The sequence below is a fragment of the Paraburkholderia fungorum genome (assembly GCF_902833645.1).
Taxonomy (GTDB): domain Bacteria; phylum Pseudomonadota; class Gammaproteobacteria; order Burkholderiales; family Burkholderiaceae; genus Paraburkholderia; species Paraburkholderia fungorum.
Genome location: NZ_CADFGE010000003.1, coordinates 170,150 through 227,820, shown reverse-complemented (window position 1 = coordinate 227,820; position 57,671 = coordinate 170,150). Strand labels below are relative to the sequence as shown.

Below are 57,671 nucleotides of genomic sequence, written 5' to 3'. Positions count from 1 at the left end.
GGCCGATTGCCAACGCGGTGGCGTTGAGCCTGTCTTACCTGTTCGGCGGCGTGGTGATCGTGGAGTCGATCTTCAACTATCCCGGCCTCGCGAGCCTGATGGTGGATGCCGTCACCAACCGCGACATGCCACTCGTGCAGGGCTGCGTGATGGTGTTCTGCGCGGCGTATCTCGCGTTGGTGCTGATCGCCGACCTGTGTCAAATCGTATCCAATCCGAGGCTGCGTCGATGATGAGCCAACCTACCAATCCCCACGTTCCTCATATTCCCCATGCGGGCACCGAGCTGTACGACATCGACGCCGGCGAGCCCGTGGTCGAGCCGCCGGTTGTCGAAGCGGCGGCGCTGAAGCAGGGTGTGTTCAAGCGGCTGGTGCATCGTTTCTCCGTGCTCGGCCTGATTGGCCTCGTGATGGTGGCATTCTGGCTGATCGTCGCGTTTATCGGGCCGCTGGTCGCGCCGTATAAGGGCGGCGCGCTGACGTCGACGGAAATTTTCGGCAGCTACAGCGCCGCGTATCCGCTCGGTACCGACTATCTTGGCCGCGACATGCTGAGCCGGATTCTCTACGGCGCGCGCTATACGGTCGGCCTGGCACTGGCCGCGGCGATACTCGCCAGCGTGATCGGCACGGTCTTCGGTTTGCTTGCCGCGGTATCGGGGCGCTGGGTCGATGAAATCCTGAGCCGCCTGTTCGACGCGCTGATTTCGATTCCGAGCAAGGTGCTCGCGCTCGTCGTGATCGCCGCGTTCGGCTCGTCGATCACGATGCTGACGACCGTTGCCGCACTGGCCTACATACCCGGAGCATTCCGCATTTCGCGCTCGCTCGCGGTGAACCTGATGGGTCTCGAATACGTTCAGGTGGCAAGAGCACGCGGCGAGGGCATCTTCTATATCGCGCGGGTGGAAGTGCTGCCGAACATGATCTATCCCATGCTCACCGACTTCGGATTGCGCTTCGTGTTCATCGTGCTGCTGCTGAGCGGGTTGAGTTTTCTCGGCCTCGGCGTGCAGCCGCCGAATGCCGATTGGGGCTCGCTCGTGCGCGAGAACATCGGTGGTTTGTCCGAGGGCGCGCCTGCCGTGTTGATGCCGGCTGTCGCCATTGCGACGCTGACCATCGGCATGAATCTGCTGATCGACAACCTGCGGCGTCGCGGCCGTAGCCATGGAGGTGCGTGATGGCTGAGCTGACCGAGCGGGACATGATTGAGGTGAAGGGGCTGCGGGTGGTCGCGGGCGCGGCGCCGGGGCCGGTGACGGAAATCGTCAAGGGTGTCAGTTTTTCGGTGAAGAAGGGCGAGGTGCTGGCGCTGATCGGCGAGTCCGGTTCGGGCAAGACGACGATCGCGTTGTCGCTGCTCGGTTATGCGCGGGCGGGATGTTCGATCAGCGGCGGCTCGGTGCGCGTAGGCGACGTGGAGGTGCTGTCGCTCGATGCCAAAGGCCGGCGTGGGTTGCGGGCACGCACCGTGGCGTATGTCGCGCAGAGTGCGTCGGCAGGCTTCAATCCGTCGCGCACGATCATGGATCAGGTCACCGAACCGGCCCTGCTGCATCACGTGATGTCCGCCGAAGCAGCGCGCGCGAAAGCGATCGAACTGTTTCGCGCGCTCGCGCTGCCGGCGCCGGAGACGATCGGCGAGCGTTATCCGCACCAGGTATCCGGCGGCCAGTTGCAGCGCTTGATGGCCGCGATGGCGTTAATCACCGATCCGGCTGTCGTCGTGTTCGACGAGCCGACCACCGCGCTCGACGTCACCACGCAGATCGAGGTGCTCGCGGCCTTCAAGAAGGTGATTCGCGAACTCGGCACCACCGCCGTGTACGTGTCGCACGATCTGGCGGTGGTCGCGCAGATGGCGGACCGCATCGTCGTGCTGAATGGCGGCGCGGTGAAGGAGAACGGCGCGGTCGCGCAAGTGCTCGATGCACCCGTGGATACGTACACGCGCCAATTACTCGCCGCTACGCGTCGTCCCGAAGTGGAGTTGGCAAAGCCGCAGAACGCCAGGCATATCCCGCCGCTGCTCGAAATTCGCGGGCTCGCGGCGGGCTACGGACGCGTCGACCGTTTTGGTGCACCCGCTGTGCGCGTACTCGACGACGTGAGCCTGTCGATCCCGCGCGGCAGCACGCTCGGCGTGATCGGCGAATCCGGTTCCGGCAAGACGACGCTCGCGCGGGTGGTAGCGGGGTTGGTCGACCGCGCACGCGGTGAAGTGTTTTTCAACGGCACGCTGTTGCCCGCGCAACTATCGCGCCGCACACCGGAGCAGTACCGGCAGATCCAGATCGTGTTCCAGAACGCCGACACCGCGCTGAATCCGAGCCATTCGATCGCCGACATTCTGGGCCGCCCGCTCGCGTTCTATCACCATCTGCGGGGAACGGCCGCGAACAAACGCATGCTGGAATTGCTCGACCTGGTGAAACTGCCCGCCTCGCTTGCCACGCGCACGCCTGCCGGACTTTCCGGTGGCCAGAAGCAGCGCGTGAATCTGGCGCGCGCGCTTGCCGCCGATCCCGCACTGATCCTCTGCGACGAAGTGACGTCCGCACTCGATACGGTGGTCGGCGCGGCGATCCTCGATCTGCTGGCCGAATTGCGCCGTGAACTCGGCGTGTCGTACATGTTCATCAGCCACGACATCTCGACGGTGCGTGCGGTTTGCGACGAAGTGATCGTGCTGTATGCGGGGCATCGCGTTGAAGCCGGGCAGCGCGACGTGCTCGCGGCGCCGCCGTATCACCCGTACACGGGCTTGCTGGTCGATTCGGTGCCCGCGCTGAAACCGGGCTGGCTCGACGCGCGCCGCGCGGTCGGTTGTGCCGCGTTGCCGCCGATGGGCGAGAGCGCCAATGTGCCCGAGTTGTGCTCGTTCCGCGCGCGCTGCCCGGTACGCATCGACGGGATGTGCAATGTCACGCCGCCGTCGCTGAAAAAACTGCCTTCGGGCGCGGAGATTCTTTGTCATCATCCGGCGGCGGAACTGAACCGCTTGCAGACCGTGGAGGCGACCCCGGCATGAGCGGACGATTTGTGCGGCTCGCGGAGACGGGCCGCAAGACCTTTCTGATTACCGTGGACGGTGTCGCGCGCGAGGCCGCCGCAGGCGATACGTTGATGGTCGCTTTGCTGACCGGTGTGAGCACCTTGCGCGACTCCGAATTCGGCGACGGCCGCCGCGCCGGTTTCTGTTTGATGGGCGCGTGCCAGGACTGCTGGGTCTGGACGGCGCAAGGCGACCGCGTACGGGCCTGCAGCACGCCCGCGGCGCCTGGCATGGCGATCGTGACGAAACTGGCCGAAGCCGGGGAGGGTGTATGGCCCCGCGTGTAGTGATCGTCGGCGCCGGGCCGGCAGGCGTGCGCGCCGCGCAGGCGCTGGTCGAGGCGGGACTGCGGCCAACGCTCATCGATGAAGGCCGGCGTGACGGCGGCCAGATTTATCGGCGTCAACCGGAAGGGTTTTCGCGCAGCTACGAGACGTTGTACGGCACTGAGGCCGAGCGCGCCGCTTCGTTGCATCAAAGCTTCGATGCGCTGAAGCAGAAGATCGATTATCTGCCGGAGACGCTGGTCTGGAATATCTCGCCGGGCGCGGTGCATCTGGCGAGCGGCACGCATTATCGGACCCTGCCGTTCGATTCGCTGATTGTTTGCAGCGGCGCGACGGACCGGCTGATGCCGGTGAAGGGCTGGCACCAGGCCGGCACATACAGCCTCGGCGGCGCGCAGGTTGCGCTGAAATCGCAGGGCTGTGCGATCGGTTCGCGCATCGTGATGATGGGCAGCGGTCCGCTGCTGTATCTGGTGGCCGCGCAATACGTCAAGGCGGGCGCGCAGGTGGCGGCGGTGCTCGATACGTCGACCTTCATGCAGCGGGTGGCCGCGCTGCCGCGTTTGCTGGCGATTCCGGCCGCGCTCAGGAAGGGCATTGCGTTGACGCGTGTGCTGGCAAGCGCGCAGGTACCGGTTTATCGCGGCGTGCAGCCGGTGGAAATCAAAGGGTCGGCGCAAGACGGCGTGAGTGGCGTTGTGGTTGCATTGCCTGGCGGCAAGCCACTCGAATTCGCGTGCGATGCGGTCGCGCTCGGTTATCACCTGCGTCCGGAGACGCAGCTTGCGGACCTTGCGGGGTGCCGCTTTGTGTTCGACGACAACGCGCAGCAGTGGCTCCCGCAAATCGACGAAGACGGCCGCAGCAGCGTCAAAGGTATCTATCTGGCGGGCGACGGTGCAAGGGTGCGCGGCGCGGACGCCGCCGAGCGTTCCGGCCGCCTCGCGGCTTTGGCGGCGTTGCGCGATCACGGCATGCAGGTCCAGGGCATCGAGCCGTTGCGTGCCGAACTCGCGCGTTTCACCCGCTTCGCCGCGGGCCTGCGAGAGGCCTTTCCATGGCCGGCGCAATTCGCCGCGTCTTTACCGGATGAAACGATCGTCTGCCGCTGCGAAGCGATTACAGCCGGCGAACTGCGCCGCGTCGTACACGCGACCGGCGCGCAGGAAGCCAATCGTGCGAAGGCCTTTTCGCGCGTCGGCATGGGGCGCTGTCAAGGGCGTTACTGCGGCCACGCGGGCGCGGAAATCATTGCGGCGGCGGCTTCGGTGCCCTTGTCGTCGGTGGGACGGCTGCGCGGTCAGGCGCCCGTCAAACCACTGCCGGTGGCGCTTGCCGAAGAGGTGAACGAATGAGCGCGGCAACAGCTAACGAAGCCGATGTCATCGTGATCGGCGGCGGCATCATGGGAACGACCACGGCCTTCTTTCTGCGGCAGCGTAACTGCTCGGTAATCCTGCTCGAACGTGGACTCACGGGACAGCAGGCGAGCGGCGTGAACTTCGGGGGCATTCGCCGGCAGGGCCGCGCGTTGCCGCAACTCGAGATGGCGAACCGCGCGCTGCGTACCTGGCAACGTTCGAAGGACATGCTGGGCGAGGACATCGAGTTTCTGCCGGTGGGCCACACGCGCGTGTGCTATCACCAGAAGGACGTGGAGAATTTCTATCAATACGCGCTCGCTGCCCGCGCCTATGGTCTCGACCTCACCGTGCTGCGCGGCGATGCGTTGTTCAGCCGCTTTCCGTTTCTAGGCCGCGAGGTGCTGGCGGCATCGATTTCACCGCTCGACGGCCACGCCAATCCGCGTCTCGCTGCACCTGCTTTTGGTCGCGCGGCCGCGCGGCTCGGCGCTCAGGTGATCGAAAACACCGAGATCGTGCGGGTCGAAAAAGACGGCGAGCGGTTCCGCGTGGAGAGCGCGCGCGGCGACGTGTATTGGGCCGCGCAACTCGTGATCTGTGCGGGCGCGTGGGCGAGCCGTCTCACCGAGCAGTTCGGCGAGCCCGTTCCGCTCGTCGCGAGCGGGCCGCAGATGGCGGTGACCGAGCCCGTACCGTATGTGTTCAAGTCGTCGATGGGGGTGTTCACCTCGATCAAGGAGGAGAGCATCTATTTCCGCCAGATTCCGCGTGGCAACATCATTGTCGGCGGCGGTCCCGCTGGCCCAGCGGATGCCGTGACGTGCCGCGCCTCGGTCCTGCCGCGCAATACCGTGCGGCAAGTCGCGCAGTTGCGGCGGCTCGTGCCGGCGCTGGCCCCGCTGCATGTGATTCGCGTGTGGAGCGGTGTGGAAAGCTATCTGCCCGACGGCGAGCCGGTGATCGGTCCGAGCAGCAAGGTCGACGGTCTTTACTATGCGTTCGGCCTTTGCGGCTCGGGTTTCCAGATCGGCCCGGGTGTTGGCGAGACGCTGGCCGAACTTGTCGATACGGGTAGCACGCCCATTCCGCTCGACGTGTTTTCCGTCAGCCGGTTCGCGAAAGAAGCCGCGCTCCGCCCGAGTATCGCGACGTCATGAAACAGTCCATCAGCCTCAACGCCGCCCGGGCGTTTATCGAAGCCCATTTCGACGAACCGGTGACGCTCGCGCAGCTCGCCGCGCTGTCCGCGCTCAGCGTGTCGCGCTTCGCGACGGTGTTTCGTCAGCAGTACGGTTCATCGCCGTATCGCTATCTGTGCGGATTGCGGATTCAGCGGGCGCAAACGTTGTTGCTCGAGGGCATGCCGGGATCGGTGGTGGCGACCGAGGTGGGGTTTTTCGATCAAAGCCACTTCGGCCGGCATTTCAAACGATGCTGCGGAATGACGCCCAGCATGTTCATCGCGCGCGCCGGAGCGAACGCGCAGAAACAGGGCGGCGCGAGTCAGGCTACGGCGCCGCGTTCAGCTTCCGCCATAACGTCGTCTTGCTGATGCCGAGTGCCTCGCAAACCGCATCGCGATCGCCGTCGCACGCGGCGAGCGCGGCGCGGATTTCGTCCGCCTCCACATGACGGCTGCGCTCGCGTAACGTCAGCGCCGTTTTTTTCGCGCGCGCCTGGGGTTGCGCGAAGATTTCGGGCGCGACGGTGCGCAGTACTTCGCGCGTCAAGACGGCTTTTGTTGCGCCGTTCGAGTTCGAATCCGGGTCTCTGTCCGGGGCTGCGTTCGGGTTTGCGTCCGGTTTTGCGTCCGGGTTTGCGTCGATATCGGCCAGTTCAACCGCAATCCGTTCGATCACGTTCTGCAATTCTCGCACGTTGCCCGGCCACATGTAATGCTTCAGCGGCTCGGCTAGCTGAGCAAGCACGCGCCGCGCCGCGTCGGCATCGGGCAGCCGCGCTGTCAGTCTCGGCTCGCGCGACGCGGCCTGCAGCAGCAATTCCGCCGCGAGCGGCAGCAGATCGTTGGGCCGCTCGCGCAGCGGCGGCAGGGCGATGCTCAGAATGTTGAGCCGGTAGTACAGGTCCGCGCGAAAGCTGCCTGCTTCAATGCTTTCGGTCAACGCGCGATGCGTTGCCGCGACGATCCGGATGTCCACCCGAGTCGGTTCCGTCGAGCCGAGCCGCACGACTTCGCGCTCCTGCAGCACGCGTAGCAAACGGCTCTGCAGCGACAACGGCATCTCGGCGATTTCGTCGAGAAACAGCGTGCCGCGGTGGGCCACTTCGATCAGCCCCGCCTTGCCGCCTTTGCGCGCGCCGGTGAACGCGCCTTCCTCATAACCGAACAGCTCGCTTTCGAGCAGCGCCTCGGGAAACGCGCCGCAATTGATGGCGACGAACGCGAAGTCGCGCCGCGCGCTCAATTGATGCATGCTCTGCGCGACCATTTCTTTGCCGGTGCCGCTTTCGCCAAGAATCAGCACGGTGGCATCCGATCGGGCGTAGCGCCGCACGAGCGCACGGACTCGTTCCATGGAATCCGACACGCCGACAATATCCGCAAGCTGGTAACGCGCGCTGAACTGCTGCACGCGTTGCCGCGCACGCAAGGTGCGATCCAGTTTTTCGACCGCGCGTGACTCCTGAAACGTCAACACGGTGCCTGGCGCCGAGTTGCTGCTTGCCAGCGGCCCGCGATGCACGACATAACTCGCACCGCGCACCGTGCAGAATGCATCGCCGTCCGAATCCGGCAAGCTGCCGGCGAGATCGGGCGCGAGATCGAGCAGCGCACGGCCCACGGCTTGCGCTGCGTCGATGGCCAGCACGTCGGCGAGCCGCCGGTTCATCGCTTCGACGCGCCCTTGCGCGTCGAGCGCGACCACGCCGTCGCGCAGATGCTGCAGCAGATTGTCGAGCCGCTGACGGCGCACCGTTTCGCGGCGGGTGGCCTGCGCGACTTCGAGTGCGGTGTCGAACGCGGCACGTATCGACGCGCGCGAGTACAGAAACACCGCGCTCATGCCCGCGCTCGCCGCGAGATCGGCGATGAGCCCCGGGCCGACCACGGCGTCGATGCCGCGATCGCGCAGATCGAGAACGACACTCTCCGCGTCCTGCGCAGACTGATACGACGCCAATGTCACGTCGATGCCGTACGCGGCAATGAAGCGCCGCACTTCATCCGGCGTGTCGCCGTGCGTGACGAGCGCAACCTTCGCGCCGTCGCGCCGTGCTCGCGTGAGCGCGTGCATGACGTCGAAACCGGTCGGGCCGATCAGCACGACCGGGACGCTAACGCGCGTCTTCAGATACGCACCGTTGGAGCCGCCGGCAATCACGACGTCGGGGCGGCCGGCGCCGACCGCGTCGATCTCATGCGCGGCGTCTTCGAAGCCGCGCGCGACGATCCGCAGATCGGCGCGTTCCACGTATTCCCCGGCGATGTCGAAGAACAGATCGCGCAGCCGGCTGATACTGACGGCCCAGATACGGGGGCGCTGCGTGGGGTCGAAGGGCGGTGTGCTCACGGCGAAAGGCTCATGTCGGAGGAGGGGCGCGGAAGATTACAAGTCCGGCTATTATGCGCCTCTACCTTTCGAATTTGAAATCAATGATTTCATTTGTGAAATTTCACGACGAGCTTGCGACGGAACGATTTTTTGTTAAATCAGGTACTTAGCGGCTGGCGACGCGCATGGCCCATTCTTTGCGTTATTGGCTTCCGTTTTCGCCGGTCACCGCATTGAACCCCGCTAAGACAAGCTCGGCGCGCAGATCGCCGCACGAACGCAACCCCCGCAGTTGGAGACGAAATTATGAGTGAAGCCGATAACAGCACGCCGAACGCAGGCGCCTTCAAACCGAAGAAGTCGGTCGCCCTGTCCGGCGTAACGGCGGGCAACACCGCGCTGTGCACGGTCGGCAAGACCGGCAACGACCTGCACTACCGTGGCTACGACATTCTCGACATCGCAGGTGCGTGCGAATTCGAAGAGATCGCCTATCTGCTGGTTCACGAAAAGCTGCCGACGCAGGCCGAACTGACCGCCTACAAAACGAAGCTCAAGGCACTGCGCGGCCTGCCCGCGAACGTCAAGGCCGCGCTCGAATGGATTCCGGCCGCCGCCCACCCGATGGACGTGATGCGCACCGGCGTGTCGGTGCTTGGCACCGTGCTGCCGGAGAAGGACGACCACAACCTGCCGGGCGCGCGCGACATCGCCGACAAGCTGATGGCTTCCCTCGGTTCGATGCTGCTGTACTGGTACCACTACTCGCACAACGGCAAGCGCATCGAAGTGGAAACCGACGACGATTCGATCGGCGGCCACTTCCTGCACCTGCTGCATGGCGTGGAGCCGTCGAAGGAGTGGGTCGACGCGATGCACGTGTCGCTGAACCTGTATGCCGAGCATGAATTCAATGCGTCGACCTTCACCGGCCGCGTGATCGCGGGCACGGGCTCGGACATCTACTCAGCGATCACCGGCGCGATCGGCGCGCTGCGCGGCCCGAAGCACGGCGGCGCGAACGAAGTCGCGTTCGAAATCCAGTCGCGTTATCAGACGCCGGATGAGGCTGAGGCCGACATCCGCAAGCGCGTGGAAAACAAGGAAGTGGTGATCGGTTTCGGCCACCCGGTGTACACGATTTCCGATCCGCGCAACAAGGTGATCAAGGAAGTCGCGAAGAAGCTGTCGAAGGAAGCGGGCAACCTGAAGCTGTTCAACATCGCCGAGCGGCTCGAGGCGGTGATGTGGGAAGCGAAGAAGATGTTCCCGAATCTGGACTGGTTCAGCGCGGTGTCGTATCACATGATGGGCGTGCCCACGGCGATGTTCACGCCGCTGTTCGTGATTGCCCGCACGGCAGGCTGGAGCGCGCACATCATCGAGCAACGGATCGACAACAAGATCATCCGGCCGAGCGCGAATTACACCGGTCCGGACGACCTGCCGTTCGTGCCACTCGCCAAGCGCGTTTGAGGCTGCGAGCGCGTGAGCCACGTAATCGCAAAGCCGTAAGCGTTTCTCCTCCATTGCGTCTCATGAGCGCGGCGCGATGAAGTTGGGCCTTGGCTCGCTGGAACCCCGAGCCAAGGCCGTTTTTTTGCAGCGCGTCAACGAAACATGCGGTAAGCCGGTGCGCCACCGCAAGCTAAACTACACAGACTGTCCGATTGCTCGCCGCCGCTATTGTCCCCGGATCATTACTGTTTTCCCCTACGCCATGAATACTGCCAACCGCAAACGCCTTCCCGGCACCCAGCTGGATTTCTTCGATACGCGTGCCGCCGTCGACGCGATCCAGCCCGGCGCTTATGACAAGCTGCCGTACACCTCGCGCGTGCTGGCCGAAAACCTCGTGCGCCGCTGCGATCCGGAGATGCTCACGGCGTCGCTCAAGCAGATTATCGAACGCAAGCGCGAGCTGGATTTTCCGTGGTTCCCGGCGCGCGTGGTGTGTCATGACATTCTCGGCCAGACCGCGCTCGTCGACCTCGCCGGTCTGCGCGACGCCATCGCGGCGCAAGGCGGCGATCCGGCGATGGTCAATCCGGTCGTGCCGACGCAACTGGTGGTGGATCACTCGCTCGCCGTCGAGTGCGGCGGTTTCGATCCCGATGCGTTCGCGAAGAACCGCGCAATTGAAGATCGCCGCAACGAAGACCGCTTCGATTTCATCAACTGGACCAAGCGCGCGTTCAAGAACGTCGACGTGATTCCGCCGGGCAACGGCATCCTGCACCAGATCAACCTCGAGCGCATGAGCCCGGTGGTGCAGGTGAAAGACGGCGTGGCCTTTCCCGATACGCTGGTCGGCACCGATTCGCATACGCCGATGGTGGATGCGCTCGGCGTGATCGCCATCGGCGTGGGCGGTCTCGAAGCGGAAAGTGTGATGCTCGGCCGCGCGTCGTATATGCGGCTGCCGGACATCGTCGGCGTGGAGCTTACGGGCAAACCGGCCGAGGGCATTACCGCGACCGACGTCGTGCTCTCGCTGACCGAATTCCTGCGCAAGGAGAAAGTGGTCGGCGCGTACCTCGAGTTCTACGGCGCGGGCACAGCCAACCTGACACTCGGCGATCGCGCGACCATCGCCAACATGGCGCCCGAATTCGGCGCGACGGCGGCGATGTTCTACATCGACGAACAGACCATCAAGTATCTCAAGCTTACCGGCCGCGACGACGAACTCGTCAAGCTGGTCGAGACCTACGCGAAGGAAACCGGTTTGTGGGGCGATACGCTGAAACACGCCGAGTACGAGCGTGTGCTGAAGTTCGATCTGTCCACCGTGGTCCGTACGCTGGCGGGTCCGTCGAACCCGCATCGCCGTTTGCCGGTTTCGGATCTGGCCGCGCGCGGTATCAGCGGCAAGGTGGAAAACGAACCGGGCCTGATGCCGGACGGCGCGGTGATCATCGCCGCGATCACGAGCTGCACCAACACCAACAACCCGCGCAACATGATCGCCGCCGGTTTGCTGGCGCGTAACGCCAATCAGCGCGGGCTGACTCGCAAGCCGTGGGCAAAGACGTCGCTCGCGCCGGGGTCGAAGGCGGTGACGCTGTATCTGGAAGAGGCGGGTCTGTTGCCGGAACTGGAGCAACTGGGCTTCGGCGTGGTCGCGTATGCCTGCACGTCGTGCAACGGCATGTCGGGTGCACTGGACCCGGCGATCCAGAAGGAAATCGTCGATCGCGATCTGTATGCGACGGCGGTGCTGTCCGGCAACCGTAACTTCGACGGCCGCATTCATCCGTATGCGAAGCAGGCTTTCCTGGCTTCGCCGCCGCTGGTGGTGGCCTACGCGATCGCCGGTACGATCCGTTTCGACATCGAGAAGGACGTGCTGGGCGTCGATGCCCAGGGCAATGAAATCCGGCTGAAGGACATCTGGCCGTCGGATGCGGAGATCGACGCGATCGTTGCTTCGAGCGTAAAGCCGGAGCAGTTCCGCAAGGTGTACGAACCGATGTTCGCCGTTTCCGTGGATACCGGTGAGAAGGCCGATCCGCTGTATGACTGGCGTCCGATGAGCACGTACATTCGCCGTCCGCCGTATTGGGAAGGCGCGCTTGCCGGCGAGCGCACGCTCAAGGGCATGCGTCCGCTGGCGGTGCTCGGCGACAACATCACGACCGACCACCTGTCGCCTTCGAATGCGATTCTGGCGGACAGCGCGTCCGGTGAGTACCTCGCCAAAATGGGCTTGCCGGAAGAGGATTTCAATTCATATGCCACCCACCGTGGCGATCACCTGACCGCGCAACGTGCCACCTTCGCGAACCCGACGCTGAAGAACGAGATGGTGCTGGAGGACGGCAAGGTGAAGGCCGGTTCGCTGGCGCGCATCGAGCCCGAGGGCAAGGTCACGCGCATGTGGGAAGCGATCGAAACCTACATGGAGCGCAAGCAGCCGCTGATCGTGATTGCCGGGGCCGACTACGGTCAGGGTTCGTCGCGCGACTGGGCCGCGAAGGGCGTGCGCCTCGCCGGTGCGGAAGCGATTGTCGCCGAAGGGTTCGAGCGGATTCACCGCACGAATCTGGTGGGCATGGGCGTGTTGCCGCTGGAGTTCAAGCCCGGCGTGAATCGTCTTACGCTCGGGATCGACGGCACCGAAACCTTCGACGTGATCGGCGAACGCAAACCGCGCGCCGACCTCACGCTGGTGATTCATCGCAAGAACGGTGAGCGTGTGGACGTGCCGGTGACGTGCCGACTTGATACCGCGGAAGAGGTGTCGATCTACGAAGCCGGCGGCGTGCTGCAACGTTTCGCGCAGGACTTTCTTGAATCGACGAAGGCAGCGGCATAAGGCTTTTGAGCTTCTCTCATCAGGACATTACTTTCATGGCTCACCAACCTCAGATCAAGATTGCGGCGACGTACATGCGCGGCGGCACCAGCAAAGGGGTGTTCTTCCGGCTGCAGGATTTGCCGCAGGCCGCCCAGGTGCCGGGCGCCGCGCGCGACGCGCTGCTGATGCGTGTGATCGGCAGTCCCGACCCGTATGGCAAGCAGATCGACGGCATGGGCGGCGCGACGTCGAGCACGAGCAAGACGGTGATCATCGCGAAGAGCAGCAAGCCGGATCATGACGTGGATTATCTGTTCGGGCAGGTTTCCATCGACAAGGCTTTCGTCGACTGGAGCGGCAATTGCGGCAATCTTTCCGCGGCGGTGGGACCGTTTGCGATTAGCGCGGGTCTCGTCGACGCGAGCCGGATTCCGCATAACGGTGTGGCGATTGTGCGCATCTGGCAGGCGAATATCGGTAAGACGATCATTGCGCATGTGCCGATCACGGACGGCGCCGTGCAGGAAACCGGCGACTTCGAACTCGACGGCGTGACGTTTCCAGCGGCTGAAGTTCAGCTCGAATTCATGGACCCGGCCGCCGAAGAAGAGGGCGCCGGCGGCGCGATGTTCCCCACGGGGAATCTGGTCGACGATCTCGACGTGCCGGGTGTCGGCACGCTGAAGGCGACGATGATCAATGCCGGCATCCCGACCATCTTCGTGAACGCGGACGCGATCGGTTATAAGGGCACCGAACTACAGGATGCGATCAATAGCGACGACAAGGCGCTGGCGATGTTCGAAACCATTCGCGCGCATGGCGCGGTGCGCATGGGGCTGATCAAGAATATCGATGAGATCGCGACGCGCCAGCACACGCCGAAGATTGCCTTTGTCGCCAGGCCGGCCGACTACGTGGCTTCCAGCGGCAAGCGGGTTGCCGCGAGCGATGTCGATCTGCTGGTGCGCGCGATGTCGATGGGTAAGCTGCATCACGCGATGATGGGCACGGCCGCGGTTGCGATCGGCACGGCCGCGGCGATCTCCGGAACCCTGGTGAACCTCGCGGCGGGTGGCGGCGCGCGCGATGCGGTGCGTTTCGGGCATCCGTCGGGGACCTTGCGCGTGGGGGCCGAGGCTCGCGAGGAAGGCGGCGAGTGGACGGTCACCAAGGCGATCATGAGCCGCAGTGCGCGGGTCTTGATGGAGGGCTGGGTGAGGGTGCCGGGGGCATGAGATAAGCGCTGCCAGCCCGGCACGAATGCAATTCAATCCCTATAGCGTCGATTGGAAGACTGCTACTGGGCGCGATTCGCCTCGATCACGGTCAACGCCGTCATATTGACGATTCTTCGGACCGTGGAGCTGGACGTCAGAATGTTCACCGGGGCGTTGACGCCCAGTAGAAACGGGCCGACTGCCACGTTGCTGCCCGCGCCGGTCTTGAGCAGGTTGTAGGCAATGTTGCCCGCATCCACGTTGGGGCAGACCAGCAGATTGGCGGCGCCTTTGAGCGGCGAGGTCGGCAGAATCCGCGAGCGCAGTACTTCGTCGAGCGCACAGTCGCCGTGCATCTCGCCGTCGACTTCGAGCTCCGGAGCCTGCTCCCTTACGATCTCCAGCGCCCGGCGCATTTTCACGCCCGAGGCCGCGCCGCCCGCACCGAAGTTCGAGCGCGACAGCAACGCCGCCTTGGGCGTGAGGTTCAGCCATTCCATCTGTTTGGCCGCGCTAATCGTAAATTCGGCAATCTGCTCGGCGTTCGGATCGTCGTTGATGTGGGTGTCCACCAGCGCTACCGTACGCTGATCCAGCAGCAGAATATTCATGGCCGCGTACGTGTGCGCGCCGCGCTTCTTGCCGATCACCTGGTCGACAAAGCGCAGGTGATCGTGATACGCGCCGACCGTGCCGCAGATCATGCCGTCGGCGTCGCCGAGCCGCACCATCATCGCGCCGATCAAGGTCAGGCGGCGCCGCATCTCGACACGCGCCATCTCCTTGGTGATGCCGTCGCGGCACATCAATTCCCAGTACGTTGTCCAGTACTGGGGGAAACGTTCGTCGTATTCGGGGTTGGTCACCTCGACGTCCTGCCCGAGTCGCAGGCGCAAGCCGAATCGCTCGATGCGTGCCAGCAGCACTTCCGGACGCCCCACCAGAATCGGCCGCGCCAGCTTCTCGTCGACGATGACCTGGACGGCGCGCAGCACGCGCTCGTCTTCGCCCTCCGTGAAGACGATGCGCGCGTTGCCACCCTCGCGCACGAGGCGTCTCGCGGTCGAGAACAGCGGCTTCATGAAGGCGCCGGAGTGGTAGACGAATTGCTGCAACTGCTCGACATAGGCTGTGAGGTCCGGTAGCGGACGTGTCGCCACTCCGCCTTCCATCGCCGCTTTCGCGACCGCCGGTGCAATCCGCACGATCAGGCGTGGATCGAACGGCTTGGGAATCAGATACTGCGGACCGAATGCCACGTCATAGGCGCCGTACGCGGCGGCGACAACTTCGTTCTGTTCTTCTTGCGCGAGACCGGCGATGGCATGCACCGCCGCAATTTCCATTTCGCGCGTGATGGTGGTCGCGCCGACGTCCAGCGCGCCGCGAAAGATGTAGGGAAAACACAGGACGTTGTTGACCTGGTTCGGATAATCCGAGCGGCCGGTGGCGATGACGACATCGTCGCGCGTTGCATGGGCAAGCTCAGGAAAGATTTCCGGCGTTGGATTGGCCAGCGCGAGAATAAGCGGGCGCGGACCCATCGTCTTCAGCATTTCCGCGCTCAGAATGCCGCCCACCGAGAGCCCGAGGAAAACATCCGCTCCCTCGATCACTTCGGCCAGCGTGCGCGCGCTGGTTTCCTGTGCGAAACGCATCTTGTCCGGGTCCATCAGCGCGGTACGTCCCCGATAGACGACACCTTCAATATCGGTTGCCCAGATGTTTTCGACCGGCAGGCCCAGGTCGACCAGCAGGTCCAGACACGCTAGTGCCGCCGCGCCGGCGCCGGAAGTCACCACCTTGACCTCCGAAATGGCCTTGCCCACCACCTTCAGACCGTTGATAAACGCGGCGGATACCGTGATGGCGGTGCCGTGCTGATCGTCGTGGAAGACGGGAATCTTCATGCGTTCGCGCAGCTTGCGCTCGACGATGAAGCACTCCGGCGCCTTGATGTCTTCGAGATTGATGCCGCCGAAGGTGGGTTCCAGCCCGGCGATGATATCGACCAGCTTGTCCGGATCGGTCTCGTTGATCTCGATGTCGAACACGTCGATGCCGGCGAACTTCTTGAACAGTACGCCTTTGCCTTCCATCACGGGCTTCGAAGCCAGGGCGCCGATGTTCCCAAGGCCCAGCACCGCGCTGCCATTGGTAATCACGCCGACGAGGTTGCCGCGGCTCGTGAAGCGATGTGCCTGTAGCGGGTCCGCCGCAATGGCTTCGCAGACGCTGGCCACGCCAGGCGTGTAGGCAAGCGCCAGATCGCGCTGGGTCACGAGCGGTTTGCTTGCCACGACGGAGATCTTTCCGGGGGTCGGAAACTCGTGGTAGTCGAACGCGGCTTGCTGGTCGGTCTCTGTCTGCTTCATGGTGTTCTCGCCTGGGTGAGGGCGCCGGGCGTGTCCCGGCGCGATCCGTTGAGGCGATTCTAGAGATCTGCCATAAGCAGATGATTTTGTTTTAATATCGACCCATCATTTTTTCGTGATGGGTGTCTTGACCCTCAATGACATTTGAGTCGAACGACATAGTCAGGCGGCTGAGCGCGCGTCTGAAGATGCGACATCTCGTGCTGTTGCTGCAAATCCAGCAGCACGGCTCGCTGACGCGCGTCGCGGAACATATGGCCAGCAGTCAGCCCGCCGTAACCAACGCCCTGGCCGAACTGGAAAACATGTTCGGCACGCCGCTTTTCGAGCGCTCGTCGCGCGGCATGCTGCCCACCGCGCTCGGTTCGGTTGTGCTCGAACGGGCCCGGGCGATGATCAACGATCTCGATCATCTGGCCCGCGACATGAAGGCCGTTGCGTCGGGGCATGCGGCGCACCTGCACATCGGCGTAATTCCATTTATTTCCGGCCAGATGCTGTCGGCCGCGCTCAAGCGGCTGCAATCCGGCATGGAGCGGCGCTTGACCGTGACCATCCACGAAGGCACCAGCGATCAGCTTTTACTGCAGTTGCAGGACCATACGGTAGACATTGTGATCGGACGGGCGGCGGCATCCGTCGACCTGAAACAGGCGAGCTTTGAAGTCCTGTTCCGGCAGCAACCCCGTCTGATCGCGAACCGGCGTCTCGCGGCCAAACTCGCGCGCACGAAGCTCGACTGGAGCCGGCTGCTGACGCTGGACTGGATTCTCGGCGCCCCTCATACACCGATGAGAGAGCAGGTCGCCGACCTGTTTCTCGCGGCGGGCACCGCACCTCCGGTGCCTGTCGTGGAGAGTTACTCGTCCAAACTCATTGGCGAAATGATTGCCTCGAGCGAAGAGGCGGTGTCGATCGTGCCTTCGGATATTGCCGAAGAACTGGTTCGTTTTGCGGGTGTAGCAATCGTGCCTTACTCGTTCGAATGGACGCTTCCGCCCATCGCGCTGTTCACCCGTTCAGAGGGCCCACACTCCGCGGCGCAGAATCTGTTCGTCGAAGCGTTGCGTCAGGTATGCAAGGAGACGTACGCTCAAACACGAGCTTAGGACTCGTCAACCCGGCGTGATCGACGGCGACTGGCTCACGGGTTCGGCGGTAACACCAGCGGCCCGCAACCGGTATCGGTGACGAAAGTCGCGAGCAGTCTCGCCGGGTGGGTCGGATCGGGATTCTCGGCGAACAGATGGAGCGCGCGCGGCGGTTCGAACCACGTTTGTCCGCTCACGTAGTCGAGGGGCGCGCCGCCCTCCAACTGCGAGCGGATCGTCCCCTCCAGTACGACGGCCGTCACCGAACCCGGGTGACGGTGCGCCGGCGTAAAGCCGAGCGGCGGAAAGTCGACGATGGCCGTCGTTATCGACTTGCCCGGTGCGTCAGGCAGTGCCTCGCACGACAGAACCTTGACCGTCGAAGCCGGGCGGCGCGTGGCGCGGGCATCTTGCGACGCGTCAGACAGCAACGGTGCCGCGTCGCCCGCGCAAAGATTCGCAATCCAGTCGATCGCTGATCGGGGCGCTGCCGGGCCCGCCATCAGCGCGGACGCCACGATCGCGGCAAGCATCGCGCGCCTGCCCGACAGGTCCGGCAAAATGCTCGGGGTCATTAGTGCGGCACTGATCGCCAGTCCGGCGACCACCCTAATTCACGCTTCGCCTTTGCGCTGCTGACTTCGGCGTTATCCTCCGCGATGTTGTATACGCCTGCGTTGCCGCGTCGAAGGGCAAGCAACGCCGCATACGCCGCGGCTTCAACGTGCAACGGGCTCGAACCGGCCGCAGCATCGGCTCCGGTGCCAGGCCCGTAAATCTGCCCATACCTCAGTACTGTGCCGGCCAGCGGCCTCGCTTCGAGCACGTGTTGCTCGAGCGCGGCAACACCCCGCACACTGGTGCCGCGCGTACCTTGCGCGTCAATATCGAGCGGGCAGCTTTCGTCGTAGGGCTTCGCGCCGGGCCGATATGCCCACGCAATGCTTTGCGCAATCATGCGGCTGCTGCCGGCCGAAACTGCGGCGGCGACCAGGTTGCGCGTCCCCTCGTCACGTATCCTCGCGTTGGCTGTCACCGCCTCAGCCATCCGGGCCGGGTCGAGTCCCGCCGGCAGGTCGGTCAATTGATGAATCACGGTGTGCGGCGCGATGTGAAGCAGCGCGTTGCGTAACGCGGCCGCGTCGAATACATCGACAACCACCGGCGTGACGCCCGCGTCCTCGAGTTTTTTCGCCCGCTCCACGCGCCGGGTGCTGCCGAACACCGCATAGCCGGCGGCGACCAGGAGCGGCACAAGCGCGGTGCCGATTGCGCCGCTTGCGCCGGCTACAAAAACCTTGTGTGTCATTTATCTTCTCCCGTCTGCGATGTTGAATCTCTGCCACGGTATGGCGCCTTCGATGGAGATGACGATAGGGCTTTTAATGGTCACAAAAAAGATCCATTATTGCGAAATTGACTGAGCCAATCTGAACGAGTGACGATGCGCCGAGCTGAACAGATTGAACTTGCACTGGCGCCGCGGCCGGACGGCATGCCGCTGCAACGCTGGCTATATGACGAGCTGCGCGCGGCGATCCTGGCGGGCCGTCTGGCGCCGGGCGCGCGCTTGCCCTCATCGCGCGATCTTGCCGCCCGATCCGGTTTGTCGCGCGGAACGGTACTGGGCGTGTTTTCGCAACTCGCCGCCGAAGGCTATCTGACGGGCGCCGTAGGACGAGGCAGTTTCGTCGCGCCGGAACTCCCCGAACTGTCCGGGCGGCATGCCGATAGCGGCGATCGCTTGTCGAACAGGAAGCGCGACGGACGGTCGGTCGCTCGCAACCACCATCGCGATACCGACGGCGGTGCTCAAGCGCGTGCCGTCGCGCTCTCGGTCCGTGGCCGTCTGCTCGCGCGAAGCGCCTTTGACGTGGGCGGGCGCCCCGGCGCCGCCCGGGCTTTTCGTGCCAGTCAACCTGATCTCGACGCGTTCCCGTTCGAACTGTGGGCACGGCTCGCGGCAAGACGCGTACGCCGCAGCCGGCGAGATCTGCTGGGCGACGGTGAAGCACAAGGATACCGGCCGCTGCGCGAGGCGATTGCCGGCTACTTGGGGATATCGCGCGGTATCAGGTGTAGCGCCGCAAATGTCGTGATGCTAGGCAGTGTCCAGCAGGCCATCGATCTGGGCGCGCGTTTACTGCTCGATCCTGGCGACAGCGCGTGGATTGAAGATCCGGGCTATCAGGGCGCGCGTTTCGTGCTCGAAGCAGCCGGTGCACGGGTTGTCGGCGTACCTGTCGACGCCGGCGGTATCAATGTGGACTGGGCGCGGCAGCACGCCCCCGACGCACGTCTGGCCTATGTCACGGCCGGGCGGCAGGCGCCGTTGGGGCCGTCGCTCGCGCTCGAACGGCGGTTGTCGCTGCTCGAATGGGCGCGGGAGCGAGGCGCCGTGATCATCGAGGACGACTACGACAGCGAATACCGCTTCGAGGGCAATCCCCTGGCCGCAATGAAGAGTCTCGACGACGATGGACACGTGATCTACTGCGGCACCTTCAGCAAATTGCTGTTTCCCGCGCTGCGGACCGCGTATGCGATCTTGCCCGACCGTCTGGTCGATCCGTTCGTGGCCGCCTTGTCGTTGACGGCGCGGCATGTGCCACTGGATCAGCAGTCGGTACTGCACGAATTCATCGCGGAAGGCCATTTTGGCCGGCATATCCGGCGCATGCGCATGCTGTACGGCGAGCGTGCCGAAGCACTGAAGATGGCCGCCGACCGGCATCTTTGCGGACTCCTGCATGTCCCGCGAATCGTCGCCGGACTCGATGCGCCGGCGTTTTTTCAACCCGGCACCGACGACGCCGACATGGCGCGCCGGGCGGCGCGTGCGGGCCTCGAGACGCGCCCGCTGTCGCTGTATGCGATCGACCGTCCGGCGCCGCCGGGGCTGGTATTGGGCTTCGCGTCTGTCGACAGTAAAGCAATCGAGTCGGGGATGGTCGCTCTTGCGCGTGCGCTGGAGCGTTGACCGTCGATCCACCTGGCCGCAGACCGATTGGAGGCATCGCGGCCGGCCAGATAGATCAGTGATATTGACCAATCGTGCGGGCTCAAGCACTGCCGTGCGTCTTGCATGCCTTGCCCGCTTCTGAAAATCGCTTACGATAGCCGCTGGCTTTAGCCTTCGAGGGCGGATCTACGCCTGGGTGCCCAATCCGGCGCATCCGATCCGATTGTTTTATTACCCGCGAAGCGGGCTCTGTTCAAATTCGATCTGCCGGGAGTTCGATGAGTGACACCATGCAAGCGCCGTTTTCCATCCTGTTCGTCGATGACGACGAGATGTCGCGCAACCACTTCGCCCGCGCGATCCGTGAGGACTACCACGTGCGTATCGCTCGCGGCGCAGACGAGGCGATGGCAGTACTGAGTGAGCACGCCGCGGAGATCGCCGTACTGGTAACCGATTTCCGCATGCCGGGGCGACAGGGAGACGATCTGCTGCGTCAGGTAGCGCAGGAACATCCGCAAATCGTGCGGATCCTTGTGACCGCCTATGCGGACAAGGACATGCTGTTGCAGACGGTCAATACCGGTGACGTATTCCGCATTCTCGAAAAGCCGCTGCGGGTCGAAACGCTGCGCGAGGTCCTGCGGCAGGCCACCGCGCGCTACACGGAGCGGGAAACGCGCCAGCAGCGCCTGTCGGCAATGGATGAGACGCTCGCTTTTCTCGCCCATGAACTGAATACGCCATTGGCGGCGATCTCGCTTTTTGCGCGTGCCGTCGAAACCGATGTTGCCGAGCAATACGATCCGGAGCGTCAAAGGGCGATCGGCGAGGCGGCAACGTCGATGCAGAACAACGCGCAATACTGCCTGACGCTGATCTCCTCTTTCTGGGCGGCCGTACACCAGAACGGAGGCCAGCCGTTCGCGTCGGGCGCCGGAGCGCGCAAGGTCAAGGCGACGCAGTTGATCGCAAGCTTGCTCGATACCTATCCGTTTACGGCCTCGCAGAGAGACTGGATACAGGTCGACGTACAAGGGGATTTCGTCGTGCACGCAATGCCCAATTGCGTCGCACTCGTACTCTCTTCACTGCTCTCCAACGCGTTGCGTGCACTCGACGGTGCAGGCGCGCCTTCGTTGCGCTTCGAGGTCGTGGATGCGCCCGAACCGGAGATCCGCATTCGCGACAACGGTCCGGGGATTGCGCCGGAGATCAAGGCGCGTCTGTTGCAGGACCCCGTCACGACCTACGCGGGGTCTGGCGGGCACGGCATGGGCATGATTTTTTGCAACCGTATCATGCAATCGTCAGGCGGACGCCTCGGGATCGAATCCGCCTTGGGTGCGGGCACGACGATAACGATGAGTTTTCCTCGTTCCAGAAGTTGAACGCGCATCGCAGATGCCGGGGAGCCACCCGACGGCTACACTCGGCCGCTATCCACCGCTCAGCACGTCCCGATGATCGCGACGTGCGTTCGCCGAAACGAAATACGTCTGCAGCGCGTCAGCCGTGCGTTCACCCAACATGCAAATCCATTCAAGCCAATCAGGTTCTGAAGGCCATTCGCCTCCTACCACCCGGGGATAAATCTGCCTCGTGAACTGATACAGCGCCTTTGCCCCGATATTGCCGCTGATGCCAAGAAGGCGGTGCAATGCATCGTGTGTCGATTCGAGATCACGCGCGGCCACACTGGCGGGGAGTCGCGCCACGAGCAAGCGAATCTGTTCAATGCCATTGAGGAACGACTGATCCAGCAAATCAAGCGTTACCAGTTCTTCGAGATGTTTCTCGTCAAGCAGACTGTCTTCCGCGATCGTCGCAGGTTTTCTGATCGGGCCAGCCGATGTTTGCGATAGATCCGCCTTCGCTGAAGCGTTCAACGCACGTTGCTGGGCGAACTGTCTGGTAAGCGACGCATACAGGGAACTGACCTGCACCGGCTTGATCATGACCTCGTTCATTCCTGCAGCGAGGCAGGCCTGTACGGCGTCCATATCGGATTGACTGGTCAAGGCGATGATGGGGACGTTGGCATATGAGTCGGCACGATTACGAATCAACGCCGTGACTTCCAGACCGCCCATGCCAGGCATATTCAGATCCATCACGATGGCATCGATGGCGTCGTTCTCCGCCAGGCCGGCGAGTACCGCCTGCCCATGTTCGGCCTCGACGACGCTTGCGCCGCATCGCTCCAGATAGCCTTTGGCAACCAGCCTGCTGTAGGTGTCGTCGTCCGCCACCAGGATCGTCTTGCCGTCGAAGCCGTCGAATCGCTCTTTCAGATGATGCCGGCTGCCGTTCTCGAAGAGCGTCTGCAGCGTATTGATCAATTCCACCACGCTGCAGGATTTGCTGATGAGTTCGTCCATGCCGGCTCGCCGCGCGAGGACGCGTGCCACATTGCTCGGCTCTACCGTGTAGGCCACGATCAGAACGTTCCAGTTAGGATCTCGATGGCCCGCGCGGATTTTTTCGCTGGTCGTGTAGCCGTCCAGCCCCGGCATGTTGATGTCCATCAGCACGAGATCCCACGGCGTTGCCTGCCGAAGCATGGCCAGCGCCGTCTCGCCGTTTGCGGCCTCGCTCACGTCCGCGCCCACCTTCGATAGCGCGCGACGGATTCTCGCCCGTTGAGCGGCATCGTCGTCGACGATGAGAATGCGTTTGCCGCCGAAAAATGGCGCGGCGCGTTCAAAGATCCGGCGCTCGTGCTCCGCAACCTCGCTCTCCTGAACGGCCGGAAACTGCAGCGTGAATTGCGTAAATTTGCCGACTTCCGAGCGGCAACTGATCGTGCCGCCAAAAGCGCGCATCGCGCGCTGGCAGTAGGCCAGTCCCAATCCTGTGCCAGCCGAATTTCCCGCCGTGCGGAAGGGCTCGAACAGATGCGGCAGGATGTCGGGCGAAATCCCCGGGCCGGTGTCGTGAACGATCACGCACTGCCGGTCGATCGTGAGTGTGAGCGTTGCCGAAGGATGCGTGGCAATGTGATGAAGCGCGTTCTTGATCAGATTGAACAGGGTGAAAAGATAGACGGTTTCGTCGACCTTGAAAGTGAAATCTTCCAGCACCGCGAGCCTGACCTTGCTGCGCTCCTTTTCATCGCTGAAGCCATATTCGTCCAGCGCTTTACGTGTGGTATTCGCCGCGCTCAGATAGGCGCGGTAATCCGAGCGAATGGGTTTTGCGCTGACTTCGTCCAGTGTCATTGCGATAATGCGCAGGCCTCGCTCAATCGACAACTGGCCGTGAGCCACATGACGATAAAGCACGGCCGCCTGGTCGTGCGGCAGCGCCGGCGACCGGTCGGATTCCGTCGTGGCGGGCAGCGCCTCTTCCACGCGATCCAGAACGTGTTTCAACTGGCTGAGTGGATTACGCATTTCATGGGCGATCGAGCCCGCGAGGGCCTGCAAAGCCCGGTTTCGTTCGACAAAGATGCGCCCTTTGCTGATTGCATAGCTGAACGCCATGCTGCACAAAACGACGACGGGTAGCACGGCGAGATCCGACTGGTTGGCCGCGCTCAGCACGATCGGAGCCGGCGAGGTGGCTACCGCCGCCAGCGCACCGGAAAAAATACCGACGCTGATGCAGGCCATCAGTAAAAGCGGATTGTCGATACACAGCGCCATGATGAAAAGCATCATGACCTCGGTCATCATCCACATGGTGGAGAATGAGTTTCTGATCGCGAGGAATGTACAAACAAACGGCAATACGTAAATCAGACAGCAATGCCAGTAGATCAGCAGGGCGTTGTTAAAGCGCTTGGGCCAACGCGCCTGAAAGATCAACGGAATGCAGACGGCCGCCGCACTCAGCCGAAGCCCGAGGTTGTCGTACGGCTGCGGCAGGACATAGGTCCAGACGACGTAGTAAATGGGGTGGCACAGGAGGCCGAGTATGCCTCCCCATCGAATTGCAAGCCGGCTTCGTTCCAGCAAATCCCGCATACTCTCGCGCGGCATCACCATCTGGCCTCCAATCACGTTCACGACCCTATCAACTCATGTTTGCCACGAAGTTGGCTATTCAGGGCGATCGTCGAACCGTCTTTACCGTGAAAAGGTCCGACCGAAAACCCGTACTTCTTCAGAAGACCGTGAGTATATGAAACAGACCACACAGGAGGACTGCCGATGATGAAATCGGAAGCGATGCCTTCCTGCCAGGCCGCGTAGCCTTCGGCAAAACAGGTATAGCAATCGCGGGTGGACGGCAGTCTGAACGGAAACAGGGTGTTGAGTCCGGCCGGGCCACGGGCGAAGCACTCAATATATAACGTGTGGGCGCGTGATGCGAGTTCAGCCTCGGTGCTTGCCGCCCGGGGGTGTGAGTCGTCAATCCAGAACTGCGCCCGCTTGAGGTCGGAAGCCGTAAGGTAGGGCACGCTGGTGCTGCTGACGAGAATTGCACCATCGAACTGTGGCAACGGAGTGTCCTGACTGAATGTGTGCACCGAAACCCGCACCCGTCCCGACAGATCCGCGGCCATCAGCTCCTTGGCCTGTTCCGTCAGCAGGTTGACCTTGTCCGGCAAATCGATCAGAACAAGCTCCTTCGGCGCATCTTTATAGAGCAGGTATTTAGCCGCGGTAATGCCGAGCCGTCCGGCAGCACCGAATAGCGCGAGCTTCGTCTTGCCGAATTCGAGCGCAAGTTCATTGCAGCAGTGGACGGCCCAGTCTTTCAGCATCGCTGCGGTGGCGGCATGTCCGGTGGTGATATGAGGCGGCTTTGTATGGCGGGGGAGTGCGCCGTAGTTGCAGGCATAGGGCGTGGAGGCGCCCATCGCCACCATGTTCAAGCCCGCTTGTCTTGCCAGTTCCAGCGCAGGAAAAAATTGCGTCTCCCGAAATCGCTTGATACCGCGTGGGCTCCCAAGCCACAACTCGAGAGGAACCGGACATGCAATATTGGCCCCTATGAGCTGTGAGCCCGAATAGATAGGCGATGCAATAAAAGGCTTCGCATTCCAAAGTTCCTCTTCGAACGACGCCTGGCGGGGTTTCACATTATGGAAAGAAAATGAAAGCGTATCCCAGTCCGTCGCGTGAAACAGAAATCCGACGCCGCCTTGACCGGCGGGCAGATTGTCCCGTATCTCTTCGGGCTGAATGATGTGTTTGAGCGTCAAGGGCGCACTGTTGGCGGCCGGCTTCAGGTCGGCCGGTTCATTGAAACGGGGCGAGATTTCCTTATGAAGAGACGTACGCATTTGTTTTTCCTTAGGTTGAGCTAACGCTGAACGGCCAGCGCGGCGTCGTAAGTCAGGATTGACCGACGATTCGTCAACTCTAGAGAAATCCGCTGCAGTGTGTCCGTCTGTTCGCTCGCATCGAGAAAGTTGCCGGGGCCTGCCGTGCATGTAATCGCCGAATCGGCTAACCGACGGTAAGCGGGCAAGCGTCAACGAGTGGCGTGGAGCCTCATGGGTTTTCCAGTTTGCAAGGCCGGTTCTGGATGGCTGCATGCTTGCTGCATTTCGCTGTTTGCGATGATCTTCTGGCAGATAATCCGCTGTGCGGTATCCGTTCGAAATCCTGAAGAGGACATTGCCATGAGAGTCATCCTCGGCCTGCTCGGGGTAGCTGCATTGGGCGCAGCACTCGGTCCACTCGGCTGGCTGGGATGGCTTGCCCATACCCATGCGCTCACAACCATCCTGACCTATCAACTCGTGATTGCGGTGCTGGTTGCCTTATTGATCGGGGCCTGCTGTCTGGCGGCCAACTGCTCGTTGAATCGCCGCTCCCCCGTGCCCACTGTCGCCCAGACTATGCAGCGCAGGTAGGCAACGAGGGGGATGACGTCACTGTCAGTGCCGGCGCAAACCCCCGCGATCCACGAATCGCAGGCTTCTTGCCGGCCGTTGCCACGGAACCTGCATTGCAGGCTGCCTCACCACGGGATTGTTTCGTTCTCCCAGCGCGTAAAGGTCCCGGTGGGGCCGTCCGGGCCGAGCAGCGCGACGCGCACCGCTTCGCGAGCGCCTGCCTCGACGGGCTCCGTGCCGGCATATCCATTGAGGTTCGTCCGGGTGAAGCCGGGGGAAACAGCATTGACCTTGATGCCCTCCGGCTCGAGTTCAATCGCCATGGCCACGGTCAAAGCGTTAAGAGCCGTCTTGGAGGCCGGATAGACGGGGCCGAAGATCGCGCGATAGGCGAAGGCCGGGTCCGAGTTCGCCGTTAGCGAGCCGACGCCACTCGACACGTTGACGATGCGCGCGCCGGGCGTCGCGCGCAAGACCGGCAGCATTGCCTGATAGACGGCAAGAACGCCGAACACATTGGTGTCCCATACGGCGCGCATTTCATCGAGCGACACGTTGCTCGGGCGCGTCTTCTTGACATAGTCTTCGACGGACTGGCCGGGCAGTTTGCCCGTATTCGAAATGGCCGCATTCTGGATGAGCACGTCGAGGCGGCCAAACTCCTTGCTCACGCGTCCGGCCGCGGCTGTGATCGAGGCCTGATCCGTCACGTCGAGTTGAAGTGCGTGGGCGTTCGGTCCAACCTCCTGAGCCGCAGCCTCGCCGCGTTCGAGATTGCGCGAGCCGACCAGTACAGTGAAGCCGTGTGCCGCGAGATCCTTGGCAATCTGAAGACCGATTCCTTGATTGGCGCCGGTGACCAGGGCGACGGGTTTGTCCTGCATGACAATCTCCTTGTGGTATTCCCTGCGGTATTGCTTGCGGTATTGCGCTATCGCGCGCGGAAGCCATTGCCGATTTCAGTTCAGGGCAATGGCACGGCTCGGTCAGCGAACCTCGGCTGCCCATGCCTCGGCGTCGGCACCGGCGGGAATGCGCAGCGGCGACGACGGGTCGGTCGCCGCGCGCCACACGGCTTCGGCGACGTCCTGTGCATGCGTGATCGGGGCAGAGGTATCGCCCATCCTCGCAACAACGTCCTGGGCAAGGCTGGCATACGCTTCGTGATCGAAGCCGTGGATATGGGCGCGCGCGTTTTCGCCAAAACGGGTGTCGGGCGCGCGGCCCGGCAGCACCAGGTGCGTCCGTACGCCGAACGGTGCGAGTTCCAGCGCCATCGATTCGGTGAACGCGTTCACGGCCACCTTGCTCGCGCGGTACGCGGCGAGCAGCGGCAGCGCCTTGAGCGTCACACTCGACGTTACGTTGACGATGACGCCGGCCTTGCGCTGCCGGAACTGCGGCAAGACGGCTTGCGTCACGGCGATCGTGCCGAAGGTATTGGTCTCGAAGAGTTCGCGCACCGTCGCGAGCGGGACCAGTTCGGCCGGGGCCGCCGCACCGAAGCCCGCGTTGTTGACGAGGACGTCGATGGAGCCCGCGGCCTCGACGGCCGCGCGAATGCTTTGCGGATTAGTGACGTCGAGCGCCAGCACGCGCAGGCGCTCGGAGCGTGGCAGCAGATCGGTGCGCGGCGTGCGCATCGTGGCCACAACCTGCCAGTCGCGAGCGAGGAAGAAGCGGGCGGTCTCGAGGCCGAATCCGGAAGAGCAGCCGGTGATCAGTACGGTTTTCATGGGAACTCCGGTTACCGGCAAAAGGATTGCCAGGGTGGTGGGGATGTGCCCATACGATAGAGCGCCGCTTCCGTACTTGCTACAATAAAAAATCCGAATTTCATTTGCAGGAGTCCGGCGATGATCGATCCGTTGGCCGAAGTCGTGATGCTGCTGCAGCCGGGTGCCCGGTTCTCCAAACTCGTTCTCGGCGCTAGCCCGTGGCGCATCAGCCGCTCGGATGCCGGCCAGCCGCTTTATTGCGCGATTCTCGAGGGCGGCTGCCGCATCGCGATTGACGGGCACGAGCCGATCGAACTCCTCTCGGGTGATTTCGTCCTGATTCCGGCGGCCTACGGCGTCTCGATGTCGAGCCTCGAGCCGCCACCGCCGGGGATCGAGACAGCGTTGCCCGTCGCGCTGGGCAACGGCGAATTCAGAATTGGCGCCCCGGACAGCCCGATCGACGCGCGCATGTTGGCGGGTCACTGCAGCTTTGGCTCGCCGGATGCATACCTGCTGGTCTCGTTGCTGCCGCGACTCGTGCACGTTCGCGGCGAACAGCGGCTCGCCACGCTTGTGGAGCTCGTACGGGAGGAATCACGGGAACAGCGGCCGGCGCGCGAGGTCGTGTTGTCACGGCTGCTGGAAGTGCTGCTCATCGAGGCGCTGCGGTCGATGGCGGGAACGGATGCGTCGCCGGGTCTGGTCCGGGGGCTATCCGACAGCCGTCTCGCGGTCGCGATCCGCGGAATGCACGAACGCCCGACGCACCCATGGACGGTGGCTGAACTCGCGAAGGAGGCCGCGCTTTCCCGCTCGACCTTTTTCGAACGCTTCAGCCGCGCGGTGGGCGTCGCGCCGATGGAGTACCTGCTCGCGTGGCGCATGGCGCTCGCGAAGAACCTGCTGCGCCGTAACGAAGGCCGGGTCGCCGAGATTGCGCAACGCGTCGGCTACAGCTCCGCCAGTACCTTCAGCGTTGCCTTCACGCGGCACGTCGGTCGTCCGCCCACGCAGTATGCGCGCGAGGAGCAGGCGGCCGCGGCCGGGCTGCCTGGGCCGTATCAATGAACGGCTCCGTGCGGCGAGACTTCCATTATGCGAATGATGTGGAATGCAGATTAATGGGTGACTGACGCGCGCGCGCCGCGCTATTCGGCTTTATCCGACCGCCTCATGTCTGCCACGACCGGCGTACGCGCTCGCGAACGTCATGCAGGCGCGCAACGGATTCGTTGGAGAAAACAAAACGCAGATAGCGGTCCGCTGCGGGTCCCCAATTCGTCATCGGGGTAGCGGCGACCTTGCCGCGTTCGAGCAGCAGCTTCGATGCATCGGCCGGCTCCAGACCCAGCTTGCGGGTGTCGATGAGCATCGACCAGCCGCCATGCGGACGGATCACCGGCAGGTCAGCAAGCGCGCTCATCAGGAAGTCGCGACGGCGCTCCCATTCCGCGACCGCTGCGGCCACGCCGTCGTCGGTTGCCGTCAGCGCGGCGGTGGCGCCGGGCATCGCGATTCCAACCTGGCACACCACGTTCGAGAGGCTCACGAGACGTACGTCGTTCATGATCGACGCGGGTCCGACGATCCAGCCGACGCGCCAGCCGATCATCCGGTACTCCTTCGAAACCGCGCCGATAGTGATGGTGCGTTCACGCATGCCGGGCAAACCGGCGGGATGAATGACCTCGCGCCCGTCGAACAGGATGCGTTCCATCGCTGCGTCATAAACCAGCCAGATGCCATGGCGCTCGCAATGTGCCGCTATCGCGAGCCATTCATCCCGCGATGCGACGTAGCCGCCCGGCATCGAAGGCGACATGATCAGCAGCGCTTTCGTGCGCGGCCCGATCGCCGCGGCAAGACTGTCGAGGTCGAGCCGCCAGCCGTCGGCGCCGGGTTGCAGCCGCGCGAATCTCGGCACGCCCGCGGCCAGATGCACCCGGTTGATCAGGCCGGCGTAGGTGGGATCCGTCAGCACGACCTCGTCGCCCGGTTCGAGGATCGACAGCAGCACATTGAAAATCCCCGCCAGACCGCCGGCGGAGACGATGCATTCACTCGCCGCGTCATATGCGACGCCCGCAGCGCGGCCGACCCGGTCGGCCGCCGCCGCGCGCAACGCAGCCTGGCCGGTAAAGGGCAGGTAGCTGTTGGCCGCGTCGTCGTCGATGGCCTCGTGGGTACTGGCCAGCGCCTGCGCCGGCGGCCGCAGGTCGGTATCGAGATTTTCAAGCCGTAGAATGTCCGGGTCGCGCAGGCAATCCGCGGCGTCGCCGATCCGGTCGACTCCAATACCAGGGATATTTCTTAGGCGAGATACCGTCACGTGGACCTCCAATATGGTTTTAATATATTAAAGTGAAAAAATCTGCAGATGGCAAGCTCTCTTTGACTTCGCTCGCCGATCGCCTGCGCGAGCGCATCACGGACGGCACCCTGGTGCCGGGGACGCAGTTGCGGCAGGATCTGATTGCGAAGGAATTCGGCACCAGCCACATTCCGGTGCGGGAGGCATTCGTGCAGTTGCAGGCCAGCGGGTTTGTCACGATCGTGCCGAACCGGGGCGCGTTCGTCTCCGCGATGACTAGGCTCGAAGCGGTCGAGTTGACGGAAATGCGGATCGCGCTCGAGCTGCTGGCACTCGACTCCGCTATCGACGCATTCGGCGCGGACGACGAAGCCGCGGTCCGTGCGATCCTCGAGCACGACGAGAATGCGCACGAGGTCGAGCACTGGTCGATCGACAACTGGGCATTTCATCGGGCTATCTATCAGCCGTGCGGCAAACGGCATCTGCTGGAGACGCTGGAAGCAATCTGGAGGAAGACCGACCGGTATCTGCGGCTCGTCTGGCAACTGGAACGCTACCAGCGCATCTCGCTTGCGGAGCATCATGCGATCCTCGATGCCGTGCTTGCCCACGACCGGCGCACCGCGAAGCGCCTGACGAAAGCGCATATCGAGGCAGCCGGCGTGGTGATGCAGGACGCGCTGCGCGAAGCCCGGCAAGGGTGAGGCGGCGAGCGGGTTCGAGCTAGCCGGGCCGGTTCGCGCCCGTTGTCGTTTCGCAGAACGTAACCAGATCGAATGCCCCGACGGCAGTCATGATGATGACGATTTAGATAGACTGAGCGTCGCCCGGCTCGGTCGACACCGTCCGGAGAGCGCGCCACAAGGTAGGTCGCTAAAGCGGCCACCCTGCTGTCGTGCCTGCGCGCTGCATCCGCGGGCGCACCGATCCACCCAACCGTGGCCACAAGCCATGGATAAGAAACGGAGACACGCATGAAAACAGGATTCATCGGCCTTGGCGTGATGGAACAACCCATGGCGCTCAACCTCGCCCGCGCGGGTATCGGACTGATCGTGTGGAACCGCACGCCGGAACGTTGCACTGCGTTGCGCGACGCGGGCGCGCAGGTTGCGGAGAGTGCCGGCGACGTGTTCCGGCAAGCCCGCATCGTGATCCTGATGATGGCGACGGATACGGCGCTCGACGCGGTGCTCGGCCGCCATACCGCGGACTTCGCGGCGAACGTCGCGCGGCACACGATCGTGCACATGGGAACGACCTCGGCCGACTATTCGCGTGGACTCGAAGCCGACATCCGTGCGGCGGGAGGGCGCTATGTCGAAGCACCTGTTTCGGGTTCGCGCAAGCCGGCCGAAGCGGGGCAACTGGTGGCGATGCTGGCGGGCGAGCCCGCAGCCGTGGAAGAAGTGCGTCCGCTCCTCAAGCCGATGTGCCATGAAACCGTGGTCTGTGGGGCGGTGCCGACCGGACTTCTGATGAAGCTGTCGGTCAACACGTTTCTGATTCCGATGGTGACCGCGATTGCCGAGGCGTCGCATCTGGCGCGGCGCTATGGACTCGATATGAAGCAATTCCAGGCCGTGCTCGACGCGGGTCCGATGGCGAGCAACGTTTCGCGGGTGAAGGTCGACAAGCTCGTGAACGAGGATTTCACGGTGCAGGCGTCGATCCTCGACGTGCTGAAGAACAACCGGCTCGCGGCCGAAGCGGCGCGCAATGCGAATCTCGCGTCGCCGCTACTGGATGTCTGCTTTGACCTCTATACCGAGACCGTCGAGCTGGGTCACGGTCAGGCCGATATGGCGGCCGTCGTGCACGCAATCGAAGCGCGCACCGAGGCGAGGAAAAACGCCGGCAGCACAGAGGGTCAAGCCTAGTTGATGGGAGCGAACGTGAGGCCTGGCGAGGCCGGTCTGAATCACGGCCGGCCGAGCCTTACCACGCCGTACCGGGCTGTACGTTCTGCGCTGCTGCTATCCGCTATCGCGGCGCTCAACGCATGATGCACAAGAGCAGGATCAACCGCGATCCGATCAGGCATGCACCATCCGCCGGTGCACATCTATCTGAAACGCTCCTGCGTTGTTTGCCCGCGCTGGAGCAAGGGCGCGTACGCGTGCAATTCACTTGGCGCGATGTCGAACGCGCGCCGGAATGCACGCGTGAAACTCGACGCATCGTTGAAACCCAGCCCCGCGGCAATGTCCTGGACTTCCAGATGCGGAAAGCGCACCAGTTCATCGGCCGCCATGCGCAGCCTGCGGCGGCGGATATAAGCGGCGAGGCCGCCTTCGTGTTCAAAGAGGCGATACACGCTGGCGCGCGATAAATGCAGCGACGCCAACACGCTGTCGGGTGACAGCGCCGGATCGTGCAGATTGGCTTCGACATACCGTCGAACCTGTCCATAAACAGCCGCACGCACGGCGGCGCGGCCATTACCGGAAAGACCCGCTTCACGGCCGAACGCTGCGGCGAGCAGTTCTATCGCAGTGACGAAGGACTGATGCGCTGCCTCCTTGCTCAGTCCGACGATTTGTCGCTTCAGCGCCACCAGATGGTCGATCAGCATGCGTGTCAGCGGTGTGGTGGCGTGAATCGAGCGGCCGTGCAGCGAGGCGGCATCCGGAAACGATCTTTCCACCAGGGCGCGCGGCACGAAAAGGAGCAGTAGCCGGCCGTGAAAACTCTGGATGGTGCACGGCTGATCCATGTCCAGTGCGAGGATACTGGGCACTTGTGGCGCGTGCGCTATGTGCGGCGCGTCGCGGCGCGGCTTACCGCCGAGGAACTGCCCCGGCAGACCTTCAAGAAACACGCTGAAGCTGATGTCGCGAATGCTTTCGGTCGACACCCGGCCCAGCGAACGCACAGCCACGTTCGGCCCGGTGCGGAAGTCGAAGAAGCTCAGATTGTCGATCGTGTAGCGAGACAGCGAGGCCGCGAACGTATCCTCAGCGTGCCTCGTGGAAGGCCGGATGTCGTAGACAGGACTCATCCGCTCCTGCCAGGCCAGAAAACTTTGACTGGCGTCGCCTTGAACGCTGAACGTACTGTGCACGATGCCGGCAGCAAGCGTCGGCGGCTCCGGCAACAACAAGCGGCCCGGCGACGGAACTGACAAGCGGGCAGTATGCAGCGGGTCGTTGTTCAATGCGGCGCTCGTTGCTGATTTTCGTCTAGCATGGACACGCTAGTTCGCGCGTGGCTCGATCGGACTGCCGATCGTTTTTTACCGCCTTGCCGGGATCCGGCCGAACAAACAGGTGTTCCAGGCGAATCCGCAATACACCGTCGAGAGCCAGCAGCTTCTCGCGCAGCAATTGCGTCTGCCGCTCGCCGATACCGTCTAAAACGATCTTCTGATCCAGGATATTGCCGCTTCGCAGCACGACGAAACTGCTGACGCAAACCTGCTGGTCTTTCAGATGTGCGGCGACTCGCGACACCACGTCCATGCTTGCAATGGAGACGAGATGGATAACGTGGGTGAGCTGGAAACCCGGCAGATGTCGCGACCAGTTTTCTGCGTGGTCGACCGCGGGTAGTGGGAAGAGATCTTCGCGCATGCAAGCTCCGGAAAGTAAGTTGGTTCGAACCGGTGCAAGCTATGCCGCTCCCGCTTCGTTGCCGTCAATCGGCCGCATCGCCCTTAAGGCTTCCACCTTGCCCGGGAAGGCAGGTTGGCGTCGGACTGGTCCGACTCTGGATGCAGGGCACATGATAGCAAAAGTGCGCAAATCAGCCAATTGACCGCGTGCTCCTTGGCGTTCGATACCGGAGCTGGCAAGAAGCGGCTCGGTCGCATTTGCTAAACTCGTTGCGGTTCCTGACCTTTCGTGTCTTTCAATAAGCCAATCATGAAGAGCAGTTCAAAAGGCGGCCTTGTCTATTCCACCGACGGCGGCCGGATGTGTCCCGAATGCAGGCAGGCGCTCGCGGAATGCATCTGCAAAACGGTTGCGAAAGCACAAGCCGCGGGCGATGGCGTAGTGCGCGTGAGTCGCGAGACCAAGGGCCGCGGCGGCAAGAGCGTAACGATCGTTAAAGGGCTGGCGCTGGACCCTCTGGCTCTCGCTTTGCTAGGCAAGCAGTTGCGCACCGCCTGCGGTTCCGGCGGAACGGTCAAGGACGGTGTGATCGAAGTGCAGGGCGATCATTGCGACCGGGTCGTCGAAGCGTTGAAGAAGCACGGCCACAGCGCGAAGCGGGCCGGAGGCTAGCCGTTTCATTGGCCGCTTCATTGGCCGCTATCGCGTCTAGCGCAGGGCGCCCTCGGCGTCTTTTTCGATCAGTACCTGATTGACCACCTCGAGGAACGCCTGCACGAGCCGCGCGGTTTTGCGCTCGGCGAGGCAGGCGACATGTGCGTGGGTCACCACCTGCTCGCCGTGGATCGTCAGCTTGCGCAGCCGCGAATCGTCGACGTGTTCGCGCTCCGACACCGCGGCTATGCCGAGTCCGAGTATGACCGCTTCGCGTACGGCCTCGCGGCTGCCCACTTCCAGCGAAAAGTTCGGCGCGATGCCGTGCTGACGTAGCGCGTCTTCGAGCGCTTTGCGGGTGGTGGAGCCAGGCTCGCGCATGATCATCGCTTCGTCGCGCAGTTCTTCCAGACGGATGCTGCGCCGGCGCGCCAGCCGATGTGCCGCCGGCACGATGATGACCAGCGGGTGCTGCCGATAGGGCACGTAATGGAGCAGAGGGTTGGCGCCGTATTGCGCCAGCACCGCGACGTCCGTTTCATACGACAACAGCCCGCGCACGGTTTCCTCCGAGTTGCCGAGCCGGATCGATACGCGTAATCCCGGGTAGCGCAGATGGAACGCCGCGACGATTTCCATGGCGTGGAGTGGTCCGACCGCGCCCACGCGGATGATCCCGGTGCTCAGACCGGCAGATTCCTTCAGAAAGTCGATGGCCTCCTGTTCGTTGCCGAACATCCGCTGCGCAATCGCGAACAGGGTCTCCCCAGCCGCGCTCAGCATGATCCGCCGGCCGCTGCGGTGGAACAACTCCACCCCGTAACTCTCCTCCAGATCCCGCACCTGGGTGGTGACGGTGGGCTGGCTGACGTGCAGCGCCCGGGCGGCGCCGGTCACGCTGCCGTGCTTGCCGACGGCGTAGAACGAGCGCAATTGAGTAAGTCGCATAGGTTGGCTCAATACATCGATCGAAAAATTTGTATTTTTACTATACATCGATGTTTTCCATAATTCATCCGTAACGAATACCCACCAAACGAGGGGAGACGATGAACGGTGTTTTCTGGAATCCAGTAGAGGTCAATTTCGGCCCCGGTTGTATCGAGCGGCTGCCCGACATTCTCAACGGCCGCCGCGCGGTGGTCGTGACTTTCGCCGAGGCGGCGCAGCTCGGGCTCGTGCAACGTGTGCGCGAGTTGTGTGGCGACAGCGTGGTCGCGGTGATCGACGACGTGCAACCGAACCCGGACGTCACCCATATCGCCGGCATGTACCGCGCCTTCTGGCGCACGCACGAGAACTGCCCCGTGGTGGTCGCGATCGGCGGCGGCAGCGTGCTCGACACGGCCAAAACGCTGATGGTCGGAACGCAAAGCAATGAGTTCGACGAACTGCTGGCCTTGCTCGACACTGGCAAGCCGTTCACGCCGCCGCGCGTGAAATCGCTGATCACGGTGCCGACTACCGCGGGCACCGGCAGCGAAGTGACGCCGTGGGCGACGATCTGGGATCGCACGATCAAGCAACGCAAGTATTCGCTGCAACTTCCGCAGACGTGGCCGGAAGCCGCGATCGTCGATCCGGATCTCACGCTGTCGCTGCCGCACCCGGTCACGGTGCAGAGCGGCCTCGATGCCCTGTCGCATGCGCTAGAAGCCATCTGGAACGTCAATGCCAATCCGATTTCCGACGAATTCGCCGTGTCCGCCGCGCGCGACATGCTGGCTACGCTGCCGCTTCTCGTCGCCAATCTGCAGGACCGGACGCTACGCGAGCGCGCTTCGCTCGCCGCGCTCAAAGCCGGGCTCGCGTTCTCGAACACGAAGACCGCATTGGCGCATTCCATTTCGTATGAGATGACGATCCATCACGGCTTGCCCCATGGCATCGCCTGTTCATTCACGCTGCCCATGGTGCTGGATCTCGCGCTGGGCAAGAACGCGTCGCGCGATGCCGTGCTCGCGAAAGTCTTTCCGTGTCCGCTGACCGATGCGCGCGATTACCTGACCGGTTTTCTCGAAGCACTCGGCGTGCGTACCTCGTTTTCGAGCTATGGCGTGAGCGCCGAGGAATCGGACCGGATGATCGCGCACGCCTTGAGCGGCCCACGCGGACGCAATTTCATCGCTGCCGCGGCCTGAAGTTCTGGCAGCGGCGAGTCAACGGGAGCAGCATCACCATACGGTGAGTGAGGAGGGAAAGCATCATCCGGTCTGGCACCGGCGTATTTTGCAGCACAACAAAAGCCGCATGAACGGCATGTGCCGAGGCAGCGGACGTCAAGCGACGTCACGGGCCCGGCAACTATCAGGAGACAAGCAATGGAAGCAGTGGAAATTGCAGGAGGCGGCGCGGTAAGCGTCGACGCCAGGTCTGTGAAGTCGGTTGCCTTGGCCAGTCTGATCGGCACGACTGTCGAGTGGTACGACTTTTTCCTCTACGGCACGATTACCGGGCTCGTATTCGACAGGCTTTTCTTCCCGACCGGAAACGCTTTCGTTTCCACCATGCTGGCCTATACGGTGTACGCGGTCGGCTTTGTCACCCGGCCGCTCGGCGGAGTGATCTTCGGCCATTTCGGTGATCGCTTCGGACGCAAGCCATTGCTGGTGCTCACGCTTTCCATCATGGGCGTGTCTACGTTTCTGATCGGTGTGCTGCCAACCTATGCGTCGATCGGCGTCTGGGCGCCTGCCTGCCTGCTCCTGTTGCGGCTGCTGCAGGGCATTGGGCTGGGCGGCGAATGGGGCGGCGCGGTGCTGATGGCTTTCGAGTACGCGCCTCGTAAACAGCGCGGCCTGTACGCGTCATATCCGCAGATCGGGCTCGCAATCGGTCTGTGTCTGAGCAGCGGCGTGGTGGCCGCACTGACCACCTGGCTCACGCCCGACGCCTTCCTGCAATGGGGCTGGCGGGCCGCCTTCATGGCCAGCATCCTGCTTGTCGCCGTGGGCATGTTTATCCGCTTGCGCATCGTCGAGACGCCCGCATTCACTAAGATTCGCGACACCCACGCGGTCGCGAAAGTACCGGCGCGCGAGGTATTCACCGATTACCGCGGCAATGTACTGCTGGGCTGGGGTGCGCGCTATATCGACGGGGTGATTTTCAACATCTACGCGGTGTTCGCGCTGAGCTATCTGATCGGCATCCACCACTATGCGAAGTCGGCGATTCTCGTGGCCGTCACGCTTGCCGCATTGGTGCTGATGTTCATGATTCCGATCGCCTCGCGCCTGTCGGACCGGATCGGCCGCCGCAAGGTGTTCGGCTGGGGCGCGCTGGCCTGCGGCCTGAGCGCGTGGCCGGCCTTTGCGGTCTTTCATTATTCGACCAGTCTCGCCGCCGTAACCGCGACCATCGTGATCGTGCTCGGTGTGATCTACGCGTTCGTCTACGGACCCGAGGCCGCGCTCTTTTGCGAACTGTTCGACACGCGGGTGCGCTATAGCGGCATCTCGATCGTGTACCAGCTCTCGGGCATTGTCTCCAGTTCGATCACGCCGCTCGTCGCAACGGCGCTTCTGCACTACGGCAACCTGCAGCCGTGGTGGATCGCGCTCTACATCGTATGTGTCGGTCTGCTCAGCTCGGTTTGCACTTACTTCATGCGGCGCACGTTCTGAACATCCGACCTTCACAGGACGCGAGATGAATCCAGTTACAGCCCCAGCAGTCAACGGCCGACGCTATCGGGCCGACAAAAAAAAGCTAACGAGGAGGATGCGATGCCGGGCAATATCGAACTGATCGCAAGGCTGCTCTTTGCCGCGGTGCTGGGCGGCGTAATCGGTTTCGAGCGGGAGCGGTTTGCGTTTCCGGCTGGCTTGCGCACGCACATGCTGGTGTGCGTAGCGTCCGCGCTCGTGATGATCGTCTCGGCGTTCGGCTTCGAGGACACCCGCTCGATGCCGAACGTCGCGCTCGATCCATCGCGTGTAGCCGCACAAGTGGTGTCGGGAATCGGCTTCCTCGGCGCCGGCGCAATCCTGCTGCGTGGCGAAGTGGTGCGAGGGCTGACAACGGCAGCGAGTGTCTGGGCCGTCGCCGGCATCGGGCTCGCGGCGGGTGGCGGACTTTACGTGCTGGCGCTAGCGGCCACGGTGATCATTCTGACGACGCTCACCTGGGTCAAGCCCGTAGCGCGCCAGTTGCGCACGAAAGGCAAACTGCGCCGGGCACTGCGCCTTCAGGTGGATCGGGGCGCGATCACGCTGCCGGTGCTGTGCCGCCTGTTCGGCGAGGACGGCCCCCGGCTCAAGCACATCAGCGTTCACGAGGACAGCGACGAACAGCGGGACCTGGTGACGATTTCGCTGTCACGCATGTCCGCGGACGAATTCGTCGCTTACCGCAACATGCTCAGCGAACTGATCGGCGTGCGCGAGGTCGAGGAGATCGAAGTGCACTGACAGGCGTGATCCTGCGACAACCTCAGGCCGTCAGTGCGTCGGGCTCGGCCGGAGCGGGGGTGTATGCGTCGGCACTCCCTTCTTCAAGCGACACGTTGCCGGGCAACGCAGCCTTGCGACGCGGCGGTCGCTCATGTCGCTCACGAAATCAAATATCGATTCTGTGGACCGCTGACGTACTGCTTCCTGGCGATTTCGAGAACCTTTTCGCGCGACTTGTCGAAGGCGCCCAGCACCGACCGCTCGTCCGAGCCCACGTCGGGCTGCAGGTTTCTGAGCATCGCATCGTCGACCATGAAGGTGATTTCGCGCGAGTCGTCGTATCCCCAGAAACATACGCAATGCCGGGAGGCATCATAGCTACGGCTGGGGTTGGGGAATTGAAGCACGGCGATCAGCCTTTCTCGCACACGGCCGAGTAGCGCCACTTGCTGGCGCTGGAGTCGATCGTGGCGTAAGTGACGCGTCTCTTCTCTGCTCTCAAAGCATCCGCTGTGTCGAGGACATGAGCACGCGTCCTGCGTTCGATCGCGTACTCGCTCTCGCTGCTCACTGCAGCCGAAGTGCGTGGGAGTGGTGATCGCATGTTGGAGCCCCGAAACAGGAGGCCGCGCATTGGCGACCGACCGCCCCACTGTATACCCTTTAGCTGGCGCCGACGTCTTTATTTGCCCGTACGCGAGGGAGGTCAGGTTTGCAGGCCAACGATCCGGTCCGCTGGAGTTCCGCCTCGATGGCACTGCGCCCATGCGGTTGGTGTTAACGCGCCCGCCTGACGCCCCCTCCTTAACTCACTCGCTGCTGGTCCACTCGACATTTGCGCCCACCGAGCGCAGGTTTTCGACGAAGCGCGGATGCGCGCGCCGGATCGGCAGCGCATTCATGATCTCGGAGCGTCCTTCGATGCTGGCCGCGACCATCAGCAATGCAATCGCCACACGAATGATGTAGGGGCTCTCGACGCGCGCCGGACTCAGTGTCAAGCCGCCGAACGTGATCAGCCGGTGCGGATCGGACAGGAACACATGCGCGCCGAACTTCGACAACTCGCTGGTCCAGCCCATTGCACCGTCGTAGACCTTGTTCCAGAACATTGCACTGCCTTCGGCTTTTACGCCAAGCGCGACAAAGATCGGCAGCAGGTCGACCGGCAAATAAGGCCACGGCGCCGCTTCGACCTTGGTGAGGATATTCTGTGTGAACGGGCGGCGCACGTGCAGCGGGCCGTCGCTTAACGCACGCGACCAACCGTTACGATGCTCCACGTTGACGCCGAACTTCGCGAATGTCCTGTCGATCAGCGGGAATTGTTCGGGTGCGGAATTCTTCACCGCGATGTTGCCACCGGTGATGGCGCCGAGCGCAAGAAACGTGGCGATCTCGTGAAAATCCTCGCTGAAGCGGAACTCGCCACCGCCGAGCCGCCCGCCGCCCGTTACGCTGAGCCGCGACGTGCCGATACCTTCGATGCCCACGCCAAGCATGGCAAGAAAGCGGCAGAACTCCTGCACGTGAGGTTCCGACGCCGCGTTGACGAGGGTCGACGTGCCTTGCGCGGCCGCCGCGCACAGCGCAAAGTTCTCGGTGGTCGTGACCGATGCGTAGTCCAGCCAGTGATCGTTTGCAACCATGCGCCGGTCGTTACGCACGATCAGCGAATCGTCGGTGCGCGTGAGATGGGCGCCAAACCGCTCGAACACCTCGACGTGCGGGTCGATCTCGCGCACGCCGAGCGTACAGCCCTTCACGTCGCTCTCCAGTCGAGCCACGCCGAAGCGCGCGAGCAAGGGCGGGACCAGCATGATCGACGAGCGCATCTCTTCAGGCAGCTTGTGCGTTGCCGGATCGAAGGTGGTTGCATGGTGATGCAGGTCGAGAATGCCGGTTGAGAAATTCACCGACACCTCGCTGCCTAGCGTGCGAAAGATCTCGAGAATTTTCTTGACGTCGGTGATCTCCGGCACGCCGATCAGCCGCACCGGTTGATCGGTGAGCAGCGTGGCGCAAAGGATCGGCAGAACAGCGTTCTTGTTGGCGGATGGCGTGATTTCCCCGCGTAACGGGACGCCGCCGTGGACGATCAGGTTGGACATGTTCGGGAGGGTTCGAAAGTGAGGACGCGAGGGCGATATCATGCCATTGAGCGACTGTGCGTGCTGGCGAATGCCCTCCGGTAGGGTGGGCTGGCATCGCGTGATTCAGCTCGCCTCCGGCACACCCGCTTCCCGATGATGATCGGCGGCGAGGAACATATACATCGCGGGCACCACGAACAACGTGAAGAGGGTGCCGATCGACAGGCCCGTGAAGATCACCAGCCCCATCGCGTTGCGGCCCGCCGCGCCCGCACCCGAGGCAATCACCAGCGGCACGACGCCCAGCACCATCGCCGCCGTCGTCATCAGAATCGGGCGCAGCCGCACACCCGCCGCTTCTTCGAGGGCCTCGCGCTTCGATTTGCCGGCGTGTTGCAGTTCGTTGGCGAACTGCACGATCAGGATGCCGTGCTTGCTGACGAGCCCCATCAGCGTGACGAGCCCGACCTGCGTGTAGATGTTCAGTGTCGTCAGGCCAACGTTGATGAAGATGAGCGCGCCGAACAGCGCCATCGGTACCGACACCAGGATCACGATCGGGTCACGGAAACTTTCGAATTGTGCCGCGAGCGCGAGGAACACGATGATCGTCGCGAACAGCAGCGTGATGACGAAACCGCCGGACTCCTGCACGAATTGCCGCGATAGCCCGGAGTAATCTGCCGAATATCCCGACGGCGCGGCTTCCGCAGTCGCTTTGCGCAGAAAAGCAAGCACTTCGCCCTGCGACACGCCCGGCACGGTCACGCCTGAGATTGTCGCGGAGTTGAGCTGCTGGAAGTGGTTGATGGATTCCGGCACGACGTTGTGTTCGATATGCGCAATCGTCGAGGCCGGAATGACACTGCCGTCCGGCGTGCGCAGATAGTAGTCGAGCACCTGCGACGGGTTCAGGCGGTCGGTCTGCAAGACCTGCGGAATCACCTTATACGAGCGCCCGGCAATCGAGAAGTAGTTGACGTAGCCGCCGCCGAGCGCCGAACCGAGCGCTTGCCCGACGTCGCTCTGCGAAAGCCCGAGCGAGGCGACCTTGTCGCGGTCGACAACGAGTGTCGCCTCCGGCTTGTCGAGCTTGAGATCGCTGTCGACAAAGAAGAACATCCCGCTCGCACGGGCTTTTTGCAGGACGGTTTGCGATATTTCATTGAGATTCTCGAAAGGCTCGGTCGTGCTGATGACGAACTGCACCGGCAAGCCCTGTGAGCCCGGCAACGGCGGAAACTGGAACGCCGCGACGCGCGCCCCGGCAATCTGATTCCATTTCTGCTGCAATTCCTGCTGTAAAGCGGTTGCGCCCTTGCTGCGCTGGTCCCATGTCTTGAACAGCACGCCGCCGATGCCCTGATTCAGCGTCGGCGCGCCGGTAAGCTGGAACATCTGCGAGTATTCGGGCAACGCTTTGGAGATGTTGAATACCTGGTCGGCGTACGTCTGCATTTGCTGAATGGTCGCGTTCGGCGGCCCCTGGATCTGCGATAGGACAATTCCTTGATCTTCCTGCGGCGCGAGTTCCGATTTCGACGTCATGAACAGATAGACCGTACCGGCGAGCAGCAACGCGCCCATTACGATAAACACGGGCCAGGTGTCGAGCGTCGCGTGCAACAAACGGCCGTAGCCACGATGAACGCGTTCGAACTGGCGATTGACGAAGCGTGCGAAGCGCCCTGACTCCTGCTCCGCGCGGAAGAAGCGCGAGCACATCATCGGCGACAAGGTCAGCGCGATCACGCCGGACACCGTCACCGCGCCGGCGAGCGAGAAGGCGAACTCGGTGAAGAGGGCGCCCGTCAGGCCGCCCTGAAAACCGATCGGCACATACACGGCGATCAGCACGACGGTCATCGCGAGAATCGGGCCGCCGAGTTCGCGCGCGGCGATCAGCGCCGCTTCGAGCGGCGTCTTGCCTTCCTCCATCATGTGACGGTCGACGTTTTCGACGACGATGATCGCGTCGTCCACGACGAGCCCGATCGCGAGCACGAGCGCGAGCAGAGTGAGCAGATTGATCGAATAGCCGAGTAGCTGCATCACGAAGAACGTGCCGATCAGCGACAAGGGCATCGCGATCAGCGGGATGATGACCGCGCGCAAGCTGCCAAGGAATAGGAAAATCACCACGGTGACGATCAGCAATGCCTCGACCAGTGTCTTGATGACTTCGTAAATCGCCGTGTTGACGAAGTCGGTCGCGTCATAAACGATATCCCCCGTCATGCCGGTCGGAAACTGTTTCTGCATGCCGGGAAAAATGGCCTTCACGCGCTTGGCCACATCGAGAATGTTGGCGTCCGGCGCGACCTTGATGCCGATGAACACCGAACGTTTGCCGCTGAACGCGACGTTGAAGTCATAGCTGTCGGCGCCGAGCACGACGTTCGCGACATCTTCAAGGCGCACGATCGCGCCGTTCTTCTGTTTGATGACAAGCTGCTTGAAGTCGTCGACGGTGTGCAAGTCGGTGCCCGCGTTCAGGTCGACGCTAACCATCTGCCCTTTCGTCGTGCCGAGTGTCGCGAGGTAGTTATTGTTGCCGAGCGCAGTAAAGACGTCGCTCGCCGTCACGCCATGGGCGGCGAGCCGCGTCGAATCGAGCCAGGCGCGCAACGCGAACTGCCGCCCGCCGAGAATTTCGGCGGTCTGCACGCCTTCAACCGAATCGAGCTTGGGCTTGACGACACGCAGCAGGTAATCGGTGACGTTATTGCTCGGCAGCACGTCGCTGTAAAAACCCATGTACATCGCGTCGGTGGTCTGCCCGACCTGCACCGTCAGCACCGGCTGTTGCGCCTGCGGCGGCAACTGGTTGCGCACCGACTGGATCTGCGTGTTGATCTCGGTCAGCGCGCGGTTCGCGTCGTAGTTCAGGCGCAGCGTCGCGGTAATGGTCGACACGCCGGTGGTGCTGGTCGAGGACAGGTAGTCGATGCCCTGCGCCTGGGCGATCGCGGCTTCGAGCGGCTGCGTGATGAACCCGGCGATGGTGTCGGCATTCGCGCCATAGTAAGCGGTGCTGATCGTGACGACGGCGTTTTCGGTCTGCGGATACTGGCTGACTTTCAGGGCGGCGAGCGAGCGCAGTCCGAGTACGAGGATCAGCAGGCTGACGACCGACGCAAGCACGGGCCGCCGGATAAAGAGATCGGTGAATGTCATCGCGCGGTCTCTCTATTGTTCCTGAGGCGCCGGATTCGGATTGTCCGCCGGCTGCACGCTGTTGTTGATGATGAGCGGCGTGCCGTTCTTGAGCTTGAGCTGTCCGCTCGTCACGACCTGCATGCCGGCCTCGACACCTTTAAGAATCGCAACCTGATCGCCACGTGTCGGCCCCGGCGTGACGAACACCTGTTGCGCGACGGGTAGCGCCTTGCCCTGCGCGTTAGGTTGCGCGCCCTGCTTGACGATGAACACGGTCGCGCCGTAGGGGTTGTAGGTGATGGCCGTTTGCGGCAGCGTCAGGTAGCGCTGCGCGGTGCCCGCGTCGATCTTCACGTTCGCGTACATGCCCGGCAGCAGCTTGCGATCGCGATTGTCCACGGTGGCTTCGATCTGGATGTTGCGCGTGGCGCTGTCGACCCGCGGGTTCATCGACTGAATCTTGCCCGTGAAGGTTTGCCCGCTATACGCATTGGTATCGACCACGATAGTCTGGCCGATTGCGAGCTGGCCTAGCTGTTGCTGCGGCAGATAGAAATCGGCATAGATCGGATCGATCGCTTGCAGCGTGACGATCGCGTCGCCCGGATTGAGGTACTGCCCTGGATTGATGGTGGTGATGCCGAGGCGTCCCGCAAACGGCGCGCGGATCGTCTTTTTGTCGACCAGCGCGGCCTGTTGCGCGACCTGCGCCTTCTTGCCCTTGAGGTCGGCGGCGTCCGCGTCGAGCTGCGCCTTGGCAATCGCCTTGATGTCGTATTGCGCCTTGTCGCGCGTGTAGACCGTCTGCGCGAGTTCGGCCGCGGCCTGCAATGACTGGAGCAGCGCGACGTCGCTGTCGGCATTGAGGCGGACCAGAACTTGCCCGGCTTTCGCTTCCTGCCCCGAGCGGAACGCCACCTCGCGTACGAGGCCCGCGACTTCGGTAGTCACGTCGACACCGCGCACGGCGCGCAGACTGCCGACCGCGGCAAGCTGCGGTTGCCACGATTGATAGCCGGCGACGATCGCCGAGACGGTGGAGGGCGGCGCCGCGTTGCTCGCCATGAACTTGCCGATCATGTACGAGCGGAACTGGTTGAAGCCGACGAGCGCGGCCAGCAGCAGGCCGACACAGATCAGCATGATCACCATCCGCTTTGTCATCGGTTTTCTTTCGGTCATCGTTGTGTCCTTGCACGGCATGGGGCGAAGCGCCGGACGGTTCGTTTCTTACTGCGTGTATTGCGAGTAGCGGTGCGGCGAATGTTCCGCCCGATTACGTCAATGCGTTGTTGCGGCGGTGGCCGGCACCGGCTCGTTCCACCAGCCGCCACCGAGCGCCTGGAAGAGGGCCGCCGTGTCGGCGTAGCGAGATGCCTGGGCCTGCGCGAGACTGACCACCGTTTGCTGATACTGGCGTTGCGCATCGAGCAGCGACAGATAGCTCACGCCGCCGATGCGGTACTGCCCGCGCGTGAGGTCCAGCGAATCGCTGGCGGAGCGCCAGGCGTCCGTCTGCGCTTTCAGGCCGGTCGCGTCGTGATCGAGCGCGCGCAGCGAATCCGCGACGTTCTGGAAAGCCAGCAGCACGGTTTCGCGATATTGCGCGTCGGCCTGTTCGTACGCCGCTTCGGCCGCGCGCTTCTGCGCACTCAATTGGCCGCCGTGGAAGACCGGTTGCAGCAGGCCCGCGCCCAGGCTCCAGATCGTGCTGCCGGCCTTGAACACCTGCGCCGGCGTCAGGGCCTCCGCGCCGTAGCTCGCGGACAGCGTGATCTGCGGATACATCGCCGCGGTCGCCACGCCGACTTGCGCGCTGGCCTGATGCAGCAACGCGTCGGCGGCGAGAATGTCGGGCCGTTGCCGCACCAGTGCCGACGGCAGGCTCACGGGCAGCGATTCGGGCAACGAGAACATCTCGAGCCTGAATTCAGGCAAGCCGGCGTCGCTGGGTAGTTTGCCTGCCAGCACGGCGAGCTGATGACGGACCTGGTCGAGTTGCTGTTGCAGCGGCGGCAGCGTGGCGCGGGTTTGCGCCAGCAGGGTCTGTTGCGCGAGTACGGCGGTACGGCCCACGCCGCCTAGTTCGAACTGTTTGCCGAGTACGCCGAGTTGCTCGTCTTCTTCCGTGGCGATCCGCTCGGTTGCGTCGATCTGGGCGCGCAGCGATGCTTCCTTGACGGCCGCGGTCACAATGTTGGCGGACATCGCGAGATAGGCGGCCTGCAACTGGAAATCCTGGTAATCGATTTGTGCGCGCAACGCTTCGAGTTCGCGCCGCGCGCCGCCGAACACGTCGAGCTTGTACGACACATTCACCGACGCGTTATAGAGATTGAACTCGTCGACCACGCCAGGCTGGCCGAACGCGATGCCGTTCAGTTTTTCGCGCGTGGCGCCGAGTTGCGCGTCGACGCTGGGCAGGAGAGTGCCGCCGGCTTGCGCTTTGAAGTTTTCGCGCGCCTGCCGCAAGGCGGCTTGCGCCGCGGCGATGTTCGGGCTGTTGACGATGGCCTGGCGGATCAGGGTATCGAGCGGCTCGCAATGAAAGAGCGCCCACCAGGCCGCGGGAATGTCCTCGCCCGGCACAAAGCGCTGGGGCAAGCCGGCAGCCCCCGGCGAAGAGGCCGTCTGCCCGGGCAGCGGCGTGGCGGTGTACGTGTCCGTAGCGGGTGCGGCAGGCGTGCGGTAGTTGGGACCGACCATGCAGCCCGTCATCGCGGCGCAGCCGCAAAGCACGACGTACAGGCGCCGCCGCCCGACAATACGCTGGTTCACGTCGATCATCGATCCACCTTATATCGCCTGCGTTTAGCCTAAGCGAGGGGAGCGGATGGGATTATGCGGACCACCCGAACTTCGATGTTTCTTGTCCGGACGGCGGAATTTATACCATGCGGCAAGAAATCTACGCGTAGCCTAGCATGGCCGATTGGAGCACGTGACGCGCGGGATGCACGAGATCACGTAGTCAGTCCGCTCGACGAGCTTTCAGACAGCCATCTGTAAGGAAGGGGCCCTGAGGGCCGGCGGAATACGGAACCCGCGAAGTGGATCGAGACGCTGGCAAAGTCGTTCACATTCCTGTTCGCGCGGCGCGATAAGGCGTTCCGGTGGCCGATCGGCAAGCGCCAATAAAGACCCATATAATCGATCGAAGAAATGAATGGGAGCTCGCTGCTCCGGCATTGGATCTGAATTGCACGGCCACGAAAGTGGCATTCCTGAGAGGTTATGTTTGTGATCGATAAAACGGCTGTCATCCATCCGACCGCGGTGATTGAAGAGGGCGCTGTGATTGGTGCCGGCGTTCGCATTGGTCCTTATTGCTGCGTCGGCGGCGATGTCGAGATTGGTGAAGGCACCGTACTGAAGTCGCACGTTGTCGTAAGCGGCCATACCCGCATTGGCCGGGACAACACCGTCTACCCGTTCGCCACGATTGGAGAGGACAACCAGGACCTGAAGTACGCCGGCGAGCCGACGCTGGTGGAAATAGGCGATCGGAACAGAATCCGGGAGAGCGTCACGATCCATCGCGGCACGGTCCAGGGCGGCGGCGTTACCCGGGTTGGAAACGACAATCTTCTGATGGTCAACGCTCATGTTGCCCACGATTGCATCGTGAGCAACCATTGCATTCTGGCAAACAATGCAACGCTAGGCGGTCATGTAATTCTGGACGACTACGTAATTATTGGCGGGATGGTTGCGGTTCATCAGTTCTGCGTCATCGGCGCGCACGTCATGGTGGGGGGCTGTTCGGGCATCGCCCAGGACGTACCGCCGTTCGTGATTGCCCAGGGCAATCACGCTTCGCCGGTTGGTGTGAACACCACGGGGTTGCAGCGCCGGGGGTTCAGCAAAGAGGCAATACAGGCCATTCGACAGGCCTACAAGCTGCTGTACCGGAGTGGCAAGACGCTTGATGAAGCGAAGCCGGAGATCGCGGAGATCGCCTCCGCTCACGCCGAAGTCCAACCGTTTTACGAGTTTCTGACTCGCTCGACTCGCGGTTTGATTAGATAAGGTTCTGTGCGGCAATACGCAGGCTACGTCGTCGGGAGAGTTGTCACCCGACGACAGAAAGCGTGAGCCTGGTTCCGCCTAGAACGTATACGCCACCTTGCCGAATGCCGTGCGGCCGAGCGAGTTGTAACCGTATGCGGTGACGTACTGCCGGTTAAACAGGTTCGACAGGTTGGCGGAGACGGTGAGGTGCGAATTGATCCTGTACGCGGCGCGCAGATCGACTCGCGTGTACGACGGCAGATAGGTCGTGTTGTACTGGTCGTCGAAGGTCGAGCCGCCATAAAGCAGCGAGACGCCGGTGCTGAGCGCGTGCAGGTGGAATTCGTCCCACATGTGATCCACGCTCAGGCTGATAGTTTGGCGCGGACGGCGGGGGAGCCACGTCTGATCCGTGACGTCCTGCGGATTCATTATGCCGACCGCAACGCTAACCGGCGTCGATTTGCCGATAGTGCCCTTGTAGGACAGATCGATGCCCTGGATGTGCGCCCGCCCGATGTTCACGGGCATACTGAGCGCGGGGTTGAACGAGATCAGGTCATGAACCCGGGTGTCATAAACGGCGGCCGTGAAGGTGCCGATCGAGGTCGACGCGTCCAGCGCTGCCTCCACCGTATCGCTGCGCTCGGGCAACAGATTCGGGTTCGAATAGCCCGGATAGTACAGATCGTTAAACGTCGGCAGGCGGAAAGCATTGCCATACGAGAGGCGCGCCGTATAAACCGGCGTGATCGCATAGGCCACGGCGACATTGCCGGTATTGACCGACACACCCTGGACAACGTCGTGGCGACCCGCGAGGAACACCGTCAGCGCGCCGAGCGTGGCCGACTGATGGAGCGAGAAAGACGAATCGTTGCGGGCCGGCAAGCCTTGAGGCACATCCACCGGCATGAACGCCAGCTCACGGCTGAAATCGTACGCAACTTTTGATTCTCCGGACAGCGGCAGACCGAACAGCGTCAGCCCGCGCTCCTGATGCGTTAGCGAGGTCGTGGTGCTCAAACGCGTCGAATCGAACTCATCGGACGGAATGCCTGGGTTGTTCGCGTAGACGAACTGGCGGTCCGTCGCATAACCCACCGACTGGTCGAACTGGGTGGTCGGCGTCACGTCCAGATGAAATGCGAGGCCCGTCGTCAGTTGATGATCGAGCTGCCGGTCGGCGCCGCCGGCATTGTCGTACGACAGATCGGACTTGTGATACAGAGCGAACGCGGAGAGCGACCAGTTGTCGTGCGCGTAACCGAGTCGCGCGTCCACGTCCTGCGCATGGTACGGATTGCGGCCGTCCTCGTGACCGTAGGCGTACGGCTGGGTCGCATCGATCCCGGCGGTGTTGTAGTCGTGCAGGCCGAGCGAGTAGGTCAGTCCGGAGAGTGCCGAAAGCGGACCCGTGGACGGGATACTGCCGGACGTGCGGATCTGTGTATCGAAGGTCTTGTTCGAACCGCCGCCTACCGAAACGGTGGTCCGATTCGGCTGATTGGATGCATGGTTGGTGAACAACTGTATGACGCCGCCCATCGCGTCCGCGCCGAACGAGGCGGCCGCCGGCCCCGAGATCACCTCGACGCGGTCGAACGCGGAGGTCGGCAGATCGGCCCACGCAGCTTGCCCGGTGGTCGAGGAACCGACCCGGATGCCGTCGATAAACACCGCGACCTGACTGGCCGACGAACCGCGGATACTGACCGCGGCGGAAGAACCGGGTCCGCCGGTTTGCGAAATGGTGACGCCGGGCAGCGTGGCGAGGGCCTGCGTGATACTCGGGTCGGCGGGCGTAAGACGATCGAGATCGGCGCGCGTCAGAACCTGAGTGGTGGCGAAGCGTTGGTCGAACGATTGCGGCAGATGTTGCGTGTCGCCGCTGACGAGAATATTCGGCAGCGTGGTTTCAGCCGGCGTCTGCTCCGTCTGCTGCAACGGCGTGTCGTCCGCGGCCTGTGCAACCTGCCATGCGGAGACGGTCAGGGCGGAGGTGATGATGAGTCGACGGAACTTCATGATGAGATGGGCTCGTTCTTGCTGATTTCTATATGGGTGGCGAGCTGGAGGACCAAGGGGCCAGCGGGCCGTTTAGCCGCGCTCAAAGATTTAATGTGTGGCGCAACAGGCTTCCAGTTCGTCGTAGCGCTTCAGGCGACAGGGGACGAACGAGCCAGGCCAGGCGGCAATCCTGAAGGCGGCGAAAGCGCTATCCATGGCGACGACGCGCCGGCGCGAGGCTCCCCCTTTAGGGAACCGGATTGAACAGCAGTGAACATGACAGATCCTGAGGCTTGGGCTGTCGTTGCAGCGGGCGACCGCTCAAGAGCGGTGCTTGCACATCGGGACACCCCGCCCGGTGCGGCTGCGCAGACCTCGGTTCGATGGCAGGTCTCCTGGCTCACGGGTCAATGTCACGTGCCGACCTTCCCGGTGCTCTGCTCCAGTGGTCATGAATGGCACGGACTCGCCGCTTACAGTTGCGGGGGCAGCCGCAGATTCGGAGCATGGCTGCTCGTACTGCGTTCCCTTTGATCCCGGTAACGGGAACCATCAGCGCGAAGCGTACCGATGCGTAGTGGTTGCCGTCAATCTCTACGACGTTGGCGGTACGTTTCCTGTTGTTATTACGTCTGGCTTACTGGACTGCAAGCCTTTGCCGCTGTGTCCTCGCCGCCAGTACCATATTGGACAAGGCGGCTTCCGTCTCCGGCCAGCCCCGGGTTTTCAGGCCGCAGTCGGGGTTGACCCACAAACGGTCGGCGGGGATGACCTCGCAGGCGCGTTCGAGCAGGCGCTGCATGGCTTCGGCACTCGGCACGCGCGACGAATGGGTGTCGTATACGCCGGGTCCGATTCCGTTGGGATAGGCGAACTCGCCGAAGCCGTCGAGCAGCTCCGTCGAAGAGCGCGATGTCTCGATCGTGATCACGTCCGCATCCAGCGCGGCGATCGACGGCAGGATGTCGTTGAATTCCGAATAGCACATATGGGTGTGGATCTGCGTGGCGTCGGAAACGCCGCCCGCCGAAATCCTGAAGGCCCGGGTCGCCCAGTCGAGGTAGTCTGACCAGTCCGCCTTACGCAGCGGCAAGCCCTCGCGAAAGGCGGGCTCATCGATCTGAATGATGCGGATGCCGGCCTTTTCGAGGTCCATAACTTCGTCGCGAATGACGAGCGCCAATTGGAGCGCCGTGGTCGAACGCGGCTGGTCGTCACGAACAAACGACCATTCGAGCATGGTGACCGGTCCGGTCAGTACGCCTTTCACCAGGCGGTCGGTCAACGACTGCGCATGGCAGGCTGCGTCCACGATCATCGGCTCGGGCCGGTAGATGTCGCCGTAAATGATCGGCGGCTTGACGCATTGCGAGCCGTAGTTCTGGATCCATCCGTTTTCGGTGAGCGCATAGCCCCAGAGCTTGTCCGCAAAGAATTCGACCATGTCGTTGCGTTCGACTTCGCCGTGCACCAGCACGTCGAGCCCGAGTTCTTCCTGTCGCCGCACGACGGTCGCCGTTTCGGCCCGCATACGTTCGAGATACTCAAGCGCGCGCATTTCGCCGCGGCGATAGGCGGCGCGCGCTTGCCGGATCGCCGGCGTTTGCGGAAACGAACCGATTGTCGTGGTGGGCAGGAGCGGCAGTTTGAGCGAGTGGCGCTGCACACGGCTACGCTCGGCGAACGGGCTCTTGCGGCTGGCCATGGTCTCGGCGATAGCGGCGACGCGCCGCTGAACCAGCACATTGAATACCGCTCCGGAGTGGCGGCGCGACTCGAGTGCGGTGGTCGCTGCGGCGAGCGCCGCCTGGGCCGCTGCCGGCAGCCCGGCGCCCAGGTGGCGCAGCGCCAGTGCAATCGTGCTGAGCTCATCGAGTTTTTCAGTCGCGAAGGCAAGCCACGATTTGAGTTCGGCATCGAGTTTCTTTTCGGACGCGAGCGTGACCGGCACGTGGGCCAGCGAGCAGGACGGCGCGATCCACAGACGTTCGCCGCGTTGCGCGTAAAGGCTCTTGAGCGAAGCGGCAATGGCAGCCAGATCGGCGCGCCAGATGTTGCGTCCGTCGATAACACCGACCGACAGGACCTTGTCCGCCGGCAGCGCCGAGCACCAGGCCTCCAGTTGCTGCGGCGCCTTGACCAGATCGATATGCACACCATTCACGGGCAGCTTGGCGACGGTTGGCGCGTGCCCGGCGGCGGTGTCGAAATAGGTCGCCAGCAGCACCTTGACGCCCGAGTCGCCCAGCACGTTGTACACGGCGGAAAACGCTTCGAGCCAGTCCGCTTCGAGATCGACACAGAGCGCGGGTTCGTCGAGTTGAACCCACTCGATACCTCGCGCTTTCAGCGTGTCGAGAATACGCAGGTAGCGGATGACCAGCCGAGGCAGCAGCGACAGGCGGTCAAAGCCCGCCACGCGGCTTTTGGCCAGCCACAGATAGGTGATGGGTCCGATCAACACCGGCTTGACCGCGAGATCTAGCGCAAGTGCCTCGTCGATTTCCTCGAACAGCCAGTCGACGCCGCCGTCGAATGTCGTGTCGGGACCGAGTTCCGGCACCAGGTAGTGGTAGTTGGTATCGAACCACTTGGTCATTTCCATGGCCGGCTGCGCCTTGTTGCCCCGCGCCAGTTCGTGATACTGGGCGAGCGACAGGGTCTTCGGCTCGAAGCCGAAGCGCTCCGGCACCGCACCGAGCAGGGCGGTCAGGTTCAGCATCGGGTCGTACCATGCGAAATCGCCGGCCGCGACGAAATCCAGCCCGGCGGCGCGCTGCAATTCCCAGTGACGCGCGCGCAACGCTTTTCCGACCTCACGCAGATAGGCGTCGTCGGATTCTCCGCGCCAGAAAGATTCCTGGGCGAACTTGAGTTCGCGATGTGCGCCGATGCGCGGAAAACCGGATATGTGAGTGCGGGCCATGCGGAATCCTTGAGTGAATGCCGCGTAGTGTGCAAGTCACGCTATGATTCATCAAGCGACATGTTTTCATCATCATATGAACCACATTCATATCAGGTTTTTCTCTTGTTTTCTGTACTGTCATGGCCGGCGCGGGCGGTGCCATGCTTGAACTGCGTCATCTGCGTTCGCTCATTGCCATCGCCGAATCCGACAAGCTGGTGAGCGCTGCCGAGCGGGTCAATCTCAGCCAGTCCGCGCTGTCGCATCAGATCCGCGATATGGAGGCTCACTACGAGGTGTCGCTGTTCGAACGCACCCGGCACGGACTGCGTTTTACGGCCGCCGGCGAGCGGCTGCTTGCGCTGGCCCGGGATACGGTGGCCGCGGTGGCCACCGCCGAGCGCGATCTGGTTCGCCTGAAGGGCGACGTGCGCGGCGAGCTTCGAATCGTGCTGGAATGCCACACCTGCTTTGACTGGCTGATGCCGGTCATGGATGAATTTCGCCGGCGCTGGCCGGAGGTCGAAGTCGACCTGGTCGCCGGGTTCCATGCCGACCCGATGAAACTGCTGAACGAGGGCAAGGCAGACGTGGTGATCGGCTCGAAGCCCGCCACGCGGCGCAATCTGCACGTTGCGCCGCTGTTCCGGTTCGAGATACAGGTCGTGATCGCCAATGAACACCGGTTGCGCAACAAGCGGCGCGTCGGTCCCGACGACCTGCAAGGCGAGACGCTGATCACCTATCCCGTGCCGGAATCGCGTATCGATCTGATTCGCGAAATTCTGGAGCCGGCCGGGATCAAGCTCGAACGGCGCACCGCGGAATTGACCATCGCGATCATGCAACTCGTGGCGAGCCGCCGTGGCATTGCGGCGCTGCCGAACTGGGGCGTGAAGAATTACGTCGACCACGACTACGTGCTCGCGAAGCGCGTCGGCGCCGGTGGACTGTGGAGCGAACTCTATGCCGTCGCACCCAAGGCAATCGCGGGGCGGCCGTACTTCGACGATTTCGTGAGGATCGTCCGGGATATCTGCGCGGCCCAACTGGACAGCATTGAGCTGATATCCGGCAATCCGTGAGCGCTTGCAGGCGCGTCCAGCATCAATTGACATCAGCCGCGGGTGTGCTCGACCGAGACTTCCGCCGCTTTAGCCAGGAGTTGAAGTGATGAAAAAAATCCTGATCATCGGAATTGGAGCAGGGGATCCTGACTACATGACCGTTCAGGCGATCAACGCGCTCAATCGGGTCGACGTATTCTTCGTGATGGATAAAGGCGTCGCGAAGGAGAAACTCGTTGCGCTGCGCAAGCAGATCATCGAGCGATTTATCGACGGCGACGCTTATCGGATCGTCGAGGCCACCAGCCCTGAACGCAGACGCGACGACACCGATTACCGATCGACAGTCGACGAGCTGAACCGCGACAAGCAACGCCTGTTCGAAGCCCTGATTGCAGACGAACTGCGCGACGGCGAAGTCGGCGCTTTCCTGGTGTGGGGCGACCCATCGCTCTACGACAGTACGATCCGCATCATCGAGGCCATTGCGCAAGAGGGGCGGCACGCGTTCGACTATGACGTGATTCCCGGGATCAGCAGCGTCCAGGCGCTGGCCGCACGGCATAAGGTCCCGCTGAACCTGATTGGCCGGTCGATCGCAATCACCAACGGCCGCGCGCTCGCCGAAGGCTTCCCCGCGAATGTCGACAGTGTCGTCGTGATGCTGGACTCGCAGAATGCCTACCGGCATCTCGTGGATGAAGACCTGGACATCTACTGGGGAGCGTACGTGGGCACGCCCGACGAAATTCTCATTGCGGGAAAGCTGCGCGACGTGATGGACGAAATTGAGCGCGTCAGGGCGGAGGCTCGGCGCGCCCATGGCTGGATCATGGACACGTATCTGCTGCGTAAGCGCGACAGCAAATGAAAGATGGCCACCAGGAGGTGGCTATCTTTCACACAACCGGCTTGCCGGTTGCGGCGCCGGCCAGTTGTTTCACGCGTTAAGCGCGGCAAGCGCGACTCGCACGGAGCGGACCGCGCACGCGCGTTAGACGCAAGCGCGCAGCTTCTTCGCCGCCGCCACCATGTTGGTCAGCGCCGGAATGACCTCTTCCCACTGGCGCGTCTTCAGGCCGCAGTCCGGGTTCACCCACAGGCGCTGCGCCGGAATGCGTTCGGCGGCTTTCTTCATCAGTTTAACGATGTGTTCTTCGGTCGGGATGTTCGGCGAGTGAATGTCGTACACGCCCGGCCCGATTTCGTTCGGGTAGTTGAAGTTGTCGAATGCGTCCAGCAGTTCCATATCCGAGCGCGAAGTCTCGATGGTGATCACGTCGGCGTCCATGTCGGCGATCGACGAGATGATGTCGTTGAACTCCGAATAGCACATATGCGTGTGGATCTGCGTTTCGTCATCCACGCCATTGGCGGCGATACGGAACGACGTCACTGCCCAGTTCAGGTATTCCTGCCATTGCGATTTGCGCAGCGGCAGACCTTCGCGCAGGGCTGCTTCGTCGATCTGTATCACGCGTACACCGGCCTTTTCGAGGTCGAGCACTTCTTCGCGGATCGCCAGCGCCAACTGGTAGCACGACACCGAACGCGGCTGGTCGTCGCGCACGAACGACCAGTTCAGGATCGTGACCGGGCCCGTGAGCATGCCCTTCATCGGCTTGCTGGTGAGCGACTGCGCATACCTGATCCATTCCACCGTCATCGCCTTCGGGCGGCTGATGTCGCCGAACAGAACAGGCGGCTTCACGCAACGCGAGCCATACGACTGCACCCAGCCGAACTGGCTGAACGCATAGCCGTCGAGCTGTTCGCCGAAGTATTCCACCATGTCGTTACGCTCGGCTTCACCGTGCACCAGCACGTCCAACCCCAGCGTTTCCTGCTCGCGCACGCTGCGTTCGATCTCGGCCCGCATCGCGGCCTTGTAACCGGCTTCGTCCAATGCGCCGCTCCTGAACTGGCTGCGTGCATGACGGATCGCGCCGGTCTGCGGAAACGAGCCGATGGTCGTGGTCGGGTAGGGCGGCAGCTTCAACAGGGCAGCCTGCCTGTCGGCGCGCGCCGGGTAGGTGTTCTTGCGCTGACCGAGGGCCGGGCTGATCTTCGCGAGGGCAGCCTTGACCGCCGGGTTATTCACACGCGGTGACGCGCGGCGCGCGGCAATCGCTGCACCGTTAGCGGCCAACTCTGCCTTGACGGCGTCGCGGCCATTGTTCAGCGCGCTCGCCAGCACCTTCAGTTCGCCCAGCTTTTGCAGTGCGAAGGCGAGCCACGAGCGGACTTCCGCATCCAGCTTCTGTTCGCTTGCCAGGTCCACCGGCACATGCAGCAGCGAGCACGACGGTGCAATCCAGAGGCGCTCGCCCAGTTGCTTCGCGACCGGCTCGAGCCAGTCGAGCACGCCGTTGAGGTCGGTCTTCCAGATGTTGCGGCCGTTGATTACGCCGAGCGACAGCACGCGGTCCTGCGGCAATTGTGCAATCGCGGCAGCGACTTCAGCGCGCGCATTGATTGCATCCAGATGCAGGCCTTGCACCGGCAGCTTGCAGGCCAGCGGCAGGTTGTCGAGCAACTGGCCGAAGTACGTCGCCAGCAGCAGCTTGACCTTGCTGTTCGCCAGCGCGTCGTATGCGGTGACGTACGCCTGTTGCCATTCGGCGGACAGTTCGGTGACGAGGACCGGTTCGTCGATCTGCACCCATTCGACGCCTTGCGCCGCCAGCGTGGCCAGCAGTTCGGCGTAGACCGGCAGCAGACGCGGCAGCAGCGCCAGCTTGTCGGAGTCGTCCTTGGCCTTGCCCAGCGCCAGGTAGGTCACCGGGCCGACGATCACCGGCTTGGCCTTGACGCCTTGTGCGTTGGCCTCAGCCAGTTGTTCGAGCAGACGAGACGGGTCGAGCTTGAACTCGGTACCGGCGCTGAATTCGGGGACGATGAAGTGATAGTTGGTGTCGAACCACTTGGTCATCTCGCCGGCAGCAACGCCGCCGCAGCACGCGCCGTGCTCTTCGGCGCCTTTGGCCGAACGGCCGCGGGCGACGCGGAAGGCGTTGTCGAGCGCATCGCCCTGGAAGCCCCGCACGCGTTCCGGCAGGTTGCCCAGCATGAAGCTCATGTCCAGCACGTGGTCGTAGAAGGCGAAATCGCCGACGGCGGCGAAGCCGAGGTCGGCCTGGTGCGCCCAATGACGCTGGCGCAGTTCGGCGCCCAGCGCTTTCAGTTCGGCGAGCGAGGATTCGCCCTTCCAGTAGGACTCGAGCGCGAATTTCAGTTCGCGCTTCGCGCCGATGCGGGGGAAGCCCAGATTATGTGTGGTTGCCATCGTGTCGCCTTGGTTCGATCAGGTTGCGGATCGAGGCATGCTAGCTAAGGCGTCTTATGAAGTAAAATGGTGTTAATTCAACGAACCATTAGTTTTGCTCATACACCATGCTTGAGAGAGTTCACCTGGCGATTGTTCAGGCGGTGGACAAACACGGCTCGCTTACCGCCGCAGCAGACATCCTGTGCGTGACGCAATCCGCCCTCAGCCACTCCATGAGGAAGCTGGAGCAGCAACTGGGTACGGATATCTGGTTGCGCGAGGGCCGCAGCTTGCGCTTGACCCAGGCGGGCGAGTATCTGCTGGCGGTTGCCAACCGCCTGCTGCCCCAACTGGATCTGGCCGAGGAGCGTCTTAGACAGTACGCGCAGGGCGAGCGTGGGGCACTGCGCATCGGCATGGAATGCCATCCCTGCTATCAGTGGTTGCTCAAGGTGGTGTCGCCGTATCTCGCGCGCTGGCCGGACGTGGATGTCGACGTCAAGCAGAAATTCCAGTTTGGCGGCATCGGCGCGCTGTTCGGCTACGAAATCGA

45 protein-coding genes and 2 riboswitches (2 of these 47 running past the window's edge) are annotated in these 57,671 nt (G+C 62.9%); of the genes, 25 read left to right on the top strand and 20 right to left on the bottom strand.

Features of this window, described 5'->3' with window-relative positions; translation table 11 throughout:
- The 7 genes in view from HWX91_RS12145 to HWX91_RS12115 are tightly spaced (each overlapping or abutting the next) and all read left to right on the top strand, a layout consistent with a single transcriptional unit that may run on beyond the window.
- Positions 1–233, top strand: the final stretch of a protein-coding gene (locus tag HWX91_RS12145) for an ABC transporter permease (protein ID WP_028193994.1). Its footprint begins 721 nt before the window's first position; the window shows 233 of its 954 coding nt (coding positions 722–954); the start codon falls outside the window, past its left edge; it ends in the stop codon at positions 231–233.
- Complete coding sequence (locus tag HWX91_RS12140) at positions 230–1,186, top strand: ABC transporter permease (protein ID WP_028193993.1); 957 nt, start codon at positions 230–232, stop codon at positions 1,184–1,186. Before HWX91_RS12145 ends, HWX91_RS12140 begins: the two co-directional genes overlap by 4 nt.
- Positions 1,186–3,036, top strand: coding sequence for an ABC transporter ATP-binding protein (locus HWX91_RS12135; RefSeq protein WP_244144053.1), 1,851 nt, complete (start codon positions 1,186–1,188; stop codon positions 3,034–3,036). The genes HWX91_RS12140 and HWX91_RS12135 overlap by 1 nt, the downstream gene beginning before the upstream one ends.
- Complete coding sequence (locus HWX91_RS12130; protein ID WP_028193991.1) at positions 3,033–3,347, top strand: (2Fe-2S)-binding protein; 315 nt, start codon at positions 3,033–3,035, stop codon at positions 3,345–3,347. Before HWX91_RS12135 ends, HWX91_RS12130 begins: the two co-directional genes overlap by 4 nt.
- Positions 3,332–4,702 carry an FAD/NAD(P)-dependent oxidoreductase gene (locus tag HWX91_RS12125; protein ID WP_028193990.1) on the top strand — a complete coding sequence of 457 codons (1,371 nt, stop codon included), beginning with the start codon at positions 3,332–3,334 and terminating at the stop codon, positions 4,700–4,702. Before HWX91_RS12130 ends, HWX91_RS12125 begins: the two co-directional genes overlap by 16 nt.
- Positions 4,699–5,868, top strand: a complete 1,170-nt coding sequence (locus HWX91_RS12120) for an NAD(P)/FAD-dependent oxidoreductase (protein WP_028193989.1) — start codon at positions 4,699–4,701, stop codon at positions 5,866–5,868. Before HWX91_RS12125 ends, HWX91_RS12120 begins: the two co-directional genes overlap by 4 nt.
- The gene (locus HWX91_RS12115; RefSeq protein ID WP_028193988.1) at positions 5,865–6,263 is read left to right on the top strand and encodes a helix-turn-helix domain-containing protein; all 399 of its coding nucleotides are present in this window, start codon (positions 5,865–5,867) and stop codon (positions 6,261–6,263) included. Before HWX91_RS12120 ends, HWX91_RS12115 begins: the two co-directional genes overlap by 4 nt.
- Here the strand turns inward: HWX91_RS12115 and prpR are convergent.
- Positions 6,220–8,244 (bottom strand): propionate catabolism operon regulatory protein PrpR, encoded by a 2,025-nt coding sequence (gene prpR / locus HWX91_RS12110; protein ID WP_028193987.1) that lies wholly within the window; start codon positions 8,242–8,244, stop codon positions 6,220–6,222. The genes HWX91_RS12115 and prpR overlap by 44 nt on opposite strands.
- Positions 8,245–8,532: 288 nt before the next feature.
- On the opposite strand from prpR, the gene prpC reads away from it, so the two are divergent.
- The 3 genes from prpC (at position 8,533) to prpF (ending at position 13,764) form a co-directional block, all read left to right on the top strand.
- Positions 8,533–9,702, top strand: coding sequence for a bifunctional 2-methylcitrate synthase/citrate synthase (gene prpC / locus HWX91_RS12105; RefSeq protein WP_028193986.1), 1,170 nt, complete (start codon positions 8,533–8,535; stop codon positions 9,700–9,702).
- A gap of 244 nt (positions 9,703–9,946) precedes the next feature.
- Positions 9,947–12,544 carry a Fe/S-dependent 2-methylisocitrate dehydratase AcnD gene (gene acnD, locus HWX91_RS12100; protein WP_028193985.1) on the top strand — a complete coding sequence of 866 codons (2,598 nt, stop codon included), beginning with the start codon at positions 9,947–9,949 and terminating at the stop codon, positions 12,542–12,544.
- 35 nt (positions 12,545–12,579) lie between these two features.
- On the top strand, positions 12,580–13,764 hold the full coding sequence (prpF, locus tag HWX91_RS12095; RefSeq protein WP_028193984.1) for a 2-methylaconitate cis-trans isomerase PrpF: 1,185 nt from the start codon (positions 12,580–12,582) through the stop codon (positions 13,762–13,764).
- A gap of 62 nt (positions 13,765–13,826) precedes the next feature.
- Here prpF and HWX91_RS12090 read toward each other — a convergent pair whose 3' ends face one another.
- Positions 13,827–16,121: an NADP-dependent malic enzyme gene (locus HWX91_RS12090; protein WP_028193983.1), complete on the bottom strand. Its 2,295-nt coding sequence runs from the start codon at positions 16,119–16,121 to the stop codon at positions 13,827–13,829.
- 137 nt (positions 16,122–16,258) lie between these two features.
- Between HWX91_RS12090 and HWX91_RS12085 the strand changes: the two genes are divergently transcribed.
- The gene (locus HWX91_RS12085; RefSeq protein ID WP_028193982.1) at positions 16,259–17,230 is read left to right on the top strand and encodes a LysR family transcriptional regulator; all 972 of its coding nucleotides are present in this window, start codon (positions 16,259–16,261) and stop codon (positions 17,228–17,230) included.
- A gap of 35 nt (positions 17,231–17,265) precedes the next feature.
- On the opposite strand, the gene HWX91_RS12080 is transcribed toward HWX91_RS12085, so the two are convergent.
- Positions 17,266–17,787 (bottom strand): cupin domain-containing protein, encoded by a 522-nt coding sequence (locus tag HWX91_RS12080; protein WP_028193981.1) that lies wholly within the window; start codon positions 17,785–17,787, stop codon positions 17,266–17,268.
- Positions 17,787–18,521, bottom strand: a complete 735-nt coding sequence (locus HWX91_RS12075) for an NAD-dependent epimerase/dehydratase family protein (RefSeq protein WP_028193980.1) — start codon at positions 18,519–18,521, stop codon at positions 17,787–17,789. Before HWX91_RS12075 ends, HWX91_RS12080 begins: the two co-directional genes overlap by 1 nt.
- A 135-nt stretch (positions 18,522–18,656) precedes the next feature.
- Here HWX91_RS12075 and pdxR point away from each other — a divergent pair, with 135 nt between their 5' ends.
- A complete protein-coding gene (gene pdxR, locus HWX91_RS12070; protein ID WP_028193979.1) occupies positions 18,657–20,192 on the top strand; it encodes a MocR-like pyridoxine biosynthesis transcription factor PdxR in 1,536 nt (511 codons plus the stop codon).
- Between the two features lie 260 nt (positions 20,193–20,452).
- Complete coding sequence (locus tag HWX91_RS12065; RefSeq protein ID WP_028193978.1) at positions 20,453–21,565, top strand: hybrid sensor histidine kinase/response regulator; 1,113 nt, start codon at positions 20,453–20,455, stop codon at positions 21,563–21,565.
- Between the two features lie 48 nt (positions 21,566–21,613).
- Here the strand turns inward: HWX91_RS12065 and HWX91_RS12060 are convergent, their stop codons facing one another.
- Together HWX91_RS12060 and HWX91_RS12055 are read right to left on the bottom strand one after the other, a co-directional pair.
- A complete protein-coding gene (locus HWX91_RS12060) occupies positions 21,614–24,163 on the bottom strand; it encodes an ATP-binding response regulator (RefSeq protein WP_028193977.1) in 2,550 nt (849 codons plus the stop codon).
- A 17-nt stretch (positions 24,164–24,180) separates the two neighbouring features.
- On the bottom strand, positions 24,181–25,407 hold the full coding sequence (locus HWX91_RS12055; RefSeq protein WP_028193976.1) for a hypothetical protein: 1,227 nt from the start codon (positions 25,405–25,407) through the stop codon (positions 24,181–24,183).
- 213 nt (positions 25,408–25,620) lie between these two features.
- On the opposite strand from HWX91_RS12055, the gene HWX91_RS12050 reads away from it, so the two are divergent.
- On the top strand, positions 25,621–25,983 hold the full coding sequence (locus tag HWX91_RS12050; RefSeq protein ID WP_028193975.1) for a hypothetical protein: 363 nt from the start codon (positions 25,621–25,623) through the stop codon (positions 25,981–25,983).
- 107 nt (positions 25,984–26,090) lie between these two features.
- Here HWX91_RS12050 and HWX91_RS12045 read toward each other — a convergent pair whose 3' ends face one another.
- Together HWX91_RS12045 and HWX91_RS12040 are read right to left on the bottom strand one after the other, a co-directional pair.
- On the bottom strand, positions 26,091–26,849 hold the full coding sequence (locus HWX91_RS12045; RefSeq protein WP_028193974.1) for an SDR family oxidoreductase: 759 nt from the start codon (positions 26,847–26,849) through the stop codon (positions 26,091–26,093).
- Between the two features lie 102 nt (positions 26,850–26,951).
- Positions 26,952–27,701 carry an SDR family oxidoreductase gene (locus HWX91_RS12040; protein ID WP_028193973.1) on the bottom strand — a complete coding sequence of 250 codons (750 nt, stop codon included), beginning with the start codon at positions 27,699–27,701 and terminating at the stop codon, positions 26,952–26,954.
- A gap of 120 nt (positions 27,702–27,821) precedes the next feature.
- Between HWX91_RS12040 and HWX91_RS12035 the strand changes: the two genes are divergently transcribed.
- Complete coding sequence (locus HWX91_RS12035) at positions 27,822–28,754, top strand: AraC family transcriptional regulator (protein ID WP_028193972.1); 933 nt, start codon at positions 27,822–27,824, stop codon at positions 28,752–28,754.
- 103 nt (positions 28,755–28,857) lie between these two features.
- Here the strand turns inward: HWX91_RS12035 and HWX91_RS12030 are convergent, their stop codons facing one another.
- The gene (locus HWX91_RS12030; RefSeq protein ID WP_028193971.1) at positions 28,858–30,015 is read right to left on the bottom strand and encodes a pyridoxal phosphate-dependent aminotransferase; all 1,158 of its coding nucleotides are present in this window, start codon (positions 30,013–30,015) and stop codon (positions 28,858–28,860) included.
- Between the two features lie 32 nt (positions 30,016–30,047).
- Here HWX91_RS12030 and HWX91_RS12025 point away from each other — a divergent pair, with 32 nt between their 5' ends.
- Positions 30,048–30,704 (top strand): GntR family transcriptional regulator, encoded by a 657-nt coding sequence (locus HWX91_RS12025; protein WP_081832890.1) that lies wholly within the window; start codon positions 30,048–30,050, stop codon positions 30,702–30,704.
- Between the two features lie 270 nt (positions 30,705–30,974).
- A complete protein-coding gene (locus tag HWX91_RS12020) occupies positions 30,975–31,880 on the top strand; it encodes an NAD(P)-dependent oxidoreductase (protein ID WP_028193970.1) in 906 nt (301 codons plus the stop codon).
- Between the two features lie 185 nt (positions 31,881–32,065).
- On the opposite strand, the gene HWX91_RS12015 is transcribed toward HWX91_RS12020, so the two are convergent.
- Together HWX91_RS12015 and HWX91_RS12010 are read right to left on the bottom strand one after the other, a co-directional pair.
- Positions 32,066–33,157 carry a helix-turn-helix domain-containing protein gene (locus tag HWX91_RS12015; RefSeq protein ID WP_028193969.1) on the bottom strand — a complete coding sequence of 364 codons (1,092 nt, stop codon included), beginning with the start codon at positions 33,155–33,157 and terminating at the stop codon, positions 32,066–32,068.
- A gap of 25 nt (positions 33,158–33,182) precedes the next feature.
- Positions 33,183–33,572 (bottom strand): hypothetical protein, encoded by a 390-nt coding sequence (locus HWX91_RS12010; RefSeq protein ID WP_052660597.1) that lies wholly within the window; start codon positions 33,570–33,572, stop codon positions 33,183–33,185.
- Positions 33,573–33,616: 44 nt separating this feature from the next.
- Positions 33,617–33,721: riboswitch (SAM-I-IV-variant riboswitch) on the bottom strand.
- 142 nt (positions 33,722–33,863) lie between these two features.
- Between HWX91_RS12010 and HWX91_RS12005 the strand changes: the two genes are divergently transcribed.
- Entirely contained in the window at positions 33,864–34,226 is a 363-nt protein-coding gene (locus HWX91_RS12005; protein WP_028193968.1) for a translation initiation factor Sui1, read from the top strand.
- Positions 34,227–34,262: 36 nt separating this feature from the next.
- Here the strand turns inward: HWX91_RS12005 and HWX91_RS12000 are convergent, their stop codons facing one another.
- The gene (locus HWX91_RS12000) at positions 34,263–35,141 is read right to left on the bottom strand and encodes a LysR substrate-binding domain-containing protein (protein ID WP_244144052.1); all 879 of its coding nucleotides are present in this window, start codon (positions 35,139–35,141) and stop codon (positions 34,263–34,265) included.
- A 116-nt stretch (positions 35,142–35,257) separates the two neighbouring features.
- Here HWX91_RS12000 and psrA point away from each other — a divergent pair, with 116 nt between their 5' ends.
- From psrA to HWX91_RS11985, 3 genes are all read left to right on the top strand, one after another.
- Positions 35,258–36,349, top strand: coding sequence for an iron-containing alcohol dehydrogenase PsrA (gene psrA, locus HWX91_RS11995; RefSeq protein WP_028193967.1), 1,092 nt, complete (start codon positions 35,258–35,260; stop codon positions 36,347–36,349).
- A 180-nt stretch (positions 36,350–36,529) separates the two neighbouring features.
- Complete coding sequence (locus tag HWX91_RS11990) at positions 36,530–37,834, top strand: MFS transporter (RefSeq protein WP_042273588.1); 1,305 nt, start codon at positions 36,530–36,532, stop codon at positions 37,832–37,834.
- Between the two features lie 102 nt (positions 37,835–37,936).
- On the top strand, positions 37,937–38,620 hold the full coding sequence (locus HWX91_RS11985) for an MgtC/SapB family protein (RefSeq protein WP_028193965.1): 684 nt from the start codon (positions 37,937–37,939) through the stop codon (positions 38,618–38,620).
- A gap of 140 nt (positions 38,621–38,760) precedes the next feature.
- Here HWX91_RS11985 and HWX91_RS11980 read toward each other — a convergent pair whose 3' ends face one another.
- From HWX91_RS11980 to HWX91_RS11960, 5 genes are all read right to left on the bottom strand, one after another.
- Positions 38,761–39,009: a DUF1488 family protein gene (locus tag HWX91_RS11980; RefSeq protein ID WP_028193964.1), complete on the bottom strand. Its 249-nt coding sequence runs from the start codon at positions 39,007–39,009 to the stop codon at positions 38,761–38,763.
- Positions 39,010–39,411: 402 nt separating this feature from the next.
- Positions 39,412–40,713 (bottom strand): UDP-N-acetylglucosamine 1-carboxyvinyltransferase, encoded by a 1,302-nt coding sequence (locus HWX91_RS11975; protein WP_028193963.1) that lies wholly within the window; start codon positions 40,711–40,713, stop codon positions 39,412–39,414.
- 105 nt (positions 40,714–40,818) lie between these two features.
- The gene (locus HWX91_RS11970; RefSeq protein ID WP_028193962.1) at positions 40,819–43,872 is read right to left on the bottom strand and encodes an efflux RND transporter permease subunit; all 3,054 of its coding nucleotides are present in this window, start codon (positions 43,870–43,872) and stop codon (positions 40,819–40,821) included.
- A 12-nt stretch (positions 43,873–43,884) separates the two neighbouring features.
- Positions 43,885–45,036, bottom strand: coding sequence for an efflux RND transporter periplasmic adaptor subunit (locus HWX91_RS11965; protein WP_028193961.1), 1,152 nt, complete (start codon positions 45,034–45,036; stop codon positions 43,885–43,887).
- A gap of 99 nt (positions 45,037–45,135) precedes the next feature.
- Positions 45,136–46,641 (bottom strand): efflux transporter outer membrane subunit, encoded by a 1,506-nt coding sequence (locus tag HWX91_RS11960; protein ID WP_028193960.1) that lies wholly within the window; start codon positions 46,639–46,641, stop codon positions 45,136–45,138.
- Positions 46,642–47,088: 447 nt separating this feature from the next.
- On the opposite strand from HWX91_RS11960, the gene lpxA reads away from it, so the two are divergent.
- Positions 47,089–47,883, top strand: a complete 795-nt coding sequence (gene lpxA, locus HWX91_RS11955) for an acyl-ACP--UDP-N-acetylglucosamine O-acyltransferase (protein WP_200898865.1) — start codon at positions 47,089–47,091, stop codon at positions 47,881–47,883.
- 78 nt (positions 47,884–47,961) lie between these two features.
- Here lpxA and HWX91_RS11950 read toward each other — a convergent pair whose 3' ends face one another.
- On the bottom strand, positions 47,962–49,893 hold the full coding sequence (locus HWX91_RS11950; protein ID WP_028193958.1) for a TonB-dependent receptor domain-containing protein: 1,932 nt from the start codon (positions 49,891–49,893) through the stop codon (positions 47,962–47,964).
- Positions 49,894–50,243: 350 nt separating this feature from the next.
- A riboswitch (cobalamin riboswitch) is annotated at positions 50,244–50,444 on the bottom strand.
- Between the two features lie 68 nt (positions 50,445–50,512).
- Positions 50,513–52,801 (bottom strand): 5-methyltetrahydropteroyltriglutamate--homocysteine S-methyltransferase, encoded by a 2,289-nt coding sequence (gene metE, locus HWX91_RS11945; protein ID WP_028193957.1) that lies wholly within the window; start codon positions 52,799–52,801, stop codon positions 50,513–50,515.
- A gap of 143 nt (positions 52,802–52,944) precedes the next feature.
- Between metE (HWX91_RS11945) and HWX91_RS11940 the strand changes: the two genes are divergently transcribed.
- Together HWX91_RS11940 and cobF are read left to right on the top strand one after the other, a co-directional pair.
- Positions 52,945–53,868, top strand: a complete 924-nt coding sequence (locus HWX91_RS11940; RefSeq protein ID WP_028193956.1) for a LysR family transcriptional regulator — start codon at positions 52,945–52,947, stop codon at positions 53,866–53,868.
- An 88-nt stretch (positions 53,869–53,956) separates the two neighbouring features.
- Entirely contained in the window at positions 53,957–54,721 is a 765-nt protein-coding gene (gene cobF, locus HWX91_RS11935; protein ID WP_028193955.1) for a precorrin-6A synthase (deacetylating), read from the top strand.
- A 123-nt stretch (positions 54,722–54,844) separates the two neighbouring features.
- Here the strand turns inward: cobF and metE (HWX91_RS11930) are convergent, their stop codons facing one another.
- Complete coding sequence (gene metE / locus HWX91_RS11930; protein WP_028193954.1) at positions 54,845–57,136, bottom strand: 5-methyltetrahydropteroyltriglutamate--homocysteine S-methyltransferase; 2,292 nt, start codon at positions 57,134–57,136, stop codon at positions 54,845–54,847.
- Between the two features lie 107 nt (positions 57,137–57,243).
- Here metE (HWX91_RS11930) and HWX91_RS11925 point away from each other — a divergent pair, with 107 nt between their 5' ends.
- Positions 57,244–57,671, top strand: partial view of a LysR family transcriptional regulator gene (locus tag HWX91_RS11925; protein WP_028193953.1) — the beginning only. Its footprint extends 487 nt past the window's final position; 428 of the gene's 915 nt are visible here — the first part of the coding sequence; it begins with the start codon at positions 57,244–57,246; its stop codon lies beyond the right edge, outside the window.

What these genes read in the sequence shown, in the direction of transcription:
- HWX91_RS12140 (WP_028193993.1), top strand. Translation starts at nt 230, where the DNA reads ATGATGAGCCAACCTACCAATCCCCACGTTCCTCATATTCCCCATGCG.
- HWX91_RS12135 (WP_244144053.1), top strand. Translation starts at nt 1,186, where the DNA reads ATGGCTGAGCTGACCGAGCGGGACATGATTGAGGTGAAGGGGCTGCGG.
- HWX91_RS12130 (WP_028193991.1), top strand. Translation starts at nt 3,033, where the DNA reads ATGAGCGGACGATTTGTGCGGCTCGCGGAGACGGGCCGCAAGACCTTT.
- HWX91_RS12125 (WP_028193990.1), top strand. Translation starts at nt 3,332, where the DNA reads ATGGCCCCGCGTGTAGTGATCGTCGGCGCCGGGCCGGCAGGCGTGCGC.
- HWX91_RS12120 (WP_028193989.1), top strand. Translation starts at nt 4,699, where the DNA reads ATGAGCGCGGCAACAGCTAACGAAGCCGATGTCATCGTGATCGGCGGC.
- HWX91_RS12115 (WP_028193988.1), top strand. Translation starts at nt 5,865, where the DNA reads ATGAAACAGTCCATCAGCCTCAACGCCGCCCGGGCGTTTATCGAAGCC.
- prpC (WP_028193986.1), top strand. Translation starts at nt 8,533, where the DNA reads ATGAGTGAAGCCGATAACAGCACGCCGAACGCAGGCGCCTTCAAACCG.
- acnD (WP_028193985.1), top strand. Translation starts at nt 9,947, where the DNA reads ATGAATACTGCCAACCGCAAACGCCTTCCCGGCACCCAGCTGGATTTC.
- prpF (WP_028193984.1), top strand. Translation starts at nt 12,580, where the DNA reads ATGGCTCACCAACCTCAGATCAAGATTGCGGCGACGTACATGCGCGGC.
- HWX91_RS12090 (WP_028193983.1), bottom strand. Translation starts at nt 16,121, where the DNA reads ATGAAGCAGACAGAGACCGACCAGCAAGCCGCGTTCGACTACCACGAG.
- HWX91_RS12085 (WP_028193982.1), top strand. Translation starts at nt 16,259, where the DNA reads ATGACATTTGAGTCGAACGACATAGTCAGGCGGCTGAGCGCGCGTCTG.
- HWX91_RS12080 (WP_028193981.1), bottom strand. Translation starts at nt 17,787, where the DNA reads ATGACCCCGAGCATTTTGCCGGACCTGTCGGGCAGGCGCGCGATGCTT.
- HWX91_RS12075 (WP_028193980.1), bottom strand. Translation starts at nt 18,521, where the DNA reads ATGACACACAAGGTTTTTGTAGCCGGCGCAAGCGGCGCAATCGGCACC.
- pdxR (WP_028193979.1), top strand. Translation starts at nt 18,657, where the DNA reads ATGCGCCGAGCTGAACAGATTGAACTTGCACTGGCGCCGCGGCCGGAC.
- HWX91_RS12065 (WP_028193978.1), top strand. Translation starts at nt 20,453, where the DNA reads ATGAGTGACACCATGCAAGCGCCGTTTTCCATCCTGTTCGTCGATGAC.
- HWX91_RS12060 (WP_028193977.1), bottom strand. Translation starts at nt 24,163, where the DNA reads ATGGTGATGCCGCGCGAGAGTATGCGGGATTTGCTGGAACGAAGCCGG.
- HWX91_RS12055 (WP_028193976.1), bottom strand. Translation starts at nt 25,407, where the DNA reads ATGCGTACGTCTCTTCATAAGGAAATCTCGCCCCGTTTCAATGAACCG.
- HWX91_RS12050 (WP_028193975.1), top strand. Translation starts at nt 25,621, where the DNA reads ATGGGTTTTCCAGTTTGCAAGGCCGGTTCTGGATGGCTGCATGCTTGC.
- HWX91_RS12045 (WP_028193974.1), bottom strand. Translation starts at nt 26,849, where the DNA reads ATGCAGGACAAACCCGTCGCCCTGGTCACCGGCGCCAATCAAGGAATC.
- HWX91_RS12040 (WP_028193973.1), bottom strand. Translation starts at nt 27,701, where the DNA reads ATGAAAACCGTACTGATCACCGGCTGCTCTTCCGGATTCGGCCTCGAG.
- HWX91_RS12035 (WP_028193972.1), top strand. Translation starts at nt 27,822, where the DNA reads ATGATCGATCCGTTGGCCGAAGTCGTGATGCTGCTGCAGCCGGGTGCC.
- HWX91_RS12020 (WP_028193970.1), top strand. Translation starts at nt 30,975, where the DNA reads ATGAAAACAGGATTCATCGGCCTTGGCGTGATGGAACAACCCATGGCG.
- HWX91_RS12010 (WP_052660597.1), bottom strand. Translation starts at nt 33,572, where the DNA reads ATGCGCGAAGATCTCTTCCCACTACCCGCGGTCGACCACGCAGAAAAC.
- HWX91_RS12005 (WP_028193968.1), top strand. Translation starts at nt 33,864, where the DNA reads ATGAAGAGCAGTTCAAAAGGCGGCCTTGTCTATTCCACCGACGGCGGC.
- psrA (WP_028193967.1), top strand. Translation starts at nt 35,258, where the DNA reads ATGAACGGTGTTTTCTGGAATCCAGTAGAGGTCAATTTCGGCCCCGGT.
- HWX91_RS11990 (WP_042273588.1), top strand. Translation starts at nt 36,530, where the DNA reads ATGGAAGCAGTGGAAATTGCAGGAGGCGGCGCGGTAAGCGTCGACGCC.
- HWX91_RS11985 (WP_028193965.1), top strand. Translation starts at nt 37,937, where the DNA reads ATGCCGGGCAATATCGAACTGATCGCAAGGCTGCTCTTTGCCGCGGTG.
- HWX91_RS11975 (WP_028193963.1), bottom strand. Translation starts at nt 40,713, where the DNA reads ATGTCCAACCTGATCGTCCACGGCGGCGTCCCGTTACGCGGGGAAATC.
- HWX91_RS11970 (WP_028193962.1), bottom strand. Translation starts at nt 43,872, where the DNA reads ATGACATTCACCGATCTCTTTATCCGGCGGCCCGTGCTTGCGTCGGTC.
- HWX91_RS11965 (WP_028193961.1), bottom strand. Translation starts at nt 45,036, where the DNA reads ATGACCGAAAGAAAACCGATGACAAAGCGGATGGTGATCATGCTGATC.
- HWX91_RS11960 (WP_028193960.1), bottom strand. Translation starts at nt 46,641, where the DNA reads ATGATCGACGTGAACCAGCGTATTGTCGGGCGGCGGCGCCTGTACGTC.
- lpxA (WP_200898865.1), top strand. Translation starts at nt 47,089, where the DNA reads ATGTTTGTGATCGATAAAACGGCTGTCATCCATCCGACCGCGGTGATT.
- HWX91_RS11950 (WP_028193958.1), bottom strand. Translation starts at nt 49,893, where the DNA reads ATGAAGTTCCGTCGACTCATCATCACCTCCGCCCTGACCGTCTCCGCA.
- metE (WP_028193957.1), bottom strand. Translation starts at nt 52,801, where the DNA reads ATGGCCCGCACTCACATATCCGGTTTTCCGCGCATCGGCGCACATCGC.
- HWX91_RS11940 (WP_028193956.1), top strand. Translation starts at nt 52,945, where the DNA reads ATGCTTGAACTGCGTCATCTGCGTTCGCTCATTGCCATCGCCGAATCC.
- cobF (WP_028193955.1), top strand. Translation starts at nt 53,957, where the DNA reads ATGAAAAAAATCCTGATCATCGGAATTGGAGCAGGGGATCCTGACTAC.
- metE (WP_028193954.1), bottom strand. Translation starts at nt 57,136, where the DNA reads ATGGCAACCACACATAATCTGGGCTTCCCCCGCATCGGCGCGAAGCGC.